A 57,671-nucleotide genomic window follows, 5' to 3' on the forward strand; every position below is an offset into this window, starting at 1 on the left:
CAGGTGCTGATGCCGGATGGCAACACCGCCTATACCCGTGACGGTAGCTTTCAGCTCAACGAGAACGGTCAGATGGTAACGGCCAACGGCTACCCGCTGGAGCCTGCCATCATCATTCCCGACAATGCGCTGTCCATCTCGATCGGCGAGGACGGGATCGTCTCGGTGACCCAGCCCGGCGTTAACCAGTCGCTGGAAGTGGGCCAGATCACCATCTCGACCTTCGTCAACCCGACCGGACTCGAGAGCATCGGTGGCAACCTCTATGTGGAAACGACCTCCTCGGGTCCGCGCAACGAGGCCATGCCGGGCATGAACGGTGCCGGTCGACTCTTCCAAGGCTATGTCGAGACTTCCAACGTCAACGTAGTGGAAGAGATGGTCAACATGATTCAGACCCAGCGTGCCTACGAGATCAACAGTCGGGCCGTGCAGACCAGCGACGAGATGCTGGCTCGCCTGAGCCAGCTCTGATCGCGCCCCAGATGAACCAGCCTGAGCCACAACGGCATGGCCGGAAGCGAGTGATAATGAAAGGTACGGATTTTTCGGCCATGCGCCTGGCTGTGGCGCTTCTCGCCATCATGCTGCTTGCCTTGGGCGGATGCGCCCAGGTGCCGCGCGCCTCGGTGGTCGGCGAGCAGGAGCAGATCAACATCATCGAGCCGCCGCCGCGGATGGCCAATGGTTCCATTTACCAGGCCCATCGCGGCTCTCAGCCGTTGTTCGAGGATCGCCGCCCACGCATGGTGGGAGACATTCTGACCATCGTGTTGGACGAGCAGGTCAGCGCCAGCAAGAACGCTCGCTCCAACATGGATCGCAATGGTTCGGCCGGTCTCAACCTGGCCGAATTGCCCGATGCGCTGGAGCGTCTGGCCGAATACGGCTTCGACCTCTCCGGCGAGAGCGACTTTTCCGGCGGCGGAGGCTCCCAGGCCAACAACAGCTTTACCGGGACGATCACCGTTTCCGTGCTCGAAGTAATGTATAACGGCAACCTGCGCGTGCGCGGCGAGAAGCAGATCGCCATCAACCAGGGAGTCGAGTTCATTCGCTTCTCCGGTGTGGTCAATCCTCGCACCATCACCGGTCAGAATACGGTGCCCTCCACGGCCGTGGCCGATGCCCGCATCGAGTACGTGGGCAATGGATACATCAACGAGGCGCAGTACATGGGCTGGATGCAGCGCTTCTTCCTGAATATTTCGCCTTTCTGATGGAAGCGTACGGGAGGCGAATCATGAAGCAGATCGGGATGAATCGGGATATGGGGCATATGACCGTATTGGCGAGAGTGCTGCTGGTGCTGGGACTCTTCCTGCTGGCGCTGCCTGCGCAGGCCGAACGGATCCGAGAGATCGCCAGCTTCGCCGGCGTGCGTGACAACCAGTTGGTCGGCTATGGCCTGGTGGTTGGCCTCGATGGCACCGGCGACCAGACCATGCAGGCGCCTTTTACCGGACAAAGCCTGACCAACATGCTGTCGCAACTCGGCATTACTGTGCCGCCGGGCACCAACATGCAGTTGCGCAACGTGGCCGCGGTGATGGTGACGGCCGACCTGCCTCCTTTCTCGCGTCCGGGGCAGCGCCTCGATGTCAATGTCTCTTCGATCGGCAACGCTCGCAGCCTGCGCGGCGGCACGCTGCTGATGACGCCGATGAAGGGCGCCGACGGCGATACCTACGCCATCGCTCAGGGCAATCTTCTGGTGGGTGGGGCCGGCGCTGCGGCGGGCGGCGCCTCGGTTCAGGTCAATCAGCTGGCCGGTGGCCGCATCGCCGGCGGCGCCATGGTGGAGCGTGAGGTGCCGCTCGACCTGGGCGCCAACGCCGGGCTGCTCGAACTGGAGCTGAAGCAGGCCGATTTCGGCACCGCGCAGCGCGTGGTGAATGCCATCAACGACGAGTTCGGCCGGCCCGTAGCGGCGGCGATGAACGGTCGTGTCATTACCCTCGATGGGCCGATGAACGCCAATTCCCGGGTCAACTTCATGGCCCAGGTGGAAAATATCCAAGTCACGCCCACGGAAGCGTCGGCCAAGGTGGTGTTCAACGCCCGGACGGGTTCGGTCGTCATGAACAGTGCGGTCAAGCTGCACCGTGCGGCGGTGGCCCATGGCAATCTCTCCATCGTGATCGATCCGCGGTTCATGGTCAGCCAGCCGGCCCCGTTCGGTGAAGGAGAGACGGTGGTGGTACCCGATACCGAGATCGAGATTCAGGAGCAGGATGCCTATCTGCGCGTGGTCGAGGGGGCCGACCTGGTGGATGTGGTCAATGCGCTCAATGCGCTTGGCGCCACCCCCAGCGACTTGATGTCCATCCTCGAGGCGCTCAAGGCTTCCGGCTCGCTGCGCGCCGATCTGGAGATCATCTGATGAGCCTGCAGGATGTCAGCGGTCAGTTCGCCCTCGACGTGCAGGGGCTCGAACGTCTCAAGCATACCGCGCGTCAGGACCCGTCGAGCGGGCTGAATCAGGCCGCCCAGCAGTTCGAGGCACTGTTACTGCAGACGATGTTAAAGAGCATGCGCGATGCCAGCCCCGGCGATGGGCTGCTCGACAGCCAGCAGACCGAGTTCTACCAGTCGATGCTCGACCAGCAGTGGGCTCAGACCCTGGCCGGTCGAGGTATCGGCCTGGCCGATCACTTGATGGCTCAGTTGGAACAGCAGACCGGAGTCAGCCGTGCCCAAGGCGGAGTCGCGGATCGTGAGTTGAACGAGTTGATCGCCGGCATACCGCGCGGCACGCCGCGCGTGTTGAAGGATGCACTACAGCCCGAGTCGATTCAGGAAGCACCCGATGCAGAGGCCGCACCGCAGGAGGCCCATTCGGTGCCGGCGCCGGCCAGTTTCCTCGACGAACTCGAGACCATACGGGGCGGTTTCATGACGGCCGTCGAAGCCTCGCCACCGGCATCGACCTCGGTGAGCGGCGCAGTAACGCTTCCCAGCCAATCCGCACCCACCTCGTCTGGTAATGTCCGGACGACCGATGAGCGAGGCGACCACGTCGAGCGCTTCATGAAACGTCTCGAAGCGCCCGCCCAGGCGGCGAGTCGTCGCACCGGAGTGCCGGCCGAACTGATCCTGGCGCAGGCGGCGCTGGAAACCGGCTGGGGGCGCCGCGAGATTCCCACGGCCGACGGTGGCAACAGCTACAACCTGTTCGGTATCAAGGCGGGTAGTCGCTGGGACGGAAAGACCACGGATGTCACGACTCACGAGTACATCAACGGCCAGCGCACGCGCATCGTCGATACGTTCAGGGCCTATGAATCCTACGAAGAAGCCTTCACCGACTATGCCCGCCTGATCGGCAACAACCCCCGCTATGCGGCGGTGACCACTGCCGGCAGCGCCGAGCAGGCCGCTCGTGCCCTGCAGGCGGGAGGCTATGCCACCGACCCCGCCTACGCGGACAAGCTGGTCGCGGTCATGGATACCATGGGGCCGATGCAGCAGCGTGGTGATTCCCTGGTCTTCTTCAGCTACTGAGTCTCGAGAGACCCCTAAAGTTCTGACCTGTCAGGCCGATAAATCAGGCATTGGCGAAAGGAAACGACACCATGAGCACCATTTTCTCCGTCGGCCTGAGCGGCCTGAATGCCGCCCAGAACGCGCTGAATACGACCAGCAACAACATCAGCAACGTTTATACGCCGGGCTACAATCGTGAGCTGACCATTCTTGGGCAGAGTCGTGCCGACGCCGGTGTTCAGGTCAACGATATCCAGCGGCAGTTCAACCAGTATGTCGCATCCCAGTTGAACGCCGCTTCCAGTTCCTCCAGTGCCCTGGCCACCTACGAGAACCAGATCAGTCAGATCGACAATCTGCTCGCCGATCGTGAGGCAGGCCTGGCGCCGCTGATGCAGAATTTTTTCTCCTCGCTCGAGGATCTGGCCGGCGCGCCGTCCGATCCGGCGTCGCGTCAGGGGCTGCTGGGAACGGCCGATACGCTGACGGCCCAGTTCCGTGCCTTCGACGGTTACCTCGAAGACATGCAGAAAGGCATCAACGGCCAGATCAAGGACGAAGTCACCCAAGTCAACAACATGACCGAGCAGTTGGCGACGTTGAATCGCGAGATCGCACTGTCGCGAGCCCGTAGCGGCGAGGCGCCCAACAGTCTGCTCAATCAGCGCGATCAACTGGTGGCCGAGCTCAGCGAGCGCATGGACGTTCGCCTCGACATTCAGGATGGCAAGGCCTACAACATCAGTCTGCCCAATGGCCAGCCATTGGTTTCCGGGACCAATCACTATCGTCTCGAGGCCATGGAAGCGCCCAGTGACCCGCAGCGCACCGTGCTCGGTTATCGCGACTCGGGCGGCAACCTGGTGGCGTTGCCGGAGGATACCGTCAAGGGCGGTACCCTGGGCGGCCTGATGACTTTCCGGGCGGAAACTCTCGACAAGACCCAGAATCAGATTGGCCAATTGGCCGTATCCCTTGCGGTGGGCTTCAACGCCCAGCATCGTCTGGGTCAGGACCTCAACGGCGACCAGGGCGAGGACTTCTTCAGCATTGGTCAGCCTCGCGCTTATTCGCACCCCCGCAATGCCGGCGGAGTGGAGGTCACGAGCGCCAGTTTCGACAACGCCAACATCGATCAGCTGCGTGCGACCGACTACACCATCCGTTTCGATACGGCGGGTGATCCGAAAATAGTGCGCAAGGACAACGGGCAGGCGCTTGGCGCCGGAGAGTTCGATTGGAACTTCGATGGCACCGCGGGCGAGCTGAGCTTTGGTGGCCTTACCCTGTCCTTCGATGGGCAGCCTGCCGCAGGTGATCGCTACGAGATCCAACCGGTACGACGTGCCGCGGCCGAAATGGCATCGAACATTTCCGACCTGGACAAGATCGCCGCCGGCAGTTTCGTGACGGTTGAGGGCGATATGGCCGTCACGGGGCTGCGGGCACAGGAAAATGCCCTGACGGGAGGGGCCAGCTATGCCCTGGATCTCGCCGATGATGGCAGTCTTTCCGTCGTGCCGGGGGGCGCTCCCGTACTGCGAAATGGCGAGGCGTTCAATGTGACCACCGACGCGGTAGCGGTGGGCGATACCTTGGAGGTGGATGGCATCGCCTTCAAGATCTCCGCCTTGCCGGCGGCAGGCGAGACTGCCCAGCTTCAGTTCGGGCTTACATCATCCGGCACCGGCGACAACCGCAATGCGCTGGCGATGCAGAATCTGCAGAACGAGTCGCTGGTGGCGGGCCGCTCCACGCTGAGCCAGGCCTATGGCGGCATGGTCAGCGATGTCGGCAACCGCACCAATATCGTCAAGGTCAATCTCGATGCGCGCCAGGGGCTCACCGACCAGCTCAAGGCGGTGCAGCAGTCCGAATCCGGCGTCAACCTGGACGAAGAGGCGGCCAACCTGATCCGCTACCAGCAGTTCTACATGGCCAATGCGCGCGTCATCGACACTGCGTCCACGGTCTTCGACACCATTCTCGGCCTGCGTAACTGATTCGAAGGGAGTTCAGTACGATGCGTATCAGCACCGTGACCATGTTCGAGCAGAGCGTCTCGTCCATGAACCGTCAGCAGGGCGACTTCATGAAGGTCGGCCAGCAGATCGCCAGCGGCCGTCGAGTCGTCAATCCGTCGGACGATCCTCAGGCGGCCTCCCGCGCGGTGGGCGTCTCCCAGGCGAAGGCGGTAACCGAGCAGTATGCCGATTCGCGGGTCTCGGCCCGCAACTCGCTGGGCCAGGCCGAGAGCGTTCTCAACAGTGTCAGTGATGCCATCACCAGCGCCAAGACGCTGCTGGTGCAGGCTGCGAGCGATACTCTGAGCGATGTTGATCGGCAATCGGTGGCTTCCGAGCTGCGCGGCATCTACGAGACGATGATCGGACAGGCCAACGCCACCGACGGCAACGGACGCTACCTGTTCGGTGGTTACAATGACGATGCACCTCCCTTCGCCCGTACTTCGGGCCAAGGGGTCTCGGGCGTCGAGTACAAGGGCGACGAGAATACCCGTGAGCAGCGCATCGACGCCTCGCGCCTGATGCCGGTAGCCGATAACGGTAAGTCCATCTTCCAGAGCGTACCCTCCGGCGCTGGTTACGTGGCCCGGGCCGAACGTGCAACGGGCGGTAGCGACATCGGCACCCAGCAGGGCTACGAGCGCAATGCAGGCTCCGTGACCTTCACCGGCCCCAGCCGCGTGGATCCGGAGGCGCCGGCGTTCGGTGAAGAATTTTCGCTCCAGTTCGTGGATGTCGCCGGTGAAATTCGTGTTCAGGTCGACGATCCCACCAACCCCGGCACCCCACTTTACGATGCTGCCTATCATAGCGGCAGGACCATCAGTTTTGGTGGTGTGAGCATTACGCTCGAGGGTGAGCCGGTGGATGGGGATCAGATCCAGCTGCGCCCGGCCAACGCTGCGGATGCCAACCAGGATCTCTTCAAGTCGCTGAAGGATGCTATCGATGTCCTGGAAATGGACCAGGGTGGCCTTGACGAGAACCGCGCTCACTTCCGCAATACGCTCAGTTCGGTGATGCGCGAGCTCGACAATGGTCTCGACAATGTGCTGACCGTACGCGCCTCGATGGGTGCGCGGCTCAATGAACTCGATGTGGTCGATGCCGTGGGCGGCAACCGCATGAGAAACTACGATCAGACACTCTCCGATCTGGTCGATCTCGACTACAACGAGGCAATTTCCGAGTACAGCCTGCGCCAAGTCGGCTTGCAGGCGGCCCAGAAAGCCTTCGTCGACGTGAAGGGTATGTCGCTGTTCAACTTCCTGTAAATATGCGGGCAGGATGCCGTCGAAGATAACTCAGTACTCCGGTTCCCTGCAGACCATGCCGGCCTCCGGCATGGTCTCTTTTCGCCGCTCCGGCATGCCGGAGCGGTTTTTTTTAGGCGGAGGGGCGGCTTGCTTTGCTCTTGGCCTAGCCCTCACGCGGTAAGGGGAGCCATGGCCTCGATGAGCTGATAGAGAAAGTGAATGCCGTTGCTGAAGAGGCGCTGCAGGAAACTGGAAAGATCGGTCATCAGCACCATCAGCAGGACGAGACCGATGGTAAGCGTCATGGGGAAGCCGATATTGAAAACCGTAAGCTGGGGAGCGGAGCGGTTGAGGATGCCCATGGCCAGATTGAGGATCAGTAGCGATCCGACTAGCGGCAATGCCAGTGACATGCCGGCGATGAAGATGGTGCCGCCGTAGCGTACCAGCATCTCGAAGGCCGCCGGATTGAAGGCACCGATACCCACGGGCAGGCTGTGAAAGCTCGTTACCAGAGCCTCCAGCACCATCAAATGCCCGCCGAGGGCGAGGAAAAGCAGCAGGGCGATCATGTAGAGGACACGAGAGAGGATCATCGTGTTGGTGCCGCTGCCGGCGTCGAAGAAGGTGGCAAAGGCCAACCCCATCTGCAGCCCGATGAATTCACCGGCGGCTTGTATCACTGCGAACACCACATGCATGACCAGGCCGATGGCAATGCCGATCAACATCTGCTCCACCATGATACCGAGCCCGGCCCACGACATGATGGGAACATTCGGCATGGGTGGCAGTACTGGGGCAACGACGATCGCTACCAGCAGCGCGAGACCGAGCTTCGCTTGCCTGGGAACGCTGGAATGACTCCAGAGCGGGGCAGCGGCGAAGAAGGCGAGGATGCGTACGAAAGGCCACAGCAGGGCTACCAGCCAGCCCTGCAGTTGGGCGAAGGTCACCTCGACCATGGGCGGTTCACATCAGCATGCCGGGAATGCCGGTGATGAGGTTGCGCGTGAAGTCGGTGATCAGCTTGAGCAGCCAGGGCCCGGCCAGTACCAGCACGGTAAAGACTCCCAGAATCTTGGGGATGAAGGAGAGTGTCATCTCGTTGATCTGGGTGGCCGCCTGGAACAGGCTGACGATGAGACCCGTCAGCAGGGCGGTGATCAGCAGCGGTGCAGCCAGGAAGAGGGTAACCCGCATACCCTGGTAGGCGATTGCCATGACCGTTTCCGGTGTCATCGTTAACTCCTCGCCACGCCATGAGCGGGCATATCGGTGAAGCGGCTCGGCCGCTTGCGCATCGGTTAGATGAAGAAACTTTCCGAGAGCGACCCAACGATCAGTTGCCAGCCGTCTACCAGCACGAACAGCATCAGCTTGAAGGGCAGCGAGATCGTGGCCGGGGGGACCATCATCATGCCCAGCGACATCAGCGTGCTGGCCACAACTAGATCGATGATCAGGAACGGAATGAAGATGGTGAAGCCGATCTGGAACGCGGTCTTCAGTTCGCTGGTGACGAAGGAAGGCACCAGGATGCGCAGCGGTACGTCCTCGGGGCCTTGCATCGGGCCGATGTCACCCAGGCGGGCGAACAGCGCCAGGTCGGTCTCACGGGTCTGTGCCAGCATGAACTCGCGGAACGGCTCCTGGGCCAACGCCAGGAACTCTTCGAAATTGATCTCTTCGGCGGTCAGCGGTACCCAGGCGGTTTCGTAGACCATGCCGATCACCGGCGACATGATGAAGAACGTCAGGAACAGCGCCAGGCCGAGCAGCACCTGGTTGGGCGGTGTGGACTGGGTGCCGATGGCGGTGCGCAGCAGGCTGAGCACGATGATGATTCGAGTGAAGCTGGTCATCATCAGCAACGCTGCCGGCAGGAAGGCCAGCGAGCTGAGCAGCAATAGCGTCTGCAGCGAGAGGGACCACTGCTGGCCGCCGTTGTCGAGCGGTCGGCTGACGATGCCGGGGAGCTGCTGGGCGAGGGCATCCAGCGGCATCAGCGCCAGTGCCAACGCCGTCAGCAGTGCGAGGGCAATTGATGAAACGCGACGGTTCATGAACTTCCCCGCCCGGGGCCTCCCAGGCCGGCATTTTGCTTCAGGGCACGGGCGAAGCGCGCGGCGAAGCGCTCTCCCTGCGGCAGCTCGTTGTTCGCTGCACTACCCTGATCCGGCGGGGCGGGCAGCTCATGCAGCTTGCCGATCTGGCCATTGCCCACGCCAAGTACCAGCCAGGTGCCCTCGACCTCGACGATCACCAGCCGCTCGCGGTTACCCAGCGGCGTGCTGGCGACGATCTGCAGGTGCCCGCCGGCGACACGGCGCTGGGGGCCCCAGCGACGCAGAAGTGCCGTGCATACCAGGATGATCACGATGACCAGTGCCAGGGCGGCGGCCGTCTTGCCCAGGGTGGCCATGCCCACCAGGCCATCGCCGCCGGCCAGTGCTTCGAGCCCTGCGGCGGAAGTCTCGGTAGAGGAAGTGTCGCTCATCGGTTCAGTTTCTGTACCCGCTCGGAGGGGGTGATGATCTCGGTGATACGGATGCCGTACTTATCATCGACCACGACCACTTCGCCCTGTGCGATCAGGTAGCCATTGATCAGGATGTCCATCGGTTCGCCGGCCAGGCCATCGAGCTCGACCACCGAGCCTTGGGCGAGCTCCAGCAACTGCTTGATGGTCAGCTTGGTACGGCCCAATTCCACGGTCAGCTTGACCGGGATGTCCATGATCATTTCCAGGTCGCGTGCGACGCCGCCTTCCTTGCCCTTGTCGAGAGGGCGGAAGATGCGATCGCCTGCGGATTGCGGCGCCGGTGACGGCGCGCTCGGCGGAGGCGTTTCATCGGCCGCGGCTTCGACGGCTTCTTGCTCGGCCAGGGCTTCCGCCCAGGGATCGTCGTCGCTCGAACCGCCCGTGGTGGCTTCGGCCGCTTCCTGCTCGGCCATGGCCTCCGCCCAGGGGTCGTCGTCTGCAGCGGATTCGTCGCTGCTCTGCTCCGACATGGCGGCGGCCCAATCGTCGTCGGAAACGTTCTGATCGGGTTTCTTGGGATCAGTCATGCTTGGATTCCTTGGCTTGAGGCGCTGCGCCCTTGATGAAGGCGTCCTTGGACACCGGGTTTTGCGCACCATGATCGATGATGCGGATGACACGCAGCGCGCGCTGCTCGTGCTGGCTGCCGTAGTCGCACTCCATCACGGGAACGCCATCGACACTTGCGGTAACGGTTTCGGGTAGCTCAAGGGGCAATACGTCGCCTACCTTGAGCGCCATGACATGCGCGATACAAGTCGGAATGTCGGTAAAGTTGGCTACCAGCTCCACTTCGGAGCGGCGAATCTCGCCGGCCATCCGCTTGGTCCAAGAGCCGTCATTATCGTGATGACCATCGTTGTGCGGGTTGGCCAGCAGATCGCGGAGCGGCTCGATCATCGAGTAGGGAATGCAGATCTGAAAACTGCTGGTCAGATTGCCCACCTCGATGTTGAAGTTCGTGTTCACCACGATCTCGTTTGGCGAGTTGGTGATATTGGCGAACTTCGACTGCATTTCCGAACGCAGATAATGAATCTGGAGCGGATACACCGATTTCCACGACTCCTCGTAGGCGTCTATGGCCAGATTCAGCAAACGCTGAATGATGCGCTGTTCGGTATTGGTGAATTCGCGGCCTTCCGACTTGGTCAGAAAACGCCCATCGCCACCGAACAGGTTATCCACCACCATGAAAACCAGGTTGGGCGGGAACACGATCAACGCCGAACCGCGCAGCGGCTTCATGCCGATGATGTTGATATTGGTCGGTACCGGCACGTTGCGAGAGAACTCGCTATAGCTCAGGTAGCGAACAGAATCGACGGTGATGTCGGCGCTGCGCCGGAGCAGGTTGAACAGCCCCATGCGGAAGTGCCGCGCGAAGCGCTCGTTGATGATATCCAGCGCCTGAAGGCGCTCGCGGATCACGCGGTGCTGGGTCGCCGGATCGTAGGGGCGGACACGAGACTCGTCGCTGCTTCGCGCAACGGGCTCGTCGTCGCCGCTGACTCCCTTGAGGAGGGCGTCGATCTCATCCTGCGATAGCAGATCGTCTTGAGACATGTGGCCAGGAACCCGTTATTGCACGATGAACTCGGTGAACAGCACGTCCTGGACTTCCAGGGGCGGCTGAGGCTCGGTCAGCGGCTCGGCCAGCGTGGCGATGACCTCCTCGCCCAGGCGGCGCTTACCTTCCGGTGAGGTAAGTTCGCTTGCCTGCTTGCCGGAGAACAGCATCAGCAGGCGGCTGCGAACCTGAGGCATGTGCTCGGTGAGAATGGCACGTGTCTCGTCATTGCCGACCTTGAGCGAAATGCCGGTATAAAGCAGGCGCGAGCCGTAGCTGTCATCGGCCAGATTGACCGTGAACGGATCGATCTTGACGAAGATAGGCGCTTTGCGCTCGAGCTGCTGCGTCTGGGCATTGCCTTCGTCAGCCCCGTTGCGGTCGCTCATGACCATATAGATCGCCGCTGCGGCAGCGCCCGTGGAGAGCAGAACCAGCAGTATCATCAGCCACAGGAGCTTGGAGGAGCCACCCGTCGATTTCGCCATTACCGTGCCTTTCGTGTCGTTGCAACCGTTGAAGGGATTATGTCGGAGATGCGCGGCCTGTGAAGGGGGGAACAGGCCACGCGAAAGGGGCTATCTTGCCTTTTTGTCACGCGTAGAGATTGACGCGTCCATCCAGAGAGAGCTGGGTCGACAGGGCATCGTGCCCTTCGTCGCCCATGAGCATCGCATCGTCACCTTGTCCCGGAGCGGAGCGGCTCTGCTGTCCACCATTGCCGGCGAATGCCTGGGCGTCGCGCTGACGCTGATCCCCGACGGAGGTCTCGCCCAGGCTGATGCCTTGCTCGGCAAGCGACTCGCGCAACTGGGGAATTGCCTGCTCGATCACCTGGCGGACCAGGGCATGCGCCGACAGGAACTGCGCCTGGGCACCCTGTTCAGTGACCTTCAGCGTAACCGATAGCGGTCCCAGTTCGGCCGGATGGAGATGCATCTCGATGCGCTGCTCCCCGCCATGTCGGGCGAACTGCACCAGCTGCTGGCCCAACTGGCCGGGCCAGGCGGGGCTCTGCAGAGGAGCGCTCAGACTGGTCTGGGCGGGCATCGGTGCGGTCGCTTGAGCGCCCGAGGCGGTGATGCCGGGTGAAGCGACCGAAGGGGCAAGCGAAGCCGATTCCGGCACGAAGCCACCCCGCGAGGCATCGCTGGCGGCGCGCAGCTCGGCACCGTTGGCCTGGATGCCGTTGGGTTGGAGAGATGTCGCGCGGGTCGAGGCGAGTTCGGTGCTGCGCGTGGCCGCTTCGGCGCCATCGCGGGCCGGGGTGGCACCCGCGAGCAGCGGATTCGCCGCCTCCGCGCGCGTCATGACGCGCTGGGTGTCCGCGTTCGCAGGCATCTCTGCCAACTGAGTGACACCGGGCAGGGGAGCCGGGTTGCGTTCGGCGGCACCCTGTGACTTGAGCGCGACATCCATCGGGACCGACACCAGCGCAACGGCATCGGTCGCCGCATCGGGCAGCGGCGTCTCACCGGCCTGGGACAGTTCGGTCGGCAGCAGTGCCGGGTTCGGCAGGGCGGCATCGGTCGCCCCGGATTGCCACTGCTGGGTCTCCTCGATCAGCGCCAGGCGGGCCATGATCTCGTCGAGGAGAGCGTCGCTGCCGCCCGAACCCGATTCACCGTCAGCCTGGGACAGACGGGCATCGAGCGCTTGCAGAAGCGTCTGATGCGCGGCCATGGTCGACGGCAGCGCGCCATAGGCGGCGTTCTCCAGCACCGGAACCGACTCACCACTGGCGGCATGGGCGGCGCTGCCGGCATTGGCCAGGGCCAGGGCGAATGGTCCGCTCTGACCGGCGAGGCCTGGCTCCAGCTTGCCGGTGGGCTGGGTTGGCAGTGCGGCCAGAATCATTTGTATATTCATCGTTATCTCCTAGACCGAGTCACTGTGCATGCTCGGTGCGCTGGCGCAAAAGCCGTCCTGCCGCCATTTCATCGCTGGTGCGCTGCTCTCGGCGAGATTCCTGGCGTTGATGCTCGGCCTCTCGGCGCGATGCCAGGGTATCGAAGGCCGATAGGCGCTTCTGTTCCTGTTGCCACTGCTGCTGGCTCTGCTGGACGCGACGCTGCTGGGCGTTCAGCGCCTCTCTGGCCCGCTGCAGGGCGGCATCCAGCGAGGCGAGAAACTGTTGATAGTTGTGCATGCTGGCGGGGTCGATACCGTCGCGCATGGCCTGTTGCAGGCGCTCGGCATACTCGAGTCGATAGCGGTTGAGCGACTCCAGTTGGGCGGCCACCTGGCGCTCACTCTGTCGCTCACCCGCCAGCATCTGGCCTGCCTGGTCGCGGGCGTCGCGGGCCAGGTCGCTCAACATGGCGAGTTGTGACGATGCACTCATTGCCTGACTCCTAGGGTCTCAGCAAGACGCTGTCGAGAGGCCTCTATAGAGGCGTTTTCGTTCATCCTCTGCTGCAGGAAGTGCTCCAGCAGCGGGTAGCGCTGGACGGCTTCGTCCAGTTGCGGATCGTTTCCCGGGCTGTAGGCGCCAACGCTGATCAGGTCGCGGTTGCGCTGGTAGCGCGAGAAGAGGCGCTTGAAGACCTGGGTCATCGAGAGCTGATCGTCGTCGATGATGTGCGTCATCACGCGACTGATCGAGGCTTCGATGTCGATCGCCGGGTAATGACCGGCTTCGGCCAGCGTGCGCGACAGTACAATATGGCCATCGAGAATGGCGCGAGCCGAGTCGGCGATGGGGTCCTGCTGGTCGTCGCCTTCGGTGAGCACGGTGTAGAAAGCCGTGATCGAGCCGCGACCGCGCTCGGCGTTGCCGGCTCGCTCCACCAGGCTGGGGATCTTGGCGAACACCGACGGCGGATAGCCCTTGGTAGCGGGCGGTTCGCCGATGGCCAGAGCGATCTCGCGCTGGGCCATGGCGTAGCGCGTGAGTGAATCCATGATCAGCAGCACGTTCTTGCCCTGGTCGCGGAATCCTTCGGCCAGTCGGGTGGCATAGGCGGCTCCCTGCAGGCGCTGCAACGGCGAGGTGTCGGCCGGTGCGGCCACCACCACGGCGCGACGACGCCCCTCCGCCCCGAGTATGTTGTCGATGAAGTCCTGCACCTCGCGGCCTCGCTCACCGATCAGCCCCACCACGATGACATCGGCTCCGGTGTAGCGAGCCATCATACCGAGCAGTACCGATTTGCCCACGCCGGAGCCGGCGAACAGCCCCATGCGCTGCCCACGACCCACGCTGAGCAGAGCATTGATGGCACGTATGCCAACGTCGATCTGCTCGTTGATCGGTGCGCGCTTGAGCGGGTTGAGCGGCGGAGTGGAGAGCGGGGCGCGGGGGGCGCTATCCAGCGGACCGAATCCATCGAGGGGTTCGCCATTGCCGTCGACTACGCGGCCGAGCAGCGATTCGCCGAGCGGGAATCGGCGCGCGGCGTGGTCGGGACCATCGCCGAGCGGGAAGACTCGGGCGCCGGGCATCAAACCGGTGATTTCGGAGAGTGGCATGAGGAACAGACGTTCGCCATTGAAGCCGACGACTTCGGCTTCGGCAAAGCGCGGCGGCTCGCTGCCACCCGGCGAGAGCAGCTCGATGCGGCAGGCGTTGCCGAGGGCCACGCGCAGGCCAACGGCCTCGATCACCATGCCGGTGGCGCGTAGCACCCGGCCGCTGGTGCGATAGCCGGGCACAGTTTCCACGCGCTCACGGACGTGCTGCAGCGTCTGCTGCCAGCGTGTCTGGTGCGCATTGGGGCGTGTTGCCATTGCGTCGGCCATGTTCGTGCTGTGCCTCTGTTTATTCGTCAATGCCTTGATCGTTATCGGTGCTGTCGTTGTCGGCCGCAGTCGAGCGCCGCCGCCGAACCTGGGATTTGATGGCCTCCCAACGCGTTTCCCAGGTGGCGTCGAGTTCGCCGTTGGCACTGGTTACGCGGCAGCCGCCTCGGGTCAACTGGTCGTCGGGCTGCAGTTTCCAGCCGGCGGCGGCAAGCTCGGACCCCAGGTGCTCCTCGACCAGCCGATGATCCAGCGGGTTGAGCCAGAGTCGCTGTTGACCGATGAGCGGTGGCTCGGTGTGAAGCAGCGCCCTGATCAGCTCCAGTACCTGCCGGGGACGAGCCTTGAGCGCATCGCCGGCCAGTTGATAGCCGGTCGACAGGGCCAGCTCCACCAGGTCGCTGGCGATGTCTTCGTCGATCCCGGCCAATGCTTCGGAGAACTGCTCCGCCAAGGGTTTGATCGGTGCGACCATCTCTCGTGTGAGCTGCTGCAATTCGCGCTGCGCCTCCTGTCGTCCCTCTTCGAGCCCTTGTGCGTGCCCTTCGGTACGACCGGCCTCGAAACCGGCCTGGTAGCCTTCTTCGCGGGCTTCGCGCATGATCTTTTCGCGCAGCGCCTTGAGTTCGGCTTGGCGCTGGAACTGTTCGCGCCGACGCGCCTCCTGGGCCGGATCGCGCTCGCGCGGTGTCGCCTCGCTCCGGACCTCGCGCTGGAGTTCCCCCATCTGCCAGCGCTGCCATGGCGCGTGGCGTTCGGAAGAGGAGGGAGCGCGCTCAGACATAGGTATCTTCTCCACCGCTCAGCACGATCTCGCCGGAGTCGGCCAGACGGCGCACCACCTGAAGGATCGCCTTCTGCTCGGCTTCCACCTGGGAGACGCGGATCGGTCCGCGGGCTTCCATGTCCTCGCGCATCAAATCGGCGGCGCGGCGAGACATGTTGCGCAGGAACTTCTCCATGAGTCCCTCCGGCGCTCCTTTGAGAGCCACCACGAGCGAGTTGGTGTCGATCTCCTTGAGCAGCAGCTGGATGCTGCGATCGTCGAGGTCCATGAGGTTCTCGAACAGGAACATTTCGTCGATGATCTTCTGCGCCAGATCTTCGCTGTGGGCGCGTACCGTCTCGATCGCGGTCTCCTCCAGCGAGGAATTCATCAGGTTGAGGATTTCCGCCGCCGTTCTCACGCCGCCCATCTTGCTGCGCTTGAGGTTCTGCCCGTCGAGCATGCCCGAGAGCACTTCGGTGAGTTCCTGCAGAGCGGCGGGCTGCACGCCGCTGAAGGTGGCGATACGCAGCACTACGTCATTGCGCAGCTTGTCGTCGAACAATTCGAGAATGTCGGCGGCCTGATGGCGCTCGAGGTGGACCAGGATGGTGGCGATGATCTGCGGATGCTCGTCGCGGATCAGCTCGGCTACCATCGAGGCTTCCATCAGGTTGAGCGAATCGATGCCGCTGCTGCTGCCCTGGCTCTCGAGGATGTCCTCGATCAGGCTGGTGGCGCGTTCGCTGCCCAGCGCCTTGGTCAGCACCGAGCGGATGTGGTCGCTCGAGTTGAGGTTCAGCGCGATGAACTCCTCGGTCTCGCGATGGAACTCCAGCATCACCTGCTGCATGTCCTCGTGCGACACCTGATCGAGCTCGGCCATCTCCATGCTGAGCTGCTGGATCTCCTTCGGCGCGAGATACTTGAAGATCTCAGCCGCGCTGTCCTCGTCGAGGGCCAGCATCAGGATGGCGCTACGGCGTGCGCCGGTCATTGGCTTGGCACTACTCATGCTTGTTCATCCAGCTGCGTACGATCATGGCGATCATGCGTGGATCCTCCTGGGCGAGCTCACGCAGCTCGGCCAGATGGTCTTCGTAGGCCGACGAGCGACGCTTGCGCTTGGGCTTCTGGTAGGGGCGAAGGTCGTCATCGTCCCCATCGGATTCGAGTTCACCCTCGGCGACTTCCGAATCATCACCAACCCGTACCTGCAGGCCGGTGCCGGGAGCGTTGGCCAATACCGGCTGCTGGGTATGGCGCTTGATCAGCGGGCGCAGGATCAGCAGGTAGCCGAGCAGGGCGCCCAGGGCGACGAGCAGATAACGACCCAGGGTAAGAGCGAGCTCGTGCACCTCGGGTGACTGCCACCATTCGAGGGCTTCTTCGTCCTCCAGCACGCGGCTGAACGGGCTATTGACCACTTCGATCTCGTCGCCGCGCGCCTGCGAGAAGCCGATGGCTTGGCGAACCAGGCGCTCGATCTGGGCGACTTCGACGTCGCTGAGCGGAACCCGCTGCCATTCGCCTTCCTCGTCGCGTTCCTCACGATAGTCGACGACCACCGCGGCGGTGAGGCGCATCACCTGTCCCTGACGATGCTGGACATGCGAAACGCTGCGGTCGACCTCGTAGTTCACGACGTCGTCCTGCTGCAGGTTGTTCAGTGCCCGCAGGTTCTCCTGCGCTTCCTCGGCCAGTTCGCCGTTCTCGTCTTCCGGCAGCTCGATGGGCGAGGGGGCCGTGCCGGGAGGGGTGTTGCTCAGCGCGCCGGGAATGCCCATGGCAACACCGTCGCCGCCGTTAAAGGAGAGACTGGACTGACGACTGCGTACCGCCGCTTCATTGGGCGGCTGGTTGGGGCCGTAGCGCTCCGAGGTTTCCTCTCGGCGGGAGAAGTCTACCTGGGCCGTCACCTGGGCGCGCACGTTCTGCTGGCCGAGAATGGGGGCCAGGATATTCTCGATGCGCTGGCGGAAGGAGCGCTCGACCTCGGCAACATAGTCGAGCTGGGTAGCGTCCAGGCCGCGGCCCTGTGCGTTCGGCTGCGACAGCAGGCGGCCGTTCTGGTCGACCACGGTGACGTTTTCCGAGGCCAGGTCCGGCACGCTGCTGGATACCATATGAATGATGGCGCTGACCTGACTGTCGCCGATGGTGCGACCCGACTCCAGTGTCACGATGACGGATGCCTTGCCCGGTTCACGGTCGCGTACGAAAACGGAGGAACGCGCCATGGCCAGGTGGACGCGGGCGCGGGCGACCGGTCCGAGGGATTCGATCGATCGCGATAGCTCGCCTTCGAGTCCGCGCTGATAGTTGACCTGCTCGGCGAACTCGCTCACGCCAAAGGCCTGGTTGTCCATCAGCTCGAAGCCGACGTTGCCGCCATGCGGCAATCCCTGTTCGGCGAGCTGGAGCCGTAAGCTATGCACGGACTCGCCCGGCACCAGCAGTGCCGAGCCGCCTTCGCTGAAACGATAGGCAATGCCGCGACTGTCGAGCTCATTGATGATGCGCCCGCCGTCGGCTTCGGAAAGGTTGCTGTAGAGCACGCGATACTCGGGGGCTCTCGCCCACATCAGCAAAGCGACCACGATCGCGATCACGGCGGCGCCGCCGATCAGTATGGCGATCAGCGGATTGCCGCTCAGCTGCTGCTGAAGGCGTGCCAGCACCGCCGCCGGAGGGGCGCTGCTGGCTGTCGAGTCCTGACGACCCTGGGTGGTGGCGCCGTTGCTCATGCGCACCCCCACGGGAGAGCGCCGAGGGTCGCTTGGAACTTGTTGCGAGAAGATGGCATTGACTGAATCCGTCCATCGTATTCTGGTACGCCGCACGGGGCGCAACTGTGATGAACGCTATTATGCGAGTCCCTCTCTAGTCCAAAGGCGGGAAAAGCCTCGTTTTTAGCTGCCATTTGGTCGCTTGGCTATTGAGCGCGACCTGCTAGCCTTGCACTACATTCGCCAGGGTTCGGTTTTCCTGCCTCGGCAACCATCATCGTAACGGTAACGGACACAAGGGGCGCGGATCATGAGTTCACCCGCTATCCAGTCGGCACTGGCCCAGATGCAGTCCTTGGCTACCCAGGCCAGTGGGCAGGTCGGCAAGGGGCAGCAGGTATCCACCCAAGTTGGGGAGGGGGGATTTGCCGGCGAGCTGCAGGCCTCGATTCAGCGAATCAATCGCCTGCAGCAGGCTTCGAACGCCAAGGTCATGGCCTTCCAGGCCGGCGACCCTAACGTCGAGCTCAACGACGTCATGGCCGACATGCAGAAAGCCAGCGTGGCGTTCCAGATGGGCCTGCAGGTGCGCAATCGCCTGGTGACGGCCTATAAAGACGTCATGAACATGCAGGTCTGAGAAAATACTGCACAAATGGCTGCGCGAGCGAATCGCTGTGTTGCGCGGTGCCGAGGCGTCGGACCGTCGGAAGCCTCACATATACCCCATATGCTCCGGTTGACTCGAAACCTACGGTTTCTCGCTCCTCGGGAGCCATCTTTCGGATGGTTGTCGCTTCGCTCGGTTCTGTACTTTGTGCGCCTTGCGGTTCATCTGGGGGCGCCGAGTCCGCTCGCCTATTTGTTTCAGTATTGTCTTATCCGTATCACACCTTCAGGCTGATCAAGCGCCCCTGCAGTTCTTCCAGTCGTTCGGCGATGGCCAGTACCTCCTCGCTGGGGATCTGGCGCAGCACGTCGCCAGTTTCCCGATCCACGATACGTGTGACCACTCGGGTGGTCGTGTCGTTGAGTTCGAACTCGACGCCGTATTGGCGTAGCACCTCGTTGATGCGCTGGATCGGCTCCACCAGGTCGGCCTGGGTCGGCGCACGGCCATGGCTTTCGGCTTGTGCCAGCATGGTGCCGGCCGTGGGCAGCGAAGCCAGAATGGACTCCTTGCGCTGACGCGGCGAGAGGTCGTGCAGCGCGGAACTGCTCAGGGCGTGAGTAGCATCGGTCAATGGCGAAGACATGTGGTGTTTTCCTTATTGGTATCCTGGCATGCGCTGGTGGCTCGGCATCCCCAGGCCGACCATGGCCGGCCTTTCCCATTACCCCTATCGGCCGCGCGTTTCCTTTCTTTAGGGGAAACCCCGATTTATTGGTGTTTTAATGTCCTGGCCGGTGACGATTGGCATGGCTGCCAGCGCTGGCAGCGTTGGGTGGATGTATCGGTGCGTTGACGTGCGGCAAGGCGTAGCGGATACAATGAAGTAACGAATTGCTACATTAAGCTTATTCGTACTGTAATACGCAGGTTGCTCTTGAGCTCGAAGACCGTTCATGCCGGAATGCCGGCGGACTCGAGAAGGCTCCACCAGAGCCCTCAAGCAGCAGACTCTCGTCAGTGAGGCGCCATGAGCCAAGAGCTACCTATCGAACGCATCATGCAGACCGGGCTTCTGACCTGCGAGCCCGACACTCCCTTGTGGATGGCCGCGGAGCGCATGACGCAGCGTCAGTGCAGCTCCATCGTGGTGATCGAGGCGGGCCAGCCGGTGGGTATCTGGACCGAGCATGATGCCTTGGCCATCAATTTCGCCGACCCTGAAGCCGTGCGCCTACCCATCGCCAAGGCCATGAGCCAGCCCGTGGCGAGTTTGCATGTCTCGACATCTCTCAACGAGGCGGCGTTGCGCTTCAATGCCGAAAGGCGACGCCATTTTCTGGTCGTCGGCGACAGCGGTGAGCCCCTCGGCATTCTGTCGCAGACCGATGTCGCCCTGAATCAGGGGCTCGAACCGTATCTGCGCTTGCGTGAAGTTCAGTCTGCCATGCGTCAGCGTGCACTGGTGCTCGAAGGCGACCAGCTTCTGGCCCAGGCGGCGCGCTCCATGCGTCTCTCCGAGTGCGATGCCGTGGTGGTGAAGTGCGAGGACGGTGAGCTTGGCATTCTCACCGAGCGCGACCTGGTGCGCTTCGTGGCACGTCACCCCGGCAACACGCCGATTTCGGGGCTGGCCAGTCGGCCGCTGCTGACGGTATGCCAGAACGAAACCCTCATCACCGCGCGCGACCTGTTGATGAATCATCGCGTTCGCCACCTGGCCGTACTTGACGAGGCTGGTGAAGTGGTGGGGCTGCTGGGATTCCGCGACATGCTGGCCGGCGCGGAGCATCTGTACATGCAGGATCTGCGCAATGCCCTGGAGCAGCGCGACCGTGCGCTCGCCCAATCGCGCGAGAACCTGCAGCTGGCCGAGCGCGTCATCGACTCCTCGCTCGAAGGCATCATTATTACCGATGCCAGTAATCGCATCGAATTCGTCAATCGCGCCTTTACCCACATGACGGGCTATACCGCTGACGAAGTCATCGGCAAGACGCCCGAGATCCTCTCCTCGGGACGTCATGAGTCGGCGTTCTATCGCCAGATGTGGGACACGCTGAAGCGCTGCGGGTACTGGCGCGGTGAGATATGGAACCGGCGCAAGAGCGGCGAGCTTTACTTGGAGCTGTTGACGATCACGGCGATCACCGATGATAGCGGTTCGGTGACGCACTATGCCGCGCTCTTCAACGACATCACCCACCTGCGTGAGCAGGAGGAACGAATCCGCAAGCTGGCCTACTACGACCCTCTGACCGGGTTGCCGAACCGCCGGCTGCTGGAAGACCGGCTGGAGCTGGCGATTCGTCATGCGCATCGCAATCAGAGCCGGTTGGCGGTGATCTTTGTCGATCTGGATCATTTTAAGCAGGTCAATGATGCCTTGGGGCACGCCTTCGGGGACGAACTGCTGGTAATGATCGCCGAGCGACTGCAGTTGCGTCTGCGCGAGGACGACACCTTGGCCCGCCTGGGAGGCGACGAGTTTCTGGTCATGTTGCCGGATCTGGAAGAGATCGATGAGGTCACACGCATCGCTCGGCGCCTGGTCGAAGCCGTCGGCGAACCTTGTGTGATCGAGGGACAGGAATTTCGTGTCGGTTGCAGCTTGGGTGTCAGCCTTTATCCGGACGATGCCACGAGCGCCGAGTCCCTGGTGCACAATGCCGATGTGGCGATGTATCGGGCCAAGCAGGAAGGGCGCAACGGCTATCGCCTCTATCGCACCGAGATGAATCTGCAGGACGATCGCCAGCGGGCACTGGAAACCGCCTTGCGCGAAGCGTTCACGACGGGTGAGGGTCTGCAGCTGCACTACCAGCCCATCTTCGAGCGTGCGAGTGGTACCCTGCATGGCGCCGAGGCGCTACTGCGCTGGCACCATCCGCTGCTCGGCAGCGTGCCGCCCATCAGCGTGGTGACGCTTGCCGAGCGGGCCGGGTTGCTGCCGTCGCTCGACGAGTACATCCTTGAGCAGATCTGCGCCCAGCTGAGCGCATGGAGCGCCGTCGGCGCCGATCCAGTGCCGATCAGCATCAACCTTTCGGCTCGTCAGTTCTGGCAGCACGACCTGCCCGTGCGTATCGCCACCAAATTGAAGGAGCACCGTCTTCAGCCGGGCTTGCTGGGCTTCGAAATTGCCGAGCGTACCCTGCTCGACAAACCCCATCAGGCGGTCGTCGTGCTGAAACGGCTGCGTCGGCTGGGCGGTGAAGTGGCCATCAACGATTTCGGTACCGGCTATGCTTCGCTCGGCTATCTGCAGGAGCTGCCGGTCAGCCTGCTCAAGATCGATCGCCGCTTCGTACAACGGCTGGATAGCGGGCAGCGAGGTAGCGCGGCAATCGTGGCTGCGGTCGCGGGGCTGGCGCGTGAAATGGAGCTGCGCGTGGCTGCCGTCGGGGTCGAGAATGAAGCCCAGCGGGAGGCCCTGGGTCGCCATGGCATCGATCTGATTCAGGGCTATCTGACCGGTCGGGCGGTCCCGGCCGATCTCTTCGCCAGCCGTTATCTGGCATCGAGAAAAGGAGTCGAGGTTCCACAAGTCGACACGACCCGTTAGGCTAGTCGCCTTGGTTTTCCCTACGTCTCGGGTGACTCGCCTCATCTATGTCCTTTCCTACCAGTGACGCCAGCGATCATCGTGGCCCCATGCGTCACGAGTCGCTGATGCCGACCCATCACGATCATGACCAGGACAGCACCTGGATGATCGGCTATCTGGACATCATGACCTTACTGGTCGCCTTGATGGTGCTGATCTTCACGCTCACCCACCTGGGCCGCGCCGATGACGAGCTGGGCTACGTCGCGCCACTGCCGAGCGAGATGATCCGGGCCATGCCTTGGGCGCCAATAGCGCGTCTCGAGCCAGACGGGCTGACCCCGAAGGCAATCGCTGCGGCGCTTGGCGTAGCGGGGCCTCCGGCCCGGCTGGCGCCGCGCGATGCCTCTGCGCCAGAGCGCATGCCATTTCCCGTTCCGCCCACGCCGCTGGCCCTGCTCGAGCAGCGCGAAGCATTCCCGATCACACTGCCTGAGCCGTTGTTGCCCGATGCCGACGAGCTTCCGCTGCCACTTGCCGACTACATGCTGGTACTGACCGACAATCCACCTGCAAAAGTGCGCGAAATCGATCCCGACGCTCTTGCCGGCTCCGAGGCGCTGCAAAGGCGATTGAGCGAGCAGATGCAGGAAGCGCCCTATCTGGCCGACCTGGAGGGAGTCGAGGTCTCGCGGGTCGCCGAGGGGATTCGGTTGAGAGTGGAGGATCGCTGGCTGTTTCCCACCGCTGCCGCCGAGCTGACCGACGACGGCGAGGCGCTCATCCAGCGGTTGGTCGACGTGATACAGCGCCATGAGGGCGAGGTCGCCGTGGAGGGACATACCGACAGTCGACCGATCGAGACCACGGAGTTTCCCTCCAACTGGGTGCTTTCCAGCGCCCGCGCCATCGCCATCGTGCATGCACTGGAACGGGCCGGGGTGGACGCTCGCCGCCTGCGTGCCGTGGGCCTGGCCGATACCCGGCCACTGGCCGACAACGATAGCGCCGAGGGCAGAGCGCAGAATCGGCGCGTGGAGGTGATCATCCACGCGCGCTGAACTTAACCCGATTACCCTAAAGTTTAGTGAGTTTTCGTCGATATAAGGGGCAGCCCGAGGCACAGGAAGTGCTCGAATTCGCATCCCTAATATCCGCGAGAACCTCCATGCTCTCATCCCTTAGAGTTCGACTCCTGCTGGCAACGGCCGTGATCATTGCGCTTGCACTGATTGCCAATGCCGCTGTCAGTTATTTCACGATCCAGAGACATAACGATCAGCAGATTGCGCGCAACCTGTCTGACGTGGCGCAAGGCAACGGCCGTACCATCAGTGCCTGGGTGACTTCGCACGCCGAGATGCTCGAGGCAATGGAGAACAGTGTGCGTGCCGACCACCTGGACCCGGTGCTAAAAGCGATGCAGGCGTCTGGTAGCTTTCTTGCGACTTACATGGCCTATCAGGATACCGGCGAAACCATCTTCTACGATGGCTGGGAGCCGCCTGCCGATTTCGATCCCCGTGTGCGCCCATGGTATGAGGGGGCAGTCGCTGCGGGCGAGAGTATCGTCACGCTGCCGTACATCGATACCGTCACCGGTGGACTGGTGGTCACCATCGCCAGCCCCTTCGAGCGCAATGGGCAACTGGCAGCCGTGGCCGGTGGTGACGTAGCGATCGATGAGGTGGTGAGTATCGTCGAGGCAATCGCGCCTACGCCCAGTAGCTTCGCCTTTCTCGTCGCCGCGGACGGCACCCTGATCGCGCATCCGGATGCGGAACTGAGCCTCGAGCCCGCAACGCGTCTCTCTCCTCAGCTCGATTCGGCTTTTCTCTCCAATCTCAAGCAGGCGAGCGAGCCGGAACGGATGGTTCTGGCAGAGCGTTCGCGTCTGCTGCAGAGCCAGCCGATTGCCGGCACCGACTGGCAGCTGGTGGTGGCGCTGGACGAGCGCGAGGCCACCGCGGGCCTGCGTGCGGTGCTGGGCAGTTCGGCGCTTACCCTGGTGCTGGTGGTGTTGGGTGCCGTGCTGGTGCTGGGCGCGCTGCTCACGCTCATGTTCCGTCGCCTGCAGGTGGTTCGCGATGCGATGATCGACATCGCCAGCGGCGACGGCGACCTCACCCTGCGTCTTCCCGAAGTGGGCCGCGACGAGGTGGCGCAGATCGCATCGGCGTTCAATCGTTTCGTGTCGCGCATCGAGAGTGTGCTGATCACCATCCGTGAGGCCAGCGAGTCGGTGACGGTGGCGGCCGGCGAGATCGCCACCGGCGGCCAGGACCTCTCGCGGCGCACCGAGAACGCCGCTTCCAGCCTGCAGCAGAGCTCCGCCTCCATCGAAGAGATCACCAGCACCGTCGAGCACACCGCCGATTCGGCGCGCCATGCCAGCGAGCTGTCGCAGTCAGCCTCCGAGGTGGCGACCCGCGGTGGCGAAGTGGTGGGTCAGGTCGTGAGTACCATGGAAGAGATCACCGCCTCCTCCGAGCGCATCGGCAATATCGTCAAGGTGATGGACGGCATCGCCTTCCAGACCAACCTGCTGGCGCTCAACGCCTCGGTGGAAGCGGCACGCGCCGGCGAGCAGGGCAGAGGTTTCGCCGTGGTGGCGGGTGAGGTGCGTCAGTTGGCCACTCGCAGCGCCGAGGCGTCGCGTGAGATCCGTGGTCTGATCGACGCGTCGGGCCAGAAGGTCGCCTCGGGTACCGAGCTGGTTCGCCGTGCGGGAGCCACCATGGAAGAGCTGGTGGCGGGCGTGAACCGGGTTGCCAAAGTGCTGGGCGAGATCAGCGTGGCGGCGGGCGAGCAGAGCGACGGCATCGGCCAGGTCAACGTGGCGGTGGCCGAGCTCGACCGCATGACCCAGCAGAACGCGGCGCTGGTCGAGGAATCCACCGTGGCCGCCGAACAGCTCAAGGAGCAGGCCGACCGGCTGGCCGAAGCTGTGGGTGGGTTCAAGCTGAGTGAGCGGAATCGATCTTTACCGGCAGTGAGTCGGGCGGATAATTCATCAGGCACATCAGCGCAGCAGCGTGCACTGGCGGAACTTGCCTAGCAAATGCCTTGCTCAGGCTGCCGGACCGGTAAGGTTCGGCGCCTGAGCGTCGTCGTGTAGAGCAGACTCGCCCGCTGGAAAAGACGGCTGGCAAAAAGTACTAGTCGTCTAGCGCAGAGGTTATTCAGCTGCGCTGTTGTTTATCCTAAAGTCGAATAAGTTTTGGCCGATAAGGGCGTTAAGCCCGAGGCAAAGGAAGTGCCCGGATCCGCATCCTGCCTATCCGCGAGATCCTACATGCTCTCAACCCTAAGATTTCGACTCCTGTTGGCCATGGCCGCAATCATTACGCTTGCTTTGATCGCCAACGCCGCCGTCAGTTACTTCACTATTCAGCGCCACAACGATCAGCAAGTCGCACGCAACCTGACAGCCGAGGCACAGGGCAACGGCCTGGCTATTGGTGAATGGGTCGGTGCACGCGCCATGATGCTGGAGGCTCTGGCACCCGCTGCCCACAGCGACGATCCGATGACGGCCTTACAGCAGCTCGAAGCATCCGGTGGTTTCATCGCTACCTACATGGCATATCCGCAGGACGGCAGTGCCGTTTTTTCCGACGGTTGGACACCTCCTTCCGATTACGATCCGCGTCAACGCACCTGGTACCAGCAGGCAGTCGAGGCTGAATCCACCGTCGTCACCGAACCCTATGCGGATGCCGATACGGGCGGCTTGGTGGTGACCATTGCCGCGCCGTTCTATCGCAACGACCGACTGGTCGCCGTGGCGGGTGGCGATATCGGCATCGAGGCGATAGTCGACATCGCCGGAAGTATCGCTCCCACACCTGAAAGTTTTGCTTTTCTTGTTACCGCCGACGGTACCCTGGTGGCGCATCCAGATCCTGAGATGACTCTTGAGCCGGCCTCGCGCCTGACAGCGGATTTCGATGCCGGTTACTTCTCCGCGCCGATCGGTGTCGGAGAGCCCGAGCGCCTTGCCCTTGGGGGGCGAGACAAGTGGCTGCGCAGCGTACCCATCAGCGGCACCGACTGGCAGCTGGTGGTGGCGCTGGACGAGCGCGAGGCCACCGCGGGCCTGCGCGCGGTGCTGGGCAGCTCGGCGCTTACCCTGGTGCTGGTGGTGTTGGGTGCCGTGCTGGTGCTGGGCGCGCTGCTCACGCTCATGTTCCGTCGCCTGCAGGTGGTTCGCGATGCGATGATCGACATCGCCAGCGGCGACGGCGACCTCACCCTGCGTCTTCCCGAAGTGGGCCGCGACGAGGTGGCGCAGATCGCATCGGCGTTCAATCGCTTCGTGTCGCGCATCGAGAGCGTGCTGATCACCATCCGTGAGGCCAGCGAGTCGGTGACGGTGGCAGCCGGCGAGATCGCCACCGGCGGCCAGGACCTCTCGCGGCGCACCGAGAACGCCGCTTCCAGCCTGCAGCAGAGCTCCGCCTCCATCGAAGAGATCACCAGCACCGTCGAGCACACCGCCGATTCGGCGCGCCATGCCAGCGAGCTGTCGCAGTCAGCCTCCGAGGTGGCGACCCGCGGTGGTGAAGTGGTGGGTCAGGTCGTGAGTACCATGGAAGAGATCACCGCCTCCTCCGAGCGCATCGGCAATATCGTCAAGGTGATGGACGGCATCGCCTTCCAGACCAACCTGCTGGCGCTCAACGCCTCGGTGGAAGCGGCACGCGCCGGCGAGCAGGGCAGAGGCTTCGCCGTGGTGGCGGGTGAGGTGCGTCAGTTGGCCACTCGCAGCGCCGAGGCGTCGCGTGAGATCCGTGGTCTGATCGACGCGTCGGGCCAGAAGGTCGCCTCGGGTACCGAGCTGGTTCGCCGTGCGGGAGCCACCATGGAAGAGCTGGTGGCGGGCGTGAACCGGGTTGCCAAGGTGCTGGGCGAGATCAGCGTGGCGGCGGGTGAGCAGAGCGACGGCATCGGCCAGGTCAACGTGGCGGTGGCCGAGCTCGACCGCATGACCCAGCAGAACGCGGCGTTGGTCGAGGAATCCACCGTGGCCGCCGAACAGCTCAAGGAGCAGGCCGACCGGCTGGCCGAGGCCGTGGGTGGGTTCAAGCTCGGCGAGCGGGCTGTCGTTCCGGCGTAAGCTGGCCAAGGCGCCGGCAAAACCGCCGGCGCCTTCGACAAAAAATCTCGTTACCCCTAAAGTTTTCTGGGCGGATGCCGAACTACCCATAGACGAGGACGTTAAGGAACCGCGGCGATTGGCCGAGCGCTCCGACATTCACCGACACAGGCAGTATTTTATGGCAACGATCTCATCCCTTGGCATCGGCTCGGGCCTCGATCTCAACGGTCTGCTCGATCAGCTGAACACAGCCGAGCGTGGCAAGCTCGAGCCCATCGAACGGCAGATCGAGAACCAGCAGGTCAAGATTTCCGCCTACGGTGAATTGAAGGGTGCCCTGGCGACTTTCCAGTCCGCTGCCAGTGCGCTAAACGATTCCTCGCTCTATCAGAGCCTTTCTTCTTCCGTTTCGGGAGACGCCGTTCAGGCCGCCGCGGGCGAGGACGCCACACCGGGACAGTACAACATCGAGGTGGAACAACTGGCCGGCGCGGGCAGCCTTGCCACGCAGCGTGTCGAGAATCTCGATACGGCGCTCAACGATGCCGACACGACGCTGACGCTCAACTTTGCCGACAGCGAACTCGATCACACCATCAGCATCGCCGCCGACAGTACGCTGGAGGATGTGCGTGATGCCATCAATAGCGACCCCGATGCGGCGGTCACGGCCTCGATCGTCAACGATGGCGCAGGCTACCGGTTGTCGCTCATGTCCAAGGATGCCGGGGAGCAGGCAGCGATCACGGGGACCGATTTCGCTGCCATGGCCAATCAGGCAACGCTGACCGATGCCACCGTCGTTCAGGCGGGACAGGATGCCCGGCTCGAGGTCAACGGTATTGCCATCACCAGCGCGTCAAACCAGGTGGAAGGCGCGATCCAGGGTGTCACGTTGACCGTGGCGAACGAAGGCAGCAGCAGCGTGGTCGTGGAGCAGGACACGCGTGCGGTGCGTAATGCTATCAGCGACTTTGTCGAAGGCTTCAATGCGCTCAAGGGAACCATCGGTAAGCTGACCGCCTTCGATGCGGAGAGCGGAGAGGCCGCCGAGCTATTGGGTGACAGCGCGGTGCGGAGTGTCGAATCCCAGCTTCGCAGCGTACTGGCCGGTGGGGTGGCCTCCGAGGAGGGCGGTTTCTCCATGCTTAGTGATATCGGCATTTCGCTCAAGCTGGACGGCACCCTGGAAATCGATGAGCAACGGCTCGATTCGGCGATTGCCAACCAGCAGGATGCGTTGAGCGATTTTTTTGCCGGTAGCGATTCCCTGGGAGGACTCGCCGGCAAGCTCAACGAAAGCGTGACACAGCTGACGCGTGAGAACGGAGCCCTGGGAGGCGCGATCAGCGGTGCCGAGAGCAGCATCGCCAGCCTCAACGAGCGTTATACACGGATGGAACAAAGCATCGGAGCGACGATCGAGCGCTATCGAACTCAATTCGGCCAGCTCGATGGCATGATCGCCCAGATGAACCAGACCAGCGACTACCTCTTCCAGCAGTTCGACATGATGAATGCCCAGCTGGGACGTGAGTAAGCCGCTGAGTGAGAAGACAGGGCGCGCAAGGCGCCCTGAGCGAAGTGCGCGCCTGTTCAACTCAAGAGACTGAGTACGGTATGGGGTAGCTGGTTGGCCTGGGCGAGCAGTGTGGTGCCGGCCTGTTGCAACAGCTCTGCCTTGACGAGATTCGATGTTTCCTCGGCGTAATCGGCATCCATTATTCTGGACTGGGCAGACTCAGTGCTGATCCGCTGTTGGGTCAGGTTGCCGATGGCCTGCTCAAAGCGATTGTCAACGCACCGTACTGGCCGCGATAGGTGTCGACCTTTCCAAGTGCCTGATCGAAAGAGGTCAGGGCAGCAGCAGCGGTAGTCTGGCTGGCAAGGCTGATTGCGTTCAAACCGAGGGTTTCGCTATCGGCTGGAGTTGGCTCGATGGTTATTTTCTGAAGTTCGTCGCCAAAGCTGGCGCTGGTCACGATATCGATGGGCCCACTGGTAGGAATGGGCTTAGGTGGAGCGTAGTCGACCTCGAAGCGGTCGATCTGGAAAGCACCAGAGCCCGACATCAATACGAACAGCGGTTCGGATACATTCCGAATCACCAGTCTCTCCGTATAGTCCCCAGTGGGATGGCCATCTCCGCTATAAGCAATCGACATTCCGCGGAACTGCGTCGCCCTGACGCCGCCAGACTCGAAGAAGCCCGTTCCGTCGAGCAACATCGAGCCGTCGTAACGGGTTCGGGGGAGAAAGCCGTTATCCTCGGTAAAGATTTCGGCCTCCAATTCTTTCTCTGTCGTGACATTGCGGGGCGAATCGGCCCAGGTGCTGTCAGCTGACACCGAAGTACCGGCAATGTGTTTTCCGTCACGGCTGAAGAGTTGGATATCGTCATTCATACCATAGGAGTCGATCTCCATCACGAAGCCCGTTACTCCCTTGGGAATGAAGCCGAGGGGGATCAAGCCGGAAGGTTGCGACTGGCCCAGCTTCGGGTCGATATCGAGCACGCTCTTGACGGTGCCCAGTTCGCGCGTGGCTTTCGGCTGTTGCGTTGGCGCTAGCGGATGCCTTTCGAATGCCTGGGTATCAAGCGCGATGCGATCCACTTCTTGGCGGACCTGCTGCCGGCATGGATAGCTTCGCGATCGGCCGAGAGAGGGTACCGCTGGCTGCCTGAACGGCCAGCTGCCTGCCGCGTTGCAGTAGGCCGTTGATACTCTCCAGCCCTCCTTCTGCGGTCTGCATCAGGCTGACGCCATCATTGATGCCGCGCGCTATTTGCCGATTCGCTCGCTGGTTGGCATCCATGCGGTTGGCGATAGCCTGACCGGCGGATCGTCCTGGGCGCTGTTGATGCGCAGGCCGGAGGAGAGACGCTGCATGGCGATAGATAGGGTCGCCTGGGCCTTGCCGCGGTGAAGCTGGCTACTCTGGGCAGCCAGGTTGATATTGATGGCAATCACTCGGGGAACCCTCTCTATATCTAACCTTGCTGAGTATCGTCCAGCAGGTAGGTAACTTGAGGGCTGCGTGGCGGCGAGGGCGGTGTGGCTTGGGTTGGTCTGGTGGGCTGACAGAATCGCGAAAAATTTTCATCCGAACCCTAAAGTCCTCCCTCATGCGGCCGTTATTCAGGGTAACGGCCAACGGCGCCGTTGAGGTAGGCCCGAGATGCTGGGCCAGCTAACACAAGGTTCAGTGGGCCCGCCAATGGAGCCCTTAACGCAAGAAGGAATGACACCATGTCCGTGATCAATACTAACATCACTGCAATGATCGGTCAGTCGAACCTGGCCAAGTCGCAGAACTCTCTGTCTACCGCCATGGAGCGTCTCTCCTCCGGCCTGCGCATCAACAGCGCCAAGGACGACGCCGCCGGTCAGGCCATCGCCAACCGCATGAGCGCTCAGATCACCGGCCTGTCCCAGGCTCAGCGTAACGCCAACGACGGTATCTCCGTCGCGCAGACCGCCGAAGGTGCCCTGAACCAGGTCAACGACAACCTGCAGCGCATCCGTGAGCTGTCTGTCCAGGCTACCAACGACACCAACTCTGCCGATGACCGCGCCTCCATCCAGGCCGAAATCGATCAGCGTCTTTCTGAGATCAACCGCATCTCTGAGCAGACCGACTTCAACGGCGTGAAGGTGCTTTCCAGCGACCAGAAGCTTTCCATCCAGGTCGGCGCCAACGACGGCGAAGTGATCGAAGTCAGCCTGCAGGAAATCACTGCCAGCACGCTGAAGCTCGCTAGCTTCAATGTGAATGGTCCGGATGGCGATCTGGCTGCGCTTGGCGCTGCTGGCGGGGCAACTGCAACAGCTGCCTTCGAAGAAGCCTATGGCACAGCAACCAGTATCAACACCACTACAGTTGCTGCGTTCGATGCTGACCTTGCGACACAGCTTGGTGTAGGCGCTGCTGCCATTACTACTGGCACACAAGCCAAAGTTGATGATGCCGGCAACTGGTATGTTGATGTGACTATCCAGACGGCAAATGCTGCCGAGCTCAACTCGCTGAAACTGCAGGGGATTGAGCTTGAGTCAGGTGTTGCCAAGACGTTCCAGGTTGCTCTGGATCCGGCTGATGCCAACATCACAACAACTGCCAACACTGCGGCATTTACTGTTGACGGTTCCAAGCTTGGCGCCAAGGATCTTCTGAGTGGTGCTACCGCCAACCCGATGGCTGCTCTGGATTCCGCGCTCAAGCAGGTCGACGAGCTGCGTTCCGACCTCGGTGCCATCCAGAACCGCTTCGAGTCGGCGATCACCAACCTGCAAACCAACCAGACCAACCTGTCTGCCGCTCGGTCTCGCATCGAAGATGCCGACTACGCCGTTGAGGTCAGCAACATGACCCGCGCGCAGATCCTGCAGCAGGCCGGCACTTCCGTACTGGCCCAGGCCAACCAGGTGCCGCAGAACGTTCTGTCTCTCCTGGGCTAACTATCCGATAGGGAGACATCTAGCAGGTAATCGCTAGAAAGGCAGGCCATATGGCCTGCCTTTTTTCGCTTTAGCTTCTTCCATAGCCTGTTATGATACTTTCTGGGTCTCGATGCCGTTTGGGTGAATTCATGACTAAAAGAAATTTTAGATCGCCATCACGTTATGATCAGGACGTGTTCGGCGAAAAGCTAAGCATAAAAAAAATGCGTGAAAAAGCAATAAGAGAGCCTGGAAATTACAAGTTGCGCAAGAGATTGGCAGAGGCGTTATTAAAAAAAGGGGATCTGCACCAAGCCATTGAATATTTTACTGTCCTAGTTGAGGCAGGGCAGGCTGATTTTGAAGTTTTTGGCAAGTTATCTGAGGCCGAATATAAGCTTGGCAATGTGCAGCAAGCAGAAGCTCTTCTCATAAAAGCATTGGAAAGAAAGCCTGATTATGCTGAAGCGCTTCATGGCATGGCGTACTTGCATCATAAGCGGAGAGAAAATGAATCTGCTTTAGGGTTTGTAAATAGAGCGTGTGAAGTCCAGCCGGATAGCGCAGAATTTCTCTCCCTTAAAGGAATAATACTAGTGGCTCTGCATAGGCACTCAGAAGCCGTTGAGTGTTATGAGAAAGGCTTAAAAATTTCCCCTAGCTACTCGGGCTTATGGAATAATTATGGTAATGTGCTGAACGATCTTGGTCGACTGGATGAGAGTTTAATTGCTTATGAGAGAGCATTGAAGGCGCCTAATAGCACATTGCTCGCTTTTTCCAATCTTATTACCACGGCTCACTATCACCCTGAGTATAAAAAAGAAAGATTATTTGTAATGTGTTGTGAGTGGAATAAAAGATTCGCGCCGCTAGAAAGACCCACGAGACCATTTTCAAGTAATAAAAGCGCTGATAAAAAGATTCGTATAGGCATGGTCTCCGATGGCTTTAGAAATCACCCAGTGGGAAGTATGATTATTTCTGCTTTAGAGGAGGTTGATAAAAAAGATTTTGAGATTTATCTTTATGCCACATCAAATCATGTAGACCATATTACTAAGCGATTTCAGGATTTGGCATCTCTGTGGTTGCCAGTGGAACATCTCGACCATGGAGCTTTTGCAAGTCGGGTGGAAAATGATCAAATTGATATACTAATAGACTTGGTAGGCCATAATGCTGGCAATCGTATGTTGTCTATGGCGCTGGAACCTGCACCGCTGCTAGTAAAGTGGGTGGGTGGATTAATAAATACAACAGGTGTAGCGGCAATCGATTACCTTATCAGCGATGGGGTGGAAACTCCTGTAAATGAGGATGACTTCTACGTAGAAAATTTAATACGGATGCCGGACGATTATATTTGTTATTCTGCTCCATCATATGCTCCTCCAGTTGGTTTATTGCCGGCTAAGGAAAGTGGATATATAACTTTCGGTTGCTTTAACAATGCAACTAAAATTAATAACGAAGTCTTGCAGAACTGGGCGCTATTGATGCATGAAGTGCCTGGTAGTCGCTTATTTCTAAAAAGCTTACAATTTGATAGCGACGAGCTGAGTGGAAGAGTTATTTCTAGCTTGGCTATGCATGGAATAGAGTCAGATAGAGTGCGTGTGGAGGGGCCTTCTTCACATAGTGAGCTCTTGGCTTCCTATAATTTTATCGATATTTCCTTAGATCCATGGCCGTACTCGGGTGGATTAACTACGTGTGAATCTCTGTATATGGGCGTGCCTGTCGTTACTTTGCCTGGCCCTACTTTTGCAGGGCGGCACAGCGCTACCCATTTGATCAATGCCGGAATGCCGGAATTGGTTGTGGCAAGCTGGGAAGAGTATCGCCAGCGCGTGCTTGAATTGGCCTCTGATTTGGATAGTTTGGCTACCATTCGCCAACATTTACGCCAAATACTTCTCGAATCACCGGTCTGTGACGCGCGCCGCTTTGCCCGCCATTTTACAGATGCCATGCGCGCGATCTGGCAGCGGCACTGTGAAGGCAAAGCGCCTGCTGCACTCACCTTCAACAAGGAGGGTCAAGCGTGGTTCGAGGGTGAAGAGCAGCCCGTTGAAATCATTTACGCTCCTGATTGTGCTGACAAGGAGTCAAGTTTCAATTGGCAGCTGCCTGGAAAAATTATCACTATCGATAATAGTGCAAGGCTAGTATCGAATAACGGTCTCGATGAACTATTGTCTTTAAATGCGTTTGGGATCGTGGCTTTCGATCCAGCAAGTGGTATCAAAAATCCGCAGCGATTCCAAGATAGCGACAGCGTACAAGTCTTCTCGCACGCCGTTCTGGGCGATGGCGAGCCGGCAACTCTTTACGCCTGTTTGGACCCTGCTATGTCAGGTACTCTCATGCCGCTGCCTGCTGCTGAGATAGCCCAAGCGCAACAACCCGGCTGCCAAATTCTTACGGAATTATCCATTAATACCATTGCTCTCGACAGCATCGAAGGTCTGGAAAGCCTGGACTGGTTGATTCTCGATGAACTGAGCGACGCACTGACGATTCTCGAACATGGAAAAAAGGCCCTTGCGGACACATTGCTGGTCCAGGTTCGAGTAGCTTTCCACCCAACACATGAGCGTCAGCCTGCGTTGGGAAAAATTCAGGATTGGTTGACGCAGAACGGCTTTCAATTCTATCGATTGAATGATCTTCGCCATATCCATACAGGTAAGGCAGGGGGCGGAAATGAGAGCTTTTCTGGCACGGTTCTGGCATCTGCGGATGCGCTTTTCTTGCCCGATAACAGTCGCCTAAGCTGTTTGGGTGATGATGCCAAAACCAAGCTTGCTTTCCTGCTGCATTCTGTATTTGGTGCCAAGGACATGACGTTCTCACTTCTCGATGAGATAGATGAAGAACTTGCTTCCCGCTACCTGTCTGCAGAAAAGAGACCTCTGGGTAGTCATGCGCGCCAAACCAGTAAGGCAGCGGTCAACGTGACTAAAGCGCGTTCGGAAGCGCAGCGTACTGAAGAGGAACAACTTCGTCTCCCTGATGCTCCACACATGTCGAAAGCTGAGCGAAGTCTTTTTCAAGATGTCCTGAAGAATGCCAAGCGATACTTTGAGTTTGGTTCAGGTGGCTCAACTGTTTGGGCTGTCAAGATGGGTTTGACTGCGTACGGTGTCGAAAGCGACGCCAATTGGGTGTCTGCTCTCAAGAGTTCCTTAGGTGAACGCTGCCAGATCGAAGTCGTGGATATCGGCCCGACACGAGAGTGGGGCTACCCAGTCTCCTTGGAGGCGGCAGGTAAATTCCAGGATTATAGTCGAGCCATTCTTGCTCATGATAGCCCGTTTGATTTGATCCTGGTTGATGGGCGGTTTCGTGTCGCCTGTGTGATCACGGCCATTCAGCATCTACTGAGCCATCATGTGGATCCGAACGAGACACGCATCTTCATACACGACTTTTGGGATCGTCCTGTATATCATGTCGTTCTTGATTTTCTGGAACCCATCGAAAGGGTCGATACGGCGGGCTTGTTTAAACTAAAGAAGAAGATAAAGGAGAAGGAGCTCCGTAAGGTTTGGCATGATTATGCAAGGCAGCCTGCCTAAGGGGAGCTCCATGTCCAAAGAGAAAATACCTGTACACGTTGTGATTCACGATCTCGTTCCCAAGCTCAAGGCGACTGAACGTTTCGTCAACAATACGCTCATGATAAGGAGTGAGCATTGTTACGATCCGGTCGAGAAGACACGGCTTGATGAGCTCAGTACCGAATTCGAACTCGAGATCGCCATGATTCGCTTGAATCTTGACCATCTGCTGAGGCGTTACGCGCACGAATTCTCTGGTGCTGTCGAAGGAAGAGAAGGAGCGGAAGGCGCCATGCTGACGCTGGATGAGAATGAAGCCGTCGCCATCGAAAGCATTCGACGACTCTACCAGCGCGCTCACGAGTTGCAAACGGGACATGAGTGGAATGGTCCCGGACAGGGCCGCGACGAGCGGCCCATTTGAAATCCGTTATGCTTATTGGGTGGGGTTCAGCTCGGTAATCTTCAGCGTGGCTGACTGCATCTGGCTGCTGCCGTGTACGCCCACCCAGACGTTGTACATGCCGCTGGCCGGGTTCGGGAACATCACGACGGGGTCAAGGCTGTTGAAGTCATCGTTGCAGTACCAGCGACCATCGGGTGCATTGATGATCAAGGTAGTGTCGGAGGCGGACTGTACGGCGAAGTACAGCGGCATGCTGCCGGCGGTATAGTGCAGGTCGACATCCGGGGCGCTGGCCATGATGTAGCCGGTGCAGTTGGGTCCCAGCTTGGCGCTTACTTGGGTGGAGCCACCGGCCTGCAAACTTTGCGTCCAGGGATCCGGTGTGAAGCCTGCCTCGAGGTGGACGCTACCGTAGCTAGGGTCGCCTGACCAGTCGGGTTGTTGAGCCTGGGCCGTCAATGCGGAGAACGCCAAGGTGGCGCCAAGTACGATCGCGCCGATTCGAGCGGACCCGCGTGGCGAAAGAAGCGAATCTTTCATTGTGATTTCCTGCGTAGGCGTCCTGCCGAGGTGGGACGCTGGGTTGGTTTTATTACTGCTTTATTAGAATGTGTGTATCTTATTACCGTTGCTTAATTCGCGAAAGCGGTCCGCCTGGCAGCTCTATGCACGGCTTGCCCTGAGGGAGCAAGGCGAACAAGGCGGTAGGCAAAATGCTGGATGGCTAGAGGCTCAGGCTTCGCTATGCAACCTGGCGATTCCGCCTGTTGCCTCTATGGCCTTGGCCACGATGTCGTATTGGCTCAATTCCGGAGTGGCCGCGCGCGGTGATGACGACTTCTGAGTCCCGTCTCCTTCGTCCTGCTGGGAGGTTGCCGCGGTGTCGCCATGCTGCTGGCGGCTCAACTGGGCGAGTTCGAGCTGTGCGGTGAGCAGGTATTGGCGCGCGGAGGCCGCGACCTGGTGATCCTTGGGCGAGGGGTCGGCCGGTGCCAGGGCGGCACTGATGACTTGTTGCATCTTGCCGATGGTGGCGCGAGGGTCGCCGGGAACGGGACCATAATCGATGGGAACCTGACCTGCGACGACGTAGCGTTCGCCATCCGGTCCGCGTACGTATTCGTAGCTGGCGCCGCCGGTGTATTGCCCTCCGGCGATCTGATGGGCCAACTCATGTTGACGCACTTCGCGATCGATGGCCTTCATGCGATCCAGTTGGCGAAGTTCCTGCTCGGTCAACGTCTCGCCATTGGGCTTTTGCGGCGCATCGCCCTTTGCCACCTTGCCGTTTGCCGCCTCGTGTGCCGCGCTGGTGGTATCGTTCATCCGTTCGGGCGCGCCCGGCTCACGTGTCACCTGGGAAGTTTCCGAAGTTTTGGAACCGGCCGTCGAGACGGAAGGGGGGTTAACGGGGCTGATGACGGTGGAGGAAAACATGGCAGTGTCCTAGATCTAGGCGCAAGCGCGGTTTCGTCGGATTATTGGCTGACGCAGCGTTGAAGGCAACCGGGGCGTGCCATATCAAGCGTGTGACTGATGAGGTGCGGGACAGAGCGAACATGCCAAGCATCGACATACGAATCGAACTTTCGGCCGAGGCCTGCCTGGCGCATTATGAGGGCCGAGTCGGCCAGGTGCTGGCCCATAGCCTCGATGGGCGGCGGGTCGTCTTTCCCGCCGAGGCGCTGCGCCGGGTGGTCACGCGCGACGGTGTACACGGCACTTATCGGTTGTTTTTTTCAGGAGCAGGGCGGTTTCAGTCGATCGTGCGGCTGGGTTGACTGGTTCGTGAGTTTCGTTACGAAACGAGCGCGATGTGCTGCCGGATGGCTGAGCTCTGGTATAAGATCGATGGGTTTTTAGTATGTCTCTCCGATCCGCCTCATTCCCGGCCATTGATCCGGGCCGCTCTACAAGGCCATGTCATGTTGATGCGCAAGACACGGAAACCTCGTGAGTATCAGAACCGCCGCCTGGATGCGTTGGCCGAACCGCCGGAAATGGGACACGAGCTCTTCGTCGGCTTGAGCTCGCTGCGCGATACGCTCAGTCGCCGTCATCATTCGCGCGATTTCGCCTTTGCACACGCACGCTACCTACGCAGCCGCGTCCTGGCGCTTGGGCTCGTCTTCTCGCTGCTTTCTCCGCTTTGGATCGTGGTGGATGCGTTGGTACTCCCCGTGGAGCTGTTGAAGTATACCCTGGTGGGTCGGGTGGCGCTGATGCTGGGGCTGTTGGCCGCGCTGCTGCTCGCGTTTTCCAGCGGTGAGCGAATACGCCGAATTCGCTTGAGTGCCGGTATGCTGCTGGCCCTGCCGGCAGCCTTCTACCTCTTCGTCCTGGTCATGCTGCCCGAACGGCAGGTGGGAAGCCTGGTGGGCTATGGGTTCATTCCTTTCTTGCTGGTGGCATCGCTGAGCGTCTTCCCCTTTACGCTGCTGGAGTCGCTGTTTGCCGGCATCCTTCTGATGGGGCTGCTGGGTTTTTCGCAGACGATCGACGGCAGTTGGTTGACTGGCCGCGGCATGGAAGCCTTCTGGCTGCTTTCGAGCCTGTTGTCGGTGTCTCTGGCGGCGAATCATTTCCAGCTCAGCCTGCTGCTCCGGCTTTACCGCCAGGCGACCCATGATCCCCTGACGGGGCTTTTCAATCGTGGGGCGCTGGAAGTCCATCTGACCAAGATCCAGGCGTGGCAACGTGAAACCGAAGGGCCTGGCAGCGTGGGCAGTATTCCTTGTTCGCTACTGCTGCTCGATCTCGATCACTTCAAGCGGATCAATGACAATTACGGCCATTCCGTTGGCGATACGGTGTTGCAGCAGTTTGCCGAGCTGCTCGTGGGCCAGACCCGTCGCCATGACTGTGTGGCACGCTACGGCGGCGAGGAGTTCGTCGTGCTGCTGGTTGGCAGCGGCCAGGCGCGAGCCATGGAAGTAGCCGAGCGTATTCGCTTTGCCGTGGAGACGTTCGAATTCACCGACCACGAAGAGCAGCGCATTCCCATCACCACGAGCATCGGAGTGACTCGCCTGCAACAGGATGAGTCGCCGTCATCGGCGCTCAGGCGCGCCGACGAGGCGCTCTATCAGGCCAAGCGCGATGGCCGCAATCAGGTGGCAGCAGTCGAGGCGATGGTCGACATCTAGCCGTCCCGGCTCAAGTTTTCCGGTTTCCCGCCGATAGACAAGTCAAGAAAAGTCACTAGCGGGGGCCGCATGCCCAACAATTCTCGGCAGGTGGCACTACATACCTGGCTGATGCTGGTGCCGGTGCTGCTCGTGGTCATGGGGGCAATCAATGGGCTGGCGGCCTGGCAGCTGCCGGTCGGCCTGCACCCGTCGCGTGCCAGCCTGCCGTTGATGTTGCTGGTGGGTGCCGGTCTGCTGGCGATACTGCTACAGCGCTTGCAGTGGGCGCGGCTATGCGGTGCGCTACTGCTGCCGTTCGGACTGCACGCTCCGCTGCAAGCGCTGTGGCCGACTCTCCTCGTGCTGCCCTTGCCATGGCAAGAGCCGCTAACGCCGGCTACCAGCATTGCGGTGCTGATGGTTTCGGCTTGCCTGTTGGCCGGCAACGCGACGCCGCGCGCCAGGCGTGGCTGGTTGCTGGGTGGTGGAATCATTGTCCTGGTCGGTGCCGTGAGCCTTCTCTCTGCGCTATGGCCGGAGCGTTTCTCACCGGGACCATGGGGCAGTGCCTTTGCCACGCCTTTTACCGCGCTTCCGGCACTATTGACCGGCACGGCCATGTGGTTGATGGCGCGTCATCACGCGGTGGCGCCAATGCTGAGTCGAATGGCGATCCTGGCGCTGGCGGGAAGCGTGCTGGCCAGTGGGCTCGCCTGGTCCGCGCTTACCTGGCAGCAGCATGATGCCAAGCGGCGTCATGCAGCAGAGCTGCTCTCGAGCTTCAAGGTCACCGCCGAGCGGGTATTGGATAGTCAGCAGCGTGAACTGCAGCGCATGGCGACTCGCTGGTCGCAGTTCGAAGGCCTGCCGCCGTTGGCGTATCGAGAGGCCGAGGCAGCCGCCTCGTTTCGCGACATGCCGAGCCTGGCATCGCTGCACTGGCAATCAGAAAGTGAGAGTTTTCCCTGGGGGCGGGATCGCATTGACGATTTCACGCTGAACCATTGCATTGAGCTGCACGATTGGCTACTCGATTGGCTGGCGGTGGGTGGGCCTTATCCTCGCTGGGTGCTGCCGCACATGGAGCGCCCCGAATTGGCGCTGGTGGCGGTGCCGCTACCCGGCACCGTCAGTGGTCAACTGGTGGCCATCGTGGATCTGGAGCGGCTGCTGCGCGAGGAGATCCGCGCGTTGGTGACGCCGCTCACTCTTTCGATCGAGCGTCATTCGACTTCGCTGGTGGCCAATCGGGAGCATGGCCTCTCGAGCAATATCGAACTGGTGAAGAGCCAGCTGATCCTTCCGGGCGGTGTGACCGTAGAGATGCACGTCCATGGCGATGACGTGCCGACCGCTTCGATAAATGGGTTGATGCCGCTGGGTGTCGCAGTGGGCGGGTTAGTGCTCAGCTACTTGCTGGCGTTCAGCTTGGGCATGGCGAGTCTTGGCCGGCGTCGCTCGCTGGCCCTGGTGGGCGCTCAGCGTCATCTGCGCGCCCAGCAGCGCGTACAGACCTTGATCGCCCGCGACCAGCCGCTGTCCGATACTCTCAAGGCGATTTGTCGCCTGGTCGAGTCGCAGTCGCAGGGTGCGATCTCATCCATCATGCTGTGCGATGCCGAGCAGGAAACGCTGGATAAGTTCTTCAGCGTCAACCTGCCGGAGCGATACCTCTCGAAGGTGCGCAACGTACCGATCGGGCCGGGAGTGGGGGCATGCGGCCATGCGGCCCACATCCGTGACTTTGCGATAAGCGTGGATATCGCACAGGATCCGCGTTGGCGGGGATATCGCGAACTGGCGGAAGAGCATCGGCTGCGCGCCTGCTGGTCTTATCCGGTCATCGCCAGCGATGGGCGGCTATTGGGTACCTTTGCCACCTACTACCGCGAGCCGCGTGAGCCTTCACGAAGCGATCGGCGCCGCGTGATCGAGGCGGCCGAGCTGGTATCGCTGGCGGTCGAGCGCGAGCGCAATCGTCGCGCACTGCTCGAGAACGAACAGCGCTATCGCTCACTCTTCACTTACCACCCCGATGCGGTCTTCTCACTCGATCTCGACGGTTACTTCGTCACTGCCAATGCGGCCTGCAGCGGCATCACCGGCTACTCGCTCAAGGAGCTGAACGGCTTGCACTTCGCCGAGCTGATCGAGCCCGCCGACCGCGAGCGCATCGAGACGCTTTTCCGCGAGACCGGCAAGGGAGAGGCCTTTCGTCATTCCTTGATGGTCAAGCGTCGCGATGGCGGTAGCGTCTATCTCGACCTGACCAATCTGCCGATCGTCGTCAACGACAAAGTGATCGGACTCTACGGTATCGCCAAGGACATGACGGAGCGTCATCGCTGGGAGACCGAGCTGCGCATCCTGCAGCGCAGCGTCGAGGCCAGCATCAATGGCATCATCATTACCGATGCGCAGGTGCCGGACATGCCGATCATCTACGCCAACGAGGCCTTCGAGCGTATTACGGGCTATCGACGCAGCGAGATGCTGGGCAAGAACTGTCGCGTTCTGCAGGGCAGCGAAACCGATCCGACGGCTATCGCCCAGATCCGACAAGCCATTGTCGAGCGGCGTGAGATCAACGTCACCCTCTGCAATTATCGCAAGGATGGTACGCCGTTCTGGAACAATCTTTACCTGGCGCCGGTGCGCGATGGTGCAGACAAGGTGACGCATTTCGTCGGCGTGCAGCATGACATTTCCGAGCGCAAGGCCTACGAGGCGAAGCTTTCGTTCCATGCCAGCCACGATGCGCTGACCGGCTTGGCCAATCGGTCGCTGTTCGAAGACCATCTGCTGCACGATGTGCAATTGGCACAGCGGCATGGCCGGCACTTGGCCGTACTGTTCGTCGACCTCGATGATTTCAAGCCCATCAACGACAGCCTGGGGCATGAGGTCGGCGACCAGGTGCTGATCCAGGTGGCCCAACGGCTTGCCGACGAGGTGGCCCCCGGGGATACGCTGGCGCGTTTCGGCGGCGATGAGTTCGTGATTCTGCTGCCGGAGCTCAGCCATGAAGAGGCGGCTCTCAGGCTGACCGAGCGCCTGCTGACATGCATCGGTCGGCCTTATCGAGTCGAAGAGCATGAGCTCTACATCGGTGCCAGCGTCGGCATCGCTTTCCTGCACGAAGGGCTGAAGAACCCGGTCGAGCTGATCCAGCAGGCCGACATGGCCATGTACCGCGCCAAGCAGAAGGGGCGCAATGCCTGGGAGTGCTTCACCAGCGACCTCAATGACGAGGTGAGCACGCGTATGGCGCTGCGCAATGACCTGCAGGAGGCGATCGAGGCGGAAAACTTCGAGCTGCATTACCAGCCCCTGCTCGATGCCACCGACGAGAGCGTGCTCGGGTTCGAGGCGCTGGTGCGCTGGAAGCATCCCGTGCGTGGCTACCTGTCGCCGGGTTTGTTCATTCCGCTGGCCGAGGATACCGGGCAGATCGGGCCGATCAGCGATTGGGTGCTGCGCCAGGCCTGTCGCGACATGTGCCGGCTGGCAAAACAGGGGTACGGCCAGTTTCGGGTCTCGGTCAACCTCTCGCCATTGCAGTTCCGCCGCGCCAATTTCCTGACGAACCTGCAGCAGGTGCTGCTGGAAACCGGGCTTTCGCCCCAGGCGCTCGAACTGGAGCTGACCGAGGGCGTACTGATGACCGAGACGGCATCGGCCGTGGCCACCCTGCACCGGCTCCGCGATATGGGGGTAGAGGTTTCCATCGACGACTTCGGTACGGGATTCTCGAGCCTGAGCTATCTCAAGCAGTTGCCCATCGGCAAGATCAAGATAGATCGAAGCTTCATTCGCGATGTGACGACCAATCGCCATGACAGTGCCATCGTGCAGGGCATCATCTCGATGGCCCATCACCTGGGACTGTCTGTGGTAGCTGAGGGAATCGAGGAGCCTGAGCAGCGTGATTTCCTGGCGGCTCACGGCTGTGATGTCTTCCAAGGGTTCCTGTTCGCTCGTCCCATGCCGCTGGAGCGGCTGCGAGATTACCTGAGCGAGCGGCGGCCCGGAAAAATCAATGCTAAAGGCCCGCTCACTTCGGCCGATAGATGAGGGTTCGGCATGTTGCTTGGTGGTCCAGTTATCGGGAGGCGGGCGAGACGCGCATGACGCAAGAGCAGGATGACTTTATCCGGGTGACGAGTCCGGTCGAAATCGAAACGCTGCTGGATTGGCTGATCCAGCCTGGTGGAGCCTCGCTGCTGCTGGACAAGCCCGATGGCGCTCCGTTGCCGGTCGTGGTCATGGAACAGCGCCCCGCCGAGTCGCTGCTGCTCGATATCACTGCGGTGCGCGAGATCAGCGGTGAGCTCAAGCGAGGCCTCGGCTTCCGACTGCTGGGGCAGGTGAATGGCAAGATGGTGCGTACGCCTCAGCTCAAGGCGCTGGACGTCGATGCGGCGGCAGGTCGCGTTACCTGCCTGGGTGAATACCCGACGTATCTCGAGGAGCTGCAGCGTCGCGAGTCGTTCCGTGCACGCTTGCGGTTGGGCATGGAGGTGGGAGCCATCCTGCGCAGCCTGGGCGACAACGAGACATCCGTACAGGGCGATCTCAAGGACCTGTCGCAAGAGGGCTGCCAGCTCGAGTTGCCTTCGTCGTCGGCCACGCTGCTCGCCGAAGCTGCCCTGCTCGAGATCGAACTCTGCTTTCCCAACGGCACCCGCTTCACGATCAAGGGGATGCCCCGCCACAAGGTGGCGGATGCCGACCGCCAGACGCTGCGTGTCGGTTTTCATTTCGAAGAGCGTACGGCGGAGCAGGAGCGCAAGCTGTGGTTCTTCGTGCGTGAGATCGAGCGCGAAACCTCCCGCTACGGTGAGGAGGCCGATGTCGGCCGACTGCCCTCCACGCTGTTCCAGAGCCAGTCCGCGGCGGCGGCGCCAACGGTCGGCCGGCGCAACCTGCTGGAGTATCCGACGCCCATGGCGCGGCGCCTGGCGCGCGTGGCCGGCTACCTTGACGCCCAATTGCTCGAGCTCCAGCAGGGCGACATGATCGATTCGGTGCAGCTTTCTCGCCACGCCGATATGCTGTTATTGCTTGCCGATGAGGATATCGAGGCGCTGCTGTTCGCGACACGCTGTCTCAGTCGCGAACCCTGGCTCGTGCGCCATGGCCTGAGTGTGGCCGTTCACGCCCTGGCATTATCCAGCGGCAGTTCGGTGCCGCGTGATGTGCGCAAGGCGCTAGCCGCCAGTGCCATGGTGCATGATCTGGGCAAGGGGCTGTTGCCGCCGGGGCTATTGACTGCCACATCGTTCGGGTCGCCGGAATATCAGCAGCTCAAGGAACATGTGTCGCTATTACGGCTGAGACTCGGACGCTGCCAATGGCTTTCGCCCTCCGTTATCAGGGCGATAGTGAATGGAACCAACGAGCGCTTGGACGGCAGTGGCTATCCTGCAGGAGCTGAAGGTTCGAACCTGCCGGAACTGGCCCGCATGAGCGCTGTTGTCGATGTGGTGGATGCCATGCGCCGTGATCGTGCCGATCGTCCGGCATGGCGTATCGATTCGGTCTATCGTCACTTGCTGAAGTCACCCGAGCTGTTCGACCCTCGTTGGGTCAAGCGGTATGTCCAGCGTTTCGGATTGCGTCCGGTGGGGTCGCTGGTGCGTTTCAGTGGGGGCTCGATGGCTTGGGTCCAACGGCTCGACCAGCAGGGCAAGCCATTCCAGGTGCAGCTGACCGGGAGCGTCGAGCCGCCCGGCGTTGCGCTGGGCGAGGTGCTGCGTGGCGACGTCACGGCGCGTCTGGGAGACATGATCGAAGAGATCCCCGTCTCGACCTGAGCGGTCTTGGCCCTGACTCGTCATTCGGGACAAGGGCTAAAGTTGTTCGGCCGTACGCCGATAATGAGAAATGACTACATGGTTGCGGGCTTTTCACCGGAATCCTTGGCGCAAAGCCTGCCACAATAGCTGCATGGAAAAGGAAGCGTCATGGCTACGATAAGCTCGCTGGGCATCGGCTCCGGATTGGACCTCAACGGTTTGCTCGACCAGCTCAAGGCGGCCGAGCGTAAGCAGCTCGAGCCGATCAAGCTGCAGCAAAAGAGCTTCCAGGCGAAAATTTCCGCCTACGGAAAGCTGCAGGGCGCACTGTCAAAACTGCAATCCGCTGCCGACAAGCTCAATGATTCGAGTTTCTATCAGAGCATGTCGAGCAGTGTCACTGGAAGCAGCATCACCGCAGCGGCTGGGGCCGAAGCTCAGCCGGGCCGCTACGACGTCAACGTGACGAGCCTGGCTCGCGCCCAGAGCCTGGCAACCGGTGGTTTCGCCAATCGCGACACCAACCTGGGTGCCGGAATGATGACGATCAATGTCGGCTCCGGTGATAGCGCGAAGACACTGGAATTGACGCTTGGTGCAGCAGATAGTTCTCTCGAAGACATCCGCGATGCCATCAATGCAGAGAAAGCCGGTGTAACGGCCACCATCGTCAGCGATGGAAGCGCCGAGCCTTATCGACTGGTGCTGTCCGTCGACAATACCGGTACCGATGCCGCGGTACAGAGCATCGCGTTTGCCAGCGATAGCGGCGATGCCACCCTGAACGATTCGCTCTCCTATGGTGGAACCGGCACGATGTCCCAGACGGTCGCCGCCAAGAATGCGGCGCTGGAAGTGAATGGCATCGCTATATCCAGCCAGTCCAACCAGGTTGAAGGTGCGATCCAGGGAGTGACGCTCAACCTGGCTGAGGTAGGCGAATCGACCGTCAAGATCGAGCGCAACACCCTGGCTATTCGCGAGGGCGTCAGTGCGTTCGTCAAGGCGTATAACGAGCTGCGCACCACCGCCAAGGGGTTGACTCGCTTCAATTCCGATACCGGGGAGGCCGGCGAGCTGTTGGGTGACAGTGTGCTGCGCAGCGTCGAATCCCGATTGCGCGGCATCATGGGCAGCGCGGTGGGCAATGGCGAGCTGCGGACGCTTACGGATATCGGTGTCACGCTACAGCGTGACGGAACGCTCAAGCTCGATGAAGAGAAGCTGAGCGAAGTCGTGGCGGGACAGCCCGAGGCATTGGCCAGCTTCCTGGCCGGAGCCAGCGAAGAAGAAGGGATGGCCGGCAGCCTGCACGCTGCTCTCGATCAAATGCTCGAGGATAGTGGACTACTGGATAACGCCAAGCGCGGGTTAGAGTCGCGCATCGATAGCTTAAAGGAGCGGTCCGCTCGGATGGAGGTCAGCATCGAGCGCACCATCGAGCGTTATCGAATGCAGTTCGGTAAGCTCGACGCCATGGTCGCGAGCATGAACCAGACCAGCAATTATCTGTTCCAGCAATTCGATATGATGAATGCCCAGCTTGGGCGCAAGAAGTAATCGGCTCATGCGCACACGGCCGTCGGCATGACGCCGATGCGACAAGGGCAAGCTACCACAGGAGAGGTTTCGCCATGACTGCCATGCGAGGAGCTGCCACCTACGGCCGGGGGGCCGGGGCCTACGCCCGGGTCGGCGTGGAGAGCGGTGTGATGTCGGCCAGCCCGCACCAGTTGATCGTGATGCTGTTCGACGGCGCCCAGGGGGCGATTCGCGCCGGGCGCATCCATATGCAGGCGGGCAATACCGCCGAAAAAGGCAAGTCCATCTCCAAGGCGCTGGACATCGTCAACAACGGGTTATTGGCCGCGCTGGACGTGGAGAAGGGCGGCGAAATCGCCGAGCGACTCGGTGCGCTCTACGATTACATCGCTCGGCTGCTATTGGCTGCCAATCTGCACAATGATCAGGAGAGTCTCGATCAGGCCGAGCGTCTTTTGGACGATATCGCATCCGCCTGGCGAGAAATCGGCACCACAGGAGCACAGAGCTGAGATGGCAATGACGACTGCGCGCGCCGTGATCGACGGCTATGCCGAGCTGAGGCATCAGGTCGCGGCCATGCTGGCGTTGGCCAACGCCGGTGATTGGGATGCGCTGATCGAGCAGCAGGCAGGCTACCTGCAACTGGCCGATCGGCTTCGGCAACTGGATGGCCAGTCGCATCTGGATCGGGAAGGGACGCTGCGCAAGGCCGAGCTGCTGGAGGCGATACTGGCGGACGACCTGGCGATCCGGGAGCACCTCTTGGCACGTCGCACCGAACTTGGGCAGTTGATGGATGCGACCCGCCGCCAGCGTGATCTGCATCGCAGCTACGGCAGGCAGGCGGCGACAGTGATCGATGCCACCGATCAGTTCGGCCAGAGGGTCCCGTGAGTGGCATTACACCACTCTTGGATACGCTGCTCCATCAAGTCCTGGGCAAGCGTATCGATACGGCTCCGCCGCGTGATCTGACCGAGCCGGTTCGGCCGGTCGATCCGGGCGAGGGGCCGCGTGCGCTGCATAGTGATTCTCGCCTCGATGGGCGGCGTCCGGCAGCGGCGCCGCTACAAGGTGCCTCGACAAACCCTCATCGAGGCGAGGCGCCGGCGTCGACGACAGGCGTTTCCTCGCCGCCGGCTTCTTTTCAGACGCACTTCAGTCCCTCGGCACGAACCATTGCCGATCTGCTGGTACGGTTTCCAGCGCCTCCCTCCGTATTGAGTTCATCGGTGCCGCTGGTGGGGGCCGATGAATCGCCCAACGCAACGACGCTGGCCGGTCGGCTCCAGGCGGGAGTGCGCGATAGCGGGTTGTTCTACGAAGCGCACCTTTCACGCTGGTATCGCGGTGAGATGAGTCGTCAGCAGCTCGAGCGCGAGCCGCAGATGATGCAAACGCTGCGCTTTTCTCCTGCCTCCCAACCTGCTTCTGCTCCAGCCTCTGGAGCAACGACTGCGGGAGCTGCTCCTCCCGCCATGCCGGGTGCCACCGGTTTACCGGCGCAGGGTGGGGCGGGCCTGGCCTCGCTTCAGCCGGGAGCAACGGTTCCCTTACCTAACTCCAGCCAGGCGGCGGCAGCGCAGGCGGCCGGTTCCTACGCCTCGACCGAGGCGTTGCTACCCGGCTCCGGTCATCCCGATCGGATGGCGCCCGGAGCGGTGGAGCGCACTGTGTCTGCGTTGCGCGAGGCTTCTGCGCCGGGCCAGTTGAATAGTGAAGTGAGTGACTCTGCCGGACGCGAAGCCGAGCAGGCCATGCGCTCACGCACTGCGGGTGAACCGGTGCACGAGAGTCTGCAGGGACTGGTTCGGCATCAGCTCGAAATGCTGGTGGCGCCCGTGCTGCGATGGGAGGGGGATGTCTGGTCGGGAATCTTCATGGCCTTGATGATTCAACTACCGGCCGGGGCAAGGCGCGAGGGTGAGGGCGATCACAAAGGTGATGAAGAAGAGGGGAATCAGGAGGCGTGGCATTCCGAACTCAAACTATCGGTACCGAGTCTGGGAGAGCTTGGCGTCGCCTTCTGGTTGCAGGAAAGCAATTTGCGAATGGAGCTGAAGGCGCGCGACGATGCGACCCTCGCAACGCTCCGCCAAGGCATGCCACAGCTCGAGCAACGGCTGCGTGATGCCGGTCTGTCGACGGTGCTGATTGACGCACGGCTCTGGCGAGAGGATTTAGGGGAAGGGTGGCAAGAGGGAGAGGAGCGGTATGGATTCCCAGTCTGAACGCGGCCCCAAACCGGAGCGCCGGCGCCAAGCGGTAGCGCTAGCCTATCGTGACGGCGACGATGCTCCCCGGGTGCTGGCCAAAGGATACGGGGACATGGCCGAGCGGATCCTGGCCGAGGCCAAGCGGCAAGGCATCTACGTGCACGATGCACCTGAGCTGGTGTCGCTGCTCATGGGACTCGACCTCGATGAGCGTATTCCACCCTTGCTCTACCAGGTCATTGCGGAGCTCCTCGTCTGGGTCTATGAGCTCGAAAAGCTGCAGACAGAAGAGTAACAAAGAAACTTTGGGAAATTTTTTGTAAATTTATGTAAATTTCTCGATCCCTCTTTGCTCTTGTCAATAGCTGTTGGCGCTTTTTTTTACGTTTCCGTACAGGGCGTTAACAATTTAGTTCTCGAGGCTGAGTTTTGTAAGTCTTTTGCCTGAGCGGTTGGTGGGTTCATGGGTGGTTGGCACTACGGCGAACAGTGGTTCACAATGCGTCACGTAGCTTAACGGTCCTTACCAGGTACGGTACGCGTCTCGATTAAGATCGCGAAATGTGTAACAGACCTGCAATAGATATTAAAAAAAGATAAGGACACGCGACCCATCCGCGTGCAGGGAAAAATAGAATGAAGAACACGAATCACCTGGATGAAATCCAGGAACTCAATCTCGCCTATCTGCTGTTGGCACAGCGTCTACTCAACGACGATCGTGCGGCGGCCATGTTCCGCCTCAAGATCGATGAGGAAACGGCGGACTTGCTGTCGTCGCTCGGCGCCGCTCAGCTGACACGCTTGGCACGAACCAACCAGTTGCTCTGCCACTTCGGTTTCGAAGGCGCCGACCAACTTCGACAGGTAGTCGACAACCCCCGTGACAATGGACTGTCCCAATTCCACGCCTCGCTGTTGATGGCTGGACGTGGTGCGGTTTCCATGTCACGGGGGGGTGAGTGATGTCCCAGAAGAGTCTTGTCGAAGAGATGCAGCAGGTTCAGCTCGCCATCGAACTGATCGAGCTGGGCGCCCGTCTGCAAGTGCTGGAGACCGAAACCGACCTGAGCCGGGCGCGATTGATTCGTCTGTTCAAGGAAGTGCGCGGCATGTCTCCGCCCAAGGGGATGCTGCCGTTTTCCACCGACTGGTTCATTACGTGGCTGCCGAATGTGCATGCCTCGCTGTTCTACAGCATCTACCGCAGCCTGGTCACGAATCAGGGGCGTGAGAGAATGCAGGCCTTCGTTACGGCCTACCGGCTCTATAACGAACAGGTCAGCCTAGATCAGGCTGAACCCGTGCTGGGGTTGACCCGGGCCTGGACGCTGGTGCGCTTTTTCGAGAGCGACTTGCTGCAGCTTTCGACCTGCACGCATTGCAGCGGTCGCTTCGTCGCCCATGCTCACACTCCTGATCATGACTATGTCTGTGGTGTCTGCATGCCCCCCTCGCGTGCCGGCAAGACCCGCCGTCGCCGCCAGCTCGAGGAGAGTGAGGCGCAGGTCGTCGGCCACGAAGCGCCGTTGGTCAAGCAGGTCGGCTAAGCTCCCACCGCCCCCTCCGGTTCGCAGCAAGACCTGCAGGACGCCGCCCCGATGGTTGCATCGGGGCGGCGTCGTACGTTTTGCCGCTGCCACGCTGTTTTTCTTCCGTTTCGGGCTCAAGTATCCCCTCACCATGCCGATAGTTGTGGTATCGACGGGTTGATTCGCTGAAGGGTATCGTCTGTGCTGATTTTATTAGGGTATATCGTTGTTCTACTGTCCGTGTTCGGTGGCTACGTGCTTGCCGGCGGGTATCTCGGACCGCTCTACCAGCCGACCGAACTGCTGATAATCGGCGGTGCGGGAGTCGGGGCCTTCCTCGCAGCGAACAACGGCAAGGCGATAAAAGCCTCCTTCAAGATCTTTCCCAAGCTGCGTCGCACCAAGAAGTACAAGAAAGAGCTGTTCATGGAGTTGCTGGCGGTGCAGTTCAAGCTGCTGAGCAAGGTGCGTCGCGAAGGCATGCTCGGTATCGAGCGTGACATCGACAGCCCCCAGGAGAGCGCGCTGTTCCAGGAGCACCCCAAGGTGCTTGCTGATCCCATGATCATGAACTTTCTATCCGACTATTTGCGCCTGATGGTCAGCGGCGGCATGGACCCCATGGAGTTGGACGAACTCATGCTGCATGAGATCGAAACCTTCGAGCAGGAGGCCCACATTCCTGCCGATGCCATCGCCAAGGTGGGGGACGCCATGCCGGCATTCGGTATCGTCGCGGCCGTCATGGGGGTGGTGAAGGCATTGACTTATGCCGATGCGTCGCCGGAACAGATGGGGGAGATGATCGCTCATGCCCTGGTCGGCACTTTCCTGGGCATTCTCATGGGGTACGGCTTCATCAACCCCCTTGCCAGCAATATCGAGCGCCAGGCCAAGGAGGCGGAGAAGATGCTGCAGTGCATTCGTATCACACTGCTGGCCAGTCTTCACGGCTACGCGCCGCAATTGGCGGTCGAATTCGGCCGCAAGGCGTTGCACAGCAGTGAGCGTCCGGGCTTCACCGAGCTCGAGACCTATGTGCGTAACTCCAAGTCGGGCGCGGCAGCAGAATGAGTGCGGCTGGCGACAAGCGCCCGATCGTCATTCGGCGCAAGAAAGTCATCCATGCCCACCACGGCGGCAGCTGGAAGATAGCGCTGGCGGACTTCATGACGGCGTTGATGGCCCTGTTTCTGGTGATGTGGATACTTTCGATATCCAGCCCGGAGGAGCGGGAGGGCGTGGCCGAATACTTCAGCACGCCGTTGACCAATGCCGTCACCGGCGGGGATCGCTCAGGTAGCACTAAGGTAATCCCGGGCGGTGGCCCCGACCCGACACACGTCGAGGGTGAGCGGGCACGAATCGACACGCTGAGTCAGACGCGGCCGAGTGAGCAGCAGCGCCGCTTTTTCATGGATCTGCAGCGGCGCATCGAGACGGTGATCGAGGCCGATCCCGAGCTGCGTGAACTGCGCCAGCAGATGCGCTTCGATCTGACCCCGGAAGGCCTGCGCATCCAGCTGCTGGATACGGAGCAACGCCCCATGTTCGATATCGGCAGCAATCGGGTCGAGCCGTATATGCGCAACTTGTTGCGAACCATCGCGCCGCTGCTCAACGATCTGCCCAACGACCTGAGCATCAGCGGGCATACCGATAGTCGGCCCTACGCCGGCGGGTATCGGGGGTATAGCAACTGGGAGCTTTCCAACGATCGAGCGAATGCTTCCCGGCGCGAGCTGGTTGCCGGTGGGCTCGATTCCAACAAGCTGCTGCGCGTTTCGGGCTTCGCCGATCGCGTACTGCTGCCGGATACCGACCCGAACGACGCGGACAACCGCCGTATCGAATTGCTGGTGCTGCTGCCCGAGGTGGCCGACTACATCCGACGGCCCAGCATTCTCAACGGTCCCGGCGTGCCGAGTCCGCTGAGTACAAGGTTGGAAAGTGACGTCGACCTGGCACCGGTCGAACAATTTACAGAAGGCCTGCGCCGTACGCTCGCACCCGAGTGAGGCGCGTGGAAACCAAATCTGACACCAGGTGGTAATGCGCATGGATATCACTGATTTCTATGACACTTTCTTCGAGGAAGCCGAAGAGCTGCTGGCCGATATGGAGCGCCACCTCCTGGAGCTGGACGTGGACGAGCCGGATACCGAACAGCTCAATGCCATTTTTCGTGCAGCGCACTCGATCAAGGGCGGCGCGGGGACCTTTGGCTTCGACATCCTGCAGAAAACCACGCACCTGTTCGAGAACCTGCTCGACCATACCCGCAAGGGTGAACTCACCCTGCGCCGGGATATCGTCGATACCTTTCTGGAAACCAAGGATATGCTCAGTGATCAGCTAGACGCCTATCGCAACGGCGACGAGCCCGATCAGGAGGCCTTTGAGCGCATTTGCCGGACGCTGCAGCAGATAGCGCTGGAAGAGATCGGCCAGGATCTCGACGGCGGTGCGGCCGCTCCTCCCAAACCGGCTGCAGCGCCTAAGGAGCCTGAGCCGGAATCCCGGGAAGCGGATGGCGAAGCGGGCGAGGGTGACCAACTGGTCGTTGCGCTGCTCAACGTGGGTGAGAAGGATCGTCAACTGCTCGTCGAGGAACTGGCCCAGCTCGGCGATGTCGTCGCCCAGGGCGGCGACGAGTCGCGCTATGAGGTGACCTTGGCCTCCTCGGTGAGCGGTGACGATATCGAGGCGGTCATGTGCTTCATCATCGATGCCGACCAGATTCAGATTCGCTCGGTAGGAAATGACCAGGCGGCACAGACCGAGGAGTTGGCGGAAGCCGTGAAATCCGCGGACGCGCCGCAGCCGAAGCCCGCCGACGAACCGGCCAAGACTGCCGCTGGAAAGGCCGCCGTCGATCAGAAAGCCGCTTCCGCATCTGCAGCCGCCAAGCCCAAGACCAAGCCGAAGGCCAAAAGCGGAGGCGAGTCGACTTCGATCCGCGTCTCGGTCGACAAGGTCGACCAGATCATCAATCTGGTGGGCGAGCTGATCATCACTCAGTCGATGCTGGACCAGACCGTCAGCGAGATGGACGTTGGTTCCGATGGGGCGCTGCTCAATGGCATGAGCCTGCTGCAGCGCAACGCACGGGATCTTCAGGAAGCGGTGATGTCGATCCGCATGATTCCGATGGATTTCGTCTTCAGCCGCTTCCCGCGTGTCGTTCGCGAAACCGCCGGCAAGCTGGGCAAGGAGATCGAGCTGGTCACCGAGGGCGAGTCGACGGAACTCGACAAGAGCCTCACCGAGCGCATCATCGACCCACTGACGCACCTGGTGCGCAACAGTCTCGACCACGGCATCGAGCCGCCCGACGTCCGCGAGGCGGCCGGCAAGCCGCGCACCGGCAAGTTGATTCTGTCGGCCAAGCATCAGGGAGGCAATATCATCATCGAGGTGATCGATGATGGTGCCGGCCTCAACCGTGACAGACTGCTGAGCAAGGCTCGCGAGAATGGCCTGCCCGTATCCGACGCCATGAGTGACGACGAGGTATGGCAGCTCATCTTTGCGCCGGGCTTCTCCACCGCCAAGGAAGTGACCGACGTATCCGGTCGGGGCGTCGGCATGGACGTGGTCAAGCGCAACATTCAGGGCATGGGGGGGCATGTGCAGATCATGTCCCGTCCGGGCGAAGGGACCACCATTCGCATCGTCCTGCCGCTGACCCTGGCCATCCTCGACGGCATGTCGATCAAGGTCGGTAGCGAGATGTTCATCCTGCCGCTGTCGGCAGTGCTCGAATCGTTGCAGCCGGCCAAGGCAGATCTCTACGCCATGGCCGGTGACGACGTCGTGCTCAAGGTGCGCGACGAGTACCTCCCGGTCGTGGCGGTTCACGATGCTCTCGACGTGCCCGATGCCAAGACCGAACTCACCGAGACCATCGCCGTGATCGTGCAAGGCGAGGGTCGTCGCTATGCGCTGCTGGTCGACGATCTTGTCGGGCAGCAGCAGGTAGTGGTCAAGAACCTCGAGACCAACTACCGCAAGGTGCCGGGGGTTTCCGCCGCCACCATTCTGGGGGATGGCAGTGTGGCGCTGATCCTCGACATTACCGGTCTGCACCGTCTCAGCCGCGCCAAGAAGGAGAGGCGTCGGCCCGAGCGTGGCTCCCATTCTCTCGAAGTCCTATCTGACAAAGCCTTATCCGACAACGCGCTGGAGACCTCGTCATGAACACGTCGAACGATGCGGCACTGGCCGCGGCCGAAGCCCATAACCGTGAATTTCTGGTGTTCTCGCTGGGCGACGAAGAATATGCCGTCGATATCCTCAAGGTCCAGGAGATACGCGGTTACGAGAACGTCACTCGTATCGCCAACGCGCCCGACTTCATCAAGGGCGTGACCAACCTGCGCGGTGTGATCGTGCCCATCGTCGATCTGCGCATCAAGTTCCATCTCGACAAGGTCGAGTACGGCGGCCAGACGGTAGTGATCGTGGTCAACGTCGAGGACAGGGTCGTGGGCATCGTGGTCGACGGTGTTTCCGACGTGATGACGCTCGCACCGGATCAGATCAAGCCCGCGCCCGAGTTTGGCGTCACCTTATCCTCGGATTTCCTCAGCGGCCTGGGCAGCCTCGAGGATCGCATGCTGGTGATCGTCGATATCGACAAGCTGCTCACCAGTGACGAAATGGAACTGGTCGAACGCGTCGCGGAATAGCGCAGCACGGATCAAGTTTTTGACGTGAAAGCCGACATTTAGAGTAAGAGCGGCTTTCCGTCTGCGTTCCGGACGCTTCAACCAGGCTGCGCGCCTGTCGCTCTAGAGGGGGGTGGTGTGAAGTTTCTCGACAACTTGACGGTTCGTGCCAGCTGGTTTCTGGTGCTGCTGTTCTTCGGTGGCATGATCATCGTGCTCAGTCTTCTGGGACTGTACGCGCTGCAGCAGGGCAGTGCCGCGGTAGCTGCCATGGCGCCTCACATTGGCGAATCGGGGGCCCCCCACCAGGCCTCCTTCGCCTCAGTGGCCGATCTGGTGCGCCTGGCCATCGTCGCGGTGTTGCTGGGGTCGGTGGCGGTGATGGTCGTTGTGGTATGGGGCATTTCGGTCAACGTGTTGCAACCGCTCGCTCGCCTGGTGGGCTATTTCGAGGGACTGGCCCAGGGCGATCTCTCGCAGCCGGTGGAGAATCGCGGCAACAACGAGATCGGCCGTCTCTTCACCTCGCTGAAGCATATGCAGGAAGGTCTCTCCGAGACCGTGGGAACGGTGCGCAGCAGTAGCGAGGGCATCTACCAGGGCGCTCACGGCATCGCCGAAGGCAATGGGGAGCTGTCGTCGCGTACCGAGCAGCAGGCGGCCTCGCTTGCCGAGACGGCGTCGAGCATGGAGGAGCTGGCGTCCACCGTCGAGCAGAGCGCCGACAACGCGCGCCAGGCCAGCCAACTGGCGGCCGAGGCCTCGCGCACCGCAGCGCAGGGCGGCGAGGTGGTCGGCGAAGTGGTCTCCACCATGCACGACATCAGCGAGAGTTCACACCAGATGTCGGACATCATCGGCGTGATCGACTCCATTGCCTTTCAGACCAATATCCTGGCGCTGAACGCCTCGGTGGAGGCGGCGCGTGCCGGCGAACACGGCCGAGGCTTCGCCGTGGTGGCTCAGGAAGTGCGCAATCTGGCCGGGCGCAGCGCCTCCGCAGCCGGTGAAATTCGCGACCTGATCCAGGCATCGCTGGAGAAGGTCGACGTCGGTACCTCGCGGGTCGATCGTGCGGGGCAGACCATGCGCGAGATCGTGGCGGCGGTTCAACGGGTCAGCGACATCATGGACGAGATCGCCTCCGCCTCGGTGGAGCAAAGTAGCGGCATCGGCCAGGTCAACCAGGCCGTCACCCAGATGGATCAGGTCACTCAGCAGAACGCCGCGCTGGTTCAGCAGGCCGCGACGGCAGCGACCCAGTTGGAAGCGGAGGCAGGACGGTTGCGTGAGGCCGTGATGCGTTTTCGTCTCGCCGGACAGCTCGATGCCTCCATGCCGGGGGAATCTCCGGCCCGCACGACTCGAGCACGGCCATCGGAAGCGCAGCGCGATCCGCTGCCTGCCGCACGCAAGGGCGAGACGAAGCCAACCTCAAGCGAGGGTCAAGCGCAGCAAGAAGAGGAGTGGGCCTCCTTCTAGGCCCGATGAGATGACGAGACGGGAGGCGAGCCAAGTGCATCGCCGAGACACCTGACGGGGAATATAGCCCTAGGCTTCATCGAAAAAGACAACTTTCGGGAAAGCCTATGTTCGCTGGGATCAAAGGACAATAACGATGCAAAACAACCAGCCGGTTACGCAGCGCGAGTGCAAGCTGGATGATCAGCAACTACTGATCACCCGAACGGATCTCGAAGGGAACATCACCTATGCCAATGCGGCATTCATCGAGGTCAGCGGCTTCGGCCATGAAGAGCTGATCGGAGCGCCACACAGCATCATTCGCCATCCGGACATGCCGCAGGAGGCTTTTGCCGACCTGTGGCAGACGGTCAAGCGCGGTGATACCTGGCAAGGCGTGGTCAAGAACCGCTGCAAGAACGGCGACCACTACTGGGTCGATGCGACGGTCACTCCCATCCTCGAAGACGACAAGTGTCTGGGCTATACCTCGGTGCGCTCGAAGGTCGAGTCGAGCGTCGTCGAGGCGACGGAACGCGCCTATGCCCGCATTCGTGAGGGGCGAGGCAGCTTGGTGGTTCGTCGGGGCAAGCTCATCCGTCGGGGACCGATGGGCTGGGTATCGCGTCTCAATGTGCATACGTTTCGCGCCAAGCTGACCATGCTGACGCTGTCGGCGCTGCTGCTGCTCTTCGCCAGCGGAGGCGTCGGCCTCTACGGTCTCAATGAGTCCGGCGAACGCCTTACGGAGCTCAACCGCGATGGCCTCCAGGATGTGATCCGCCTGCAGCAGATCGGCCAACTGGTGAGCCAAGGCCCCCAGAGTCTGGCGAGCGGAGAGCGCATGGAGCTGCTCGGTGCACGACACGAGCATGCCGATTCGCTAAGAGGTGTTGTCGAACGCCTGACGGGCCTATGGGGCGAGTATCTCGAGCGCGAGATCAACCAAACTTCGATCGCCATTGAATTCGATGAGGCACTGCAGACCTTCCTGCGGGAGGGATTGCTGGCCATGGCTGATGCGCTGGGGGGAGCAGAAGCCTTCGATGCCATGATGGCGTTGAATAACGGCACCCAGCCGCTGCTCGAGCAGGCAGAGGCGTTGACGGGACAGGTTAATCAGCTCATCGAACAGCAGCGGCTGGCCGCGTTGGGCATGGCCGAAGATGCCGCGCAGGGCCAGCAGCAAATACTGATCGGACAACTGTCGTTCATGGCGGTGGGCATAGTGCTATTGCTCATCATCAGCGCCTGGATTCTGCGCGCGATCACCCGCCCGGTGCGCCGCGCGGCGGATTTCACCCTGCAGATTGCGTCGGGCAACCTGGCGGTTCGCTCGCCCGAGCAGACCCGCGACGAGATCGGTGCGCTGCTCAAGTCGCTGGATACCATGCGCAAGAGTCTCTACAACACGACGCGTAACATCCAGCAGGGTATCGAGGTGGTGACCCCCGCCTCGCGCTCCATCGCGCGGGGCAACGAGGATCTCTCGTCACGTACCGAGCAGCAGGCGGCCTCGCTGCAGG

Annotated in this window: 50 protein-coding genes and 1 pseudogene (2 of these 51 running past the window's edge); 32 read left to right on the forward strand and 19 right to left on the reverse strand. The window is 61.2% G+C overall.

What is annotated here, in order from left to right; all coding sequences use genetic code 11:
* The 6 genes from flgG to flgL all read left to right on the forward strand — a co-directional run.
* Window positions 1–474: the 3' portion of a flagellar basal-body rod protein FlgG gene (flgG, locus tag CYJ07_RS01880; protein ID WP_104201960.1), read on the forward strand. The gene continues 309 nt to the left of window position 1, outside the view; only the last 474 of its 783 coding nucleotides appear in the window; the start codon falls outside the window, past its left edge; it ends in the stop codon at window positions 472–474.
* Between the two features lie 56 nt (window positions 475–530).
* Complete coding sequence (locus CYJ07_RS01885) at window positions 531–1,220, forward strand: flagellar basal body L-ring protein FlgH (RefSeq protein WP_104201961.1); 690 nt, start codon at window positions 531–533, stop codon at window positions 1,218–1,220.
* Between the two features lie 59 nt (window positions 1,221–1,279).
* Window positions 1,280–2,383, forward strand: coding sequence for a flagellar basal body P-ring protein FlgI (locus tag CYJ07_RS01890; protein ID WP_197038236.1), 1,104 nt, complete (start codon window positions 1,280–1,282; stop codon window positions 2,381–2,383).
* The gene (flgJ, locus tag CYJ07_RS01895; protein WP_104201963.1) at window positions 2,383–3,504 is read left to right on the forward strand and encodes a flagellar assembly peptidoglycan hydrolase FlgJ; all 1,122 of its coding nucleotides are present in this window, start codon (window positions 2,383–2,385) and stop codon (window positions 3,502–3,504) included. The genes CYJ07_RS01890 and flgJ overlap by 1 nt, the downstream gene beginning before the upstream one ends.
* A gap of 71 nt (window positions 3,505–3,575) precedes the next feature.
* Window positions 3,576–5,489, forward strand: a complete 1,914-nt coding sequence (gene flgK / locus CYJ07_RS01900; protein WP_104201964.1) for a flagellar hook-associated protein FlgK — start codon at window positions 3,576–3,578, stop codon at window positions 5,487–5,489.
* A 20-nt stretch (window positions 5,490–5,509) separates the two neighbouring features.
* Complete coding sequence (gene flgL, locus CYJ07_RS01905) at window positions 5,510–6,787, forward strand: flagellar hook-associated protein FlgL (protein WP_104201965.1); 1,278 nt, start codon at window positions 5,510–5,512, stop codon at window positions 6,785–6,787.
* Between the two features lie 152 nt (window positions 6,788–6,939).
* Here the strand turns inward: flgL and fliR are convergent, their stop codons facing one another.
* The 13 genes from fliR to fliF form a co-directional block, all read right to left on the reverse strand.
* A complete protein-coding gene (fliR, locus tag CYJ07_RS01910) occupies window positions 6,940–7,734 on the reverse strand; it encodes a flagellar biosynthetic protein FliR (protein ID WP_104201966.1) in 795 nt (264 codons plus the stop codon).
* A gap of 7 nt (window positions 7,735–7,741) precedes the next feature.
* Entirely contained in the window at window positions 7,742–8,011 is a 270-nt protein-coding gene (gene fliQ, locus CYJ07_RS01915) for a flagellar biosynthesis protein FliQ (protein ID WP_104201967.1), read from the reverse strand.
* A 65-nt stretch (window positions 8,012–8,076) separates the two neighbouring features.
* Window positions 8,077–8,775, reverse strand: a complete 699-nt coding sequence (fliP, locus tag CYJ07_RS01920) for a flagellar type III secretion system pore protein FliP (RefSeq protein ID WP_269320530.1) — start codon at window positions 8,773–8,775, stop codon at window positions 8,077–8,079.
* Between the two features lie 56 nt (window positions 8,776–8,831).
* Entirely contained in the window at window positions 8,832–9,269 is a 438-nt protein-coding gene (gene fliO / locus CYJ07_RS01925; protein WP_104201969.1) for a flagellar biosynthetic protein FliO, read from the reverse strand.
* Window positions 9,266–9,841: a flagellar motor switch protein FliN gene (gene fliN / locus CYJ07_RS01930; RefSeq protein ID WP_104201970.1), complete on the reverse strand. Its 576-nt coding sequence runs from the start codon at window positions 9,839–9,841 to the stop codon at window positions 9,266–9,268. Before fliN ends, fliO begins: the two co-directional genes overlap by 4 nt.
* Window positions 9,834–10,880 carry a flagellar motor switch protein FliM gene (fliM, locus tag CYJ07_RS01935; protein ID WP_104201971.1) on the reverse strand — a complete coding sequence of 349 codons (1,047 nt, stop codon included), beginning with the start codon at window positions 10,878–10,880 and terminating at the stop codon, window positions 9,834–9,836. The genes fliN and fliM overlap by 8 nt, the downstream gene beginning before the upstream one ends.
* A gap of 15 nt (window positions 10,881–10,895) precedes the next feature.
* The gene (gene fliL, locus CYJ07_RS01940; RefSeq protein ID WP_104201972.1) at window positions 10,896–11,372 is read right to left on the reverse strand and encodes a flagellar basal body-associated protein FliL; all 477 of its coding nucleotides are present in this window, start codon (window positions 11,370–11,372) and stop codon (window positions 10,896–10,898) included.
* A 106-nt stretch (window positions 11,373–11,478) separates the two neighbouring features.
* Entirely contained in the window at window positions 11,479–12,753 is a 1,275-nt protein-coding gene (locus tag CYJ07_RS01945) for a flagellar hook-length control protein FliK (protein WP_104201973.1), read from the reverse strand.
* Window positions 12,754–12,772: 19 nt separating this feature from the next.
* Window positions 12,773–13,228, reverse strand: coding sequence for a flagellar export protein FliJ (gene fliJ / locus CYJ07_RS01950; protein WP_104201974.1), 456 nt, complete (start codon window positions 13,226–13,228; stop codon window positions 12,773–12,775).
* Window positions 13,225–14,613: a flagellar protein export ATPase FliI gene (gene fliI, locus CYJ07_RS01955; RefSeq protein ID WP_104202034.1), complete on the reverse strand. Its 1,389-nt coding sequence runs from the start codon at window positions 14,611–14,613 to the stop codon at window positions 13,225–13,227. Before fliI ends, fliJ begins: the two co-directional genes overlap by 4 nt.
* Before the next feature lie 31 nt (window positions 14,614–14,644).
* Window positions 14,645–15,409: a flagellar assembly protein FliH gene (locus CYJ07_RS01960; RefSeq protein ID WP_104201975.1), complete on the reverse strand. Its 765-nt coding sequence runs from the start codon at window positions 15,407–15,409 to the stop codon at window positions 14,645–14,647.
* Window positions 15,402–16,406: a flagellar motor switch protein FliG gene (gene fliG, locus CYJ07_RS01965; RefSeq protein ID WP_104201976.1), complete on the reverse strand. Its 1,005-nt coding sequence runs from the start codon at window positions 16,404–16,406 to the stop codon at window positions 15,402–15,404. The genes CYJ07_RS01960 and fliG overlap by 8 nt, the downstream gene beginning before the upstream one ends.
* The gene (fliF, locus tag CYJ07_RS01970) at window positions 16,399–18,138 is read right to left on the reverse strand and encodes a flagellar basal-body MS-ring/collar protein FliF (RefSeq protein WP_104201977.1); all 1,740 of its coding nucleotides are present in this window, start codon (window positions 18,136–18,138) and stop codon (window positions 16,399–16,401) included. Before fliF ends, fliG begins: the two co-directional genes overlap by 8 nt.
* Window positions 18,139–18,430: 292 nt before the next feature.
* Between fliF and fliE the strand changes: the two genes are divergently transcribed.
* Entirely contained in the window at window positions 18,431–18,760 is a 330-nt protein-coding gene (gene fliE, locus CYJ07_RS01975; protein ID WP_104201978.1) for a flagellar hook-basal body complex protein FliE, read from the forward strand.
* Between the two features lie 247 nt (window positions 18,761–19,007).
* Here fliE and CYJ07_RS01980 read toward each other — a convergent pair whose 3' ends face one another.
* Complete coding sequence (locus CYJ07_RS01980; protein WP_104201979.1) at window positions 19,008–19,376, reverse strand: flagellar protein FlaG; 369 nt, start codon at window positions 19,374–19,376, stop codon at window positions 19,008–19,010.
* Between the two features lie 384 nt (window positions 19,377–19,760).
* Here CYJ07_RS01980 and CYJ07_RS01985 point away from each other — a divergent pair, with 384 nt between their 5' ends.
* The 5 genes from CYJ07_RS01985 (at window position 19,761) to fliD (CYJ07_RS02005) (ending at window position 28,918) form a co-directional block, all read left to right on the forward strand.
* Entirely contained in the window at window positions 19,761–22,295 is a 2,535-nt protein-coding gene (locus tag CYJ07_RS01985) for an EAL domain-containing protein (RefSeq protein ID WP_104201980.1), read from the forward strand.
* Window positions 22,296–22,402: 107 nt separating this feature from the next.
* Window positions 22,403–23,338 carry an OmpA family protein gene (locus tag CYJ07_RS01990; protein WP_231489498.1) on the forward strand — a complete coding sequence of 312 codons (936 nt, stop codon included), beginning with the start codon at window positions 22,403–22,405 and terminating at the stop codon, window positions 23,336–23,338.
* Between the two features lie 107 nt (window positions 23,339–23,445).
* The gene (locus CYJ07_RS01995; protein WP_104201982.1) at window positions 23,446–25,335 is read left to right on the forward strand and encodes a methyl-accepting chemotaxis protein; all 1,890 of its coding nucleotides are present in this window, start codon (window positions 23,446–23,448) and stop codon (window positions 25,333–25,335) included.
* Window positions 25,336–25,572: 237 nt separating this feature from the next.
* Complete coding sequence (locus CYJ07_RS02000; protein ID WP_104201983.1) at window positions 25,573–27,396, forward strand: methyl-accepting chemotaxis protein; 1,824 nt, start codon at window positions 25,573–25,575, stop codon at window positions 27,394–27,396.
* Window positions 27,397–27,556: 160 nt separating this feature from the next.
* Window positions 27,557–28,918 carry a flagellar filament capping protein FliD gene (gene fliD / locus CYJ07_RS02005; RefSeq protein WP_104202035.1) on the forward strand — a complete coding sequence of 454 codons (1,362 nt, stop codon included), beginning with the start codon at window positions 27,557–27,559 and terminating at the stop codon, window positions 28,916–28,918.
* Window positions 28,919–28,974: 56 nt separating this feature from the next.
* Here fliD (CYJ07_RS02005) and CYJ07_RS20875 read toward each other — a convergent pair whose 3' ends face one another.
* The 3 genes and pseudogenes from CYJ07_RS20875 to CYJ07_RS20525 form a co-directional block, all read right to left on the reverse strand.
* Window positions 28,975–29,154 (reverse strand): flagellin, encoded by a 180-nt coding sequence (locus CYJ07_RS20875; RefSeq protein WP_104201984.1) that lies wholly within the window; start codon window positions 29,152–29,154, stop codon window positions 28,975–28,977.
* A complete protein-coding gene (locus tag CYJ07_RS02015) occupies window positions 29,142–29,993 on the reverse strand; it encodes a hypothetical protein (protein WP_104201985.1) in 852 nt (283 codons plus the stop codon). The genes CYJ07_RS20875 and CYJ07_RS02015 overlap by 13 nt, the downstream gene beginning before the upstream one ends.
* Window positions 29,974–30,350 (reverse strand): annotated as a pseudogene (locus tag CYJ07_RS20525) (flagellin N-terminal helical domain-containing protein). The gene CYJ07_RS02015 and the pseudogene CYJ07_RS20525 overlap by 20 nt, the downstream one beginning before the upstream one ends.
* A 279-nt stretch (window positions 30,351–30,629) precedes the next feature.
* Between CYJ07_RS20525 and CYJ07_RS02025 the strand changes: the two are divergent.
* The 3 genes from CYJ07_RS02025 to CYJ07_RS02035 all read left to right on the forward strand — a co-directional run bounded on the left by CYJ07_RS02025 (window position 30,630) and on the right by CYJ07_RS02035 (window position 35,810).
* Window positions 30,630–31,838 (forward strand): FliC/FljB family flagellin, encoded by a 1,209-nt coding sequence (locus tag CYJ07_RS02025; protein WP_104201986.1) that lies wholly within the window; start codon window positions 30,630–30,632, stop codon window positions 31,836–31,838.
* Window positions 31,839–31,969: 131 nt separating this feature from the next.
* The gene (locus CYJ07_RS02030; RefSeq protein ID WP_197038228.1) at window positions 31,970–35,404 is read left to right on the forward strand and encodes an O-linked N-acetylglucosamine transferase, SPINDLY family protein; all 3,435 of its coding nucleotides are present in this window, start codon (window positions 31,970–31,972) and stop codon (window positions 35,402–35,404) included.
* A 10-nt stretch (window positions 35,405–35,414) separates the two neighbouring features.
* Entirely contained in the window at window positions 35,415–35,810 is a 396-nt protein-coding gene (locus tag CYJ07_RS02035; protein WP_156085462.1) for a hypothetical protein, read from the forward strand.
* A gap of 12 nt (window positions 35,811–35,822) precedes the next feature.
* On the opposite strand, the gene CYJ07_RS02040 is transcribed toward CYJ07_RS02035, so the two are convergent.
* On the reverse strand, window positions 35,823–36,332 hold the full coding sequence (locus CYJ07_RS02040; protein WP_104201989.1) for a peptidase S1: 510 nt from the start codon (window positions 36,330–36,332) through the stop codon (window positions 35,823–35,825).
* A gap of 192 nt (window positions 36,333–36,524) precedes the next feature.
* A complete protein-coding gene (locus CYJ07_RS02045) occupies window positions 36,525–37,148 on the reverse strand; it encodes a putative metalloprotease CJM1_0395 family protein (RefSeq protein ID WP_231489499.1) in 624 nt (207 codons plus the stop codon).
* 203 nt (window positions 37,149–37,351) lie between these two features.
* Between CYJ07_RS02045 and CYJ07_RS02050 the strand changes: the two genes are divergently transcribed.
* The 17 genes from CYJ07_RS02050 to CYJ07_RS02130 form a co-directional block, all read left to right on the forward strand.
* The gene (locus CYJ07_RS02050) at window positions 37,352–37,573 is read left to right on the forward strand and encodes a DUF2835 domain-containing protein (protein WP_104201991.1); all 222 of its coding nucleotides are present in this window, start codon (window positions 37,352–37,354) and stop codon (window positions 37,571–37,573) included.
* A gap of 144 nt (window positions 37,574–37,717) precedes the next feature.
* Window positions 37,718–38,938 (forward strand): GGDEF domain-containing protein, encoded by a 1,221-nt coding sequence (locus CYJ07_RS02055; RefSeq protein WP_197038230.1) that lies wholly within the window; start codon window positions 37,718–37,720, stop codon window positions 38,936–38,938.
* Between the two features lie 69 nt (window positions 38,939–39,007).
* Complete coding sequence (locus CYJ07_RS02060) at window positions 39,008–42,994, forward strand: EAL domain-containing protein (protein WP_231489500.1); 3,987 nt, start codon at window positions 39,008–39,010, stop codon at window positions 42,992–42,994.
* Between the two features lie 53 nt (window positions 42,995–43,047).
* On the forward strand, window positions 43,048–44,736 hold the full coding sequence (locus CYJ07_RS02065) for an HD domain-containing phosphohydrolase (RefSeq protein ID WP_104201993.1): 1,689 nt from the start codon (window positions 43,048–43,050) through the stop codon (window positions 44,734–44,736).
* 150 nt (window positions 44,737–44,886) lie between these two features.
* On the forward strand, window positions 44,887–46,278 hold the full coding sequence (gene fliD, locus CYJ07_RS02070; protein WP_104201994.1) for a flagellar filament capping protein FliD: 1,392 nt from the start codon (window positions 44,887–44,889) through the stop codon (window positions 46,276–46,278).
* A 74-nt stretch (window positions 46,279–46,352) separates the two neighbouring features.
* Window positions 46,353–46,772 carry a flagellar export chaperone FliS gene (gene fliS / locus CYJ07_RS02075; RefSeq protein ID WP_104201995.1) on the forward strand — a complete coding sequence of 140 codons (420 nt, stop codon included), beginning with the start codon at window positions 46,353–46,355 and terminating at the stop codon, window positions 46,770–46,772.
* A gap of 1 nt (window position 46,773) precedes the next feature.
* On the forward strand, window positions 46,774–47,157 hold the full coding sequence (locus tag CYJ07_RS02080) for a flagellar protein FliT (protein WP_104201996.1): 384 nt from the start codon (window positions 46,774–46,776) through the stop codon (window positions 47,155–47,157).
* Between the two features lie 17 nt (window positions 47,158–47,174).
* Window positions 47,175–48,494, forward strand: a complete 1,320-nt coding sequence (gene fliK, locus CYJ07_RS02085) for a flagellar hook-length control protein FliK (protein ID WP_197038231.1) — start codon at window positions 47,175–47,177, stop codon at window positions 48,492–48,494.
* Window positions 48,478–48,774, forward strand: a complete 297-nt coding sequence (locus tag CYJ07_RS02090) for an EscU/YscU/HrcU family type III secretion system export apparatus switch protein (RefSeq protein ID WP_104201998.1) — start codon at window positions 48,478–48,480, stop codon at window positions 48,772–48,774. Before fliK ends, CYJ07_RS02090 begins: the two co-directional genes overlap by 17 nt.
* Before the next feature lie 341 nt (window positions 48,775–49,115).
* A complete protein-coding gene (gene flhD, locus CYJ07_RS02095; RefSeq protein ID WP_104201999.1) occupies window positions 49,116–49,445 on the forward strand; it encodes a flagellar transcriptional regulator FlhD in 330 nt (109 codons plus the stop codon).
* On the forward strand, window positions 49,445–50,029 hold the full coding sequence (gene flhC, locus CYJ07_RS02100; RefSeq protein ID WP_104202000.1) for a flagellar transcriptional regulator FlhC: 585 nt from the start codon (window positions 49,445–49,447) through the stop codon (window positions 50,027–50,029). Before flhD ends, flhC begins: the two co-directional genes overlap by 1 nt.
* Before the next feature lie 183 nt (window positions 50,030–50,212).
* Window positions 50,213–51,085 (forward strand): flagellar motor stator protein MotA, encoded by an 873-nt coding sequence (gene motA / locus CYJ07_RS02105; protein ID WP_104202001.1) that lies wholly within the window; start codon window positions 50,213–50,215, stop codon window positions 51,083–51,085.
* Window positions 51,082–52,029 carry a flagellar motor protein MotB gene (gene motB, locus CYJ07_RS02110; protein WP_104202002.1) on the forward strand — a complete coding sequence of 316 codons (948 nt, stop codon included), beginning with the start codon at window positions 51,082–51,084 and terminating at the stop codon, window positions 52,027–52,029. The genes motA and motB overlap by 4 nt, the downstream gene beginning before the upstream one ends.
* Window positions 52,030–52,069: 40 nt before the next feature.
* On the forward strand, window positions 52,070–54,211 hold the full coding sequence (gene cheA, locus CYJ07_RS02115) for a chemotaxis protein CheA (protein ID WP_104202037.1): 2,142 nt from the start codon (window positions 52,070–52,072) through the stop codon (window positions 54,209–54,211).
* The gene (locus CYJ07_RS02120) at window positions 54,208–54,702 is read left to right on the forward strand and encodes a chemotaxis protein CheW (RefSeq protein ID WP_104202003.1); all 495 of its coding nucleotides are present in this window, start codon (window positions 54,208–54,210) and stop codon (window positions 54,700–54,702) included. Before cheA ends, CYJ07_RS02120 begins: the two co-directional genes overlap by 4 nt.
* Window positions 54,703–54,819: 117 nt before the next feature.
* Complete coding sequence (locus CYJ07_RS02125; RefSeq protein WP_104202004.1) at window positions 54,820–56,163, forward strand: methyl-accepting chemotaxis protein; 1,344 nt, start codon at window positions 54,820–54,822, stop codon at window positions 56,161–56,163.
* A gap of 136 nt (window positions 56,164–56,299) precedes the next feature.
* Window positions 56,300–57,671: the 5' portion of a methyl-accepting chemotaxis protein gene (locus tag CYJ07_RS02130; protein ID WP_104202005.1), read on the forward strand. It continues 815 nt past the right edge of the window; the window shows 1,372 of its 2,187 coding nt (coding positions 1–1,372); the start codon lies at window positions 56,300–56,302; its stop codon lies off the right edge, out of view.

Origin of the sequence: Billgrantia saliphila (assembly GCF_002930105.1) — a bacterium.
Classification (GTDB): Bacteria; Pseudomonadota; Gammaproteobacteria; order Pseudomonadales; family Halomonadaceae; genus Halomonas; species Halomonas saliphila.

Excerpts from the sequence above, each read along its gene's own strand:
- CYJ07_RS01885 (WP_104201961.1), top strand. The coding sequence starts at position 531 with ATGAAAGGTACGGATTTTTCGGCCATGCGCCTGGCTGTGGCGCTTCTC.
- CYJ07_RS01890 (WP_197038236.1), top strand. The coding sequence starts at position 1,280 with ATGACCGTATTGGCGAGAGTGCTGCTGGTGCTGGGACTCTTCCTGCTG.
- flgJ (WP_104201963.1), top strand. The coding sequence starts at position 2,383 with ATGAGCCTGCAGGATGTCAGCGGTCAGTTCGCCCTCGACGTGCAGGGG.
- flgK (WP_104201964.1), top strand. The coding sequence starts at position 3,576 with ATGAGCACCATTTTCTCCGTCGGCCTGAGCGGCCTGAATGCCGCCCAG.
- flgL (WP_104201965.1), top strand. The coding sequence starts at position 5,510 with ATGCGTATCAGCACCGTGACCATGTTCGAGCAGAGCGTCTCGTCCATG.
- fliR (WP_104201966.1), bottom strand. The coding sequence starts at position 7,734 with ATGGTCGAGGTGACCTTCGCCCAACTGCAGGGCTGGCTGGTAGCCCTG.
- fliQ (WP_104201967.1), bottom strand. The coding sequence starts at position 8,011 with ATGACACCGGAAACGGTCATGGCAATCGCCTACCAGGGTATGCGGGTT.
- fliP (WP_269320530.1), bottom strand. The coding sequence starts at position 8,775 with ATGCCGCTGGATGCCCTCGCCCAGCAGCTCCCCGGCATCGTCAGCCGA.
- fliO (WP_104201969.1), bottom strand. The coding sequence starts at position 9,269 with ATGAGCGACACTTCCTCTACCGAGACTTCCGCCGCAGGGCTCGAAGCA.
- fliN (WP_104201970.1), bottom strand. The coding sequence starts at position 9,841 with ATGACTGATCCCAAGAAACCCGATCAGAACGTTTCCGACGACGATTGG.
- fliM (WP_104201971.1), bottom strand. The coding sequence starts at position 10,880 with ATGTCTCAAGACGATCTGCTATCGCAGGATGAGATCGACGCCCTCCTC.
- fliL (WP_104201972.1), bottom strand. The coding sequence starts at position 11,372 with ATGGCGAAATCGACGGGTGGCTCCTCCAAGCTCCTGTGGCTGATGATA.
- CYJ07_RS01945 (WP_104201973.1), bottom strand. The coding sequence starts at position 12,753 with ATGAATATACAAATGATTCTGGCCGCACTGCCAACCCAGCCCACCGGC.
- fliJ (WP_104201974.1), bottom strand. The coding sequence starts at position 13,228 with ATGAGTGCATCGTCACAACTCGCCATGTTGAGCGACCTGGCCCGCGAC.
- fliI (WP_104202034.1), bottom strand. The coding sequence starts at position 14,613 with ATGGCAACACGCCCCAATGCGCACCAGACACGCTGGCAGCAGACGCTG.
- CYJ07_RS01960 (WP_104201975.1), bottom strand. The coding sequence starts at position 15,409 with ATGTCTGAGCGCGCTCCCTCCTCTTCCGAACGCCACGCGCCATGGCAG.
- fliG (WP_104201976.1), bottom strand. The coding sequence starts at position 16,406 with ATGAGTAGTGCCAAGCCAATGACCGGCGCACGCCGTAGCGCCATCCTG.
- fliF (WP_104201977.1), bottom strand. The coding sequence starts at position 18,138 with ATGAGCAACGGCGCCACCACCCAGGGTCGTCAGGACTCGACAGCCAGC.
- fliE (WP_104201978.1), top strand. The coding sequence starts at position 18,431 with ATGAGTTCACCCGCTATCCAGTCGGCACTGGCCCAGATGCAGTCCTTG.
- CYJ07_RS01980 (WP_104201979.1), bottom strand. The coding sequence starts at position 19,376 with ATGTCTTCGCCATTGACCGATGCTACTCACGCCCTGAGCAGTTCCGCG.
- CYJ07_RS01985 (WP_104201980.1), top strand. The coding sequence starts at position 19,761 with ATGAGCCAAGAGCTACCTATCGAACGCATCATGCAGACCGGGCTTCTG.
- CYJ07_RS01990 (WP_231489498.1), top strand. The coding sequence starts at position 22,403 with ATGCCGACCCATCACGATCATGACCAGGACAGCACCTGGATGATCGGC.
- CYJ07_RS01995 (WP_104201982.1), top strand. The coding sequence starts at position 23,446 with ATGCTCTCATCCCTTAGAGTTCGACTCCTGCTGGCAACGGCCGTGATC.
- CYJ07_RS02000 (WP_104201983.1), top strand. The coding sequence starts at position 25,573 with ATGCTCTCAACCCTAAGATTTCGACTCCTGTTGGCCATGGCCGCAATC.
- fliD (WP_104202035.1), top strand. The coding sequence starts at position 27,557 with ATGGCAACGATCTCATCCCTTGGCATCGGCTCGGGCCTCGATCTCAAC.
- CYJ07_RS02025 (WP_104201986.1), top strand. The coding sequence starts at position 30,630 with ATGTCCGTGATCAATACTAACATCACTGCAATGATCGGTCAGTCGAAC.
- CYJ07_RS02030 (WP_197038228.1), top strand. The coding sequence starts at position 31,970 with ATGACTAAAAGAAATTTTAGATCGCCATCACGTTATGATCAGGACGTG.
- CYJ07_RS02035 (WP_156085462.1), top strand. The coding sequence starts at position 35,415 with ATGTCCAAAGAGAAAATACCTGTACACGTTGTGATTCACGATCTCGTT.
- CYJ07_RS02040 (WP_104201989.1), bottom strand. The coding sequence starts at position 36,332 with ATGAAAGATTCGCTTCTTTCGCCACGCGGGTCCGCTCGAATCGGCGCG.
- CYJ07_RS02050 (WP_104201991.1), top strand. The coding sequence starts at position 37,352 with ATGCCAAGCATCGACATACGAATCGAACTTTCGGCCGAGGCCTGCCTG.
- CYJ07_RS02055 (WP_197038230.1), top strand. The coding sequence starts at position 37,718 with ATGTTGATGCGCAAGACACGGAAACCTCGTGAGTATCAGAACCGCCGC.
- CYJ07_RS02060 (WP_231489500.1), top strand. The coding sequence starts at position 39,008 with ATGCCCAACAATTCTCGGCAGGTGGCACTACATACCTGGCTGATGCTG.
- CYJ07_RS02065 (WP_104201993.1), top strand. The coding sequence starts at position 43,048 with ATGACGCAAGAGCAGGATGACTTTATCCGGGTGACGAGTCCGGTCGAA.
- fliD (WP_104201994.1), top strand. The coding sequence starts at position 44,887 with ATGGCTACGATAAGCTCGCTGGGCATCGGCTCCGGATTGGACCTCAAC.
- fliS (WP_104201995.1), top strand. The coding sequence starts at position 46,353 with ATGACTGCCATGCGAGGAGCTGCCACCTACGGCCGGGGGGCCGGGGCC.
- CYJ07_RS02080 (WP_104201996.1), top strand. The coding sequence starts at position 46,774 with ATGGCAATGACGACTGCGCGCGCCGTGATCGACGGCTATGCCGAGCTG.
- CYJ07_RS02090 (WP_104201998.1), top strand. The coding sequence starts at position 48,478 with ATGGATTCCCAGTCTGAACGCGGCCCCAAACCGGAGCGCCGGCGCCAA.
- flhD (WP_104201999.1), top strand. The coding sequence starts at position 49,116 with ATGAAGAACACGAATCACCTGGATGAAATCCAGGAACTCAATCTCGCC.
- flhC (WP_104202000.1), top strand. The coding sequence starts at position 49,445 with ATGTCCCAGAAGAGTCTTGTCGAAGAGATGCAGCAGGTTCAGCTCGCC.
- motB (WP_104202002.1), top strand. The coding sequence starts at position 51,082 with ATGAGTGCGGCTGGCGACAAGCGCCCGATCGTCATTCGGCGCAAGAAA.
- cheA (WP_104202037.1), top strand. The coding sequence starts at position 52,070 with ATGGATATCACTGATTTCTATGACACTTTCTTCGAGGAAGCCGAAGAG.
- CYJ07_RS02120 (WP_104202003.1), top strand. The coding sequence starts at position 54,208 with ATGAACACGTCGAACGATGCGGCACTGGCCGCGGCCGAAGCCCATAAC.